We start from the raw sequence: 57,240 nt of genomic DNA on the forward strand, positions 1-57,240 counted from the left end.
CCGACGCATGGGCCGATGCCTTGGAAGCGGGTTCGCAGTTCGGCGATATCCAGCAGGCCATCCGTGACCGCGACGTACCGCGTCTAAAAGAACTGTGGAACAAGCTGGTGCCGCTGTGGGACGACCGCACCTTTTACGACTTTGTCGCCACCTCCAAGGCGTTCGCCAAGCTCTCGTTTGCGCACCGCGAAGTGTTTGGCCAGGTGGGTTTCGGCACCGGTGGCTGGGACTCGGATTTCCCCAACTCCATGCTGGAAATCTTCCGCGTGGTGATGACCAACTGCGACGACCACCAGCACCTCGTCGTCGGCGGCGTCGCGCAGGTGCCCATGGGCATCTGGCGCCATGTGCCAGAGCGCTGCGCCCACTGGCCGGCCGGCACCAGCCTGAGTTCGCTGCACCGCGGTGCGCCGCGCGCCGGGGTGAAACGCATTGCCCACGCGCCGGATGGCCGGTTTGCGGTGACCGACAACTACGGCGACACCCGCGAATACGCCGCCGTGCTGACCACCTGCCAAAGCTGGCTGCTGACCACCCAGATCGAATGCGATGAAACCCTGTTCTCGCAAAAAATGTGGATGGCCCTGGACCGTACGCGCTACATGCAATCATCGAAGACCTTCGTGATGGTCGACCGTCCGTTCTGGAAAGACAAAGACCCGGAAACCGGCCGCGACCTGATGAGCATGACCCTCACCGATCGCCTCACCCGTGGCACTTACCTGTTCGACAACGGCGACGACAAGCCGGGGGTCATCTGCCTGTCGTATTCGTGGATGAGCGACGCGCTGAAAATGCTGCCGCAACCCATCGACAAACGCGTGAAGCTGGCCCTGGATGCGTTGAAAAAGATCTACCCGAAGGTCGACATCAAGGCGCGCATCATCGGCGACCCGATCACCGTGTCCTGGGAGGCTGACCCGCACTTCCTCGGCGCCTTCAAAGGCGCCCTGCCAGGCCACTATCGCTACAACCAGCGCATGTATGCGCACTTCATGCAGAAGGACATGCCCGACGAACAGCGTGGGATCTTTATCGCCGGTGATGACGTCTCCTGGACGCCCGCGTGGGTGGAAGGCGCGGTGCAGACCTCGCTGAACGCCGTGTGGGGCATCATGAATCACTTCGGCGGCAGCACTCACCCCGAGAACCCGGGGCCAGGGGATGTGTTCGACGAAATCGGGCCAATCGCCCTGGCCGACTGAGGAACTGAACATGCGTGTTGCCTTGTACCAATGCCCGCCACTGCCGCTGGACGTCGCTGGCAACCTCACGCGCCTGCACCAACTGGCGCATGAGGCCTCTGGCGCCGATGTACTGGTGCTGCCGGAGATGTTTCTCAGCGGCTACAACATCGGCGCAGAAGCGGTGGGCGCCCTGGCCGAGGCGCAGGATGGGCCGTCGGCGCAGGCCATTGCCGAGCTGGCCAAAAGCGCCGGGCTGGCAATTCTCTACGGTTACCCGGAGCGGGCCGAAGACGGGCAGATCTACAACGCCGTGCAACTGATCGACGCCCAGGGCCAGCGCCTGTGCAACTACCGCAAGACGCACCTGTTCGGCGACCTGGACCACTCGATGTTCAGTGCAGGCGACGATGACTTCCCGCTGGTCGAACTCAACGGCTGGAAGCTCGGTTTCCTGATCTGCTACGACCTGGAGTTCCCGGAAAACACCCGGCGCCTGGCCCTGGCTGGCGCCGAGCTGATCCTGGTGCCCACCGCCAACATGGTGCCCTTCGACTTTGTCGCCGATGTCACCGTGCGGGCGCGGGCGTTTGAAAACCAATGTTATGTGGCCTACGCCAACTATTGTGGGCACGAAGGTGAGATCCAGTACTGCGGGCAAAGCAGCATCGCCGCGCCGAACGGCCAACGCATCGCCCAGGCGGGGCTGGATGAAGCCTTGATCGTCGGCACTCTAGAGCGCCAATCGATCCTCGATGCCCGCGCCGCCAACCACTACCTGCAAGACCGTCGCCCCGAACTCTACGGTGCGCTGCACAAACCCTGAACCAGCCGGTTTGTTAACATGGGCACTTCCAACGTTTCGGAAGTGCCCATGCCCGCGCCGGCCCACCCTCATTACCTTCACCTGACCCTGGCCAACGGCCTGCGGGTTTCCCTGCGTCATGCGCCACGTTTGAAGCGTTGCGCTGCTGTTCTCCAGGTAGCTGCGGGCAGCCATGACGTGCCCTTGGCGTGGCCGGGGCTGGCGCATTTTCTTGAGCATCTGTTGTTTCTGGGCACTGAGCGCTTTCCTGCGGGCGAAGGGCTGATGGCCTACGTGCAACGCCATGGAGGCCAGGTCAACGCCAGCACGCGTGAGCGCACCACGGACTTCTTCTTTGAGCTACCAGAACCAACGTTTGCCGGTGGCCTGGACCGGCTGGCGCACATGCTGGCCCACCCGCGCCTGGCAGTGGAAGACCAGCTGCGCGAACGCGAGGTGTTGCACGCAGAATTTGTCGCCTGGCGCCAGGATGCCAAGGCACAGCAGCAAGTGGATTTGCTCGAAGGCTTGGCGGCGGACCATCCGCTGCGTGGGTTTCATGCGGGTAACCGCGACAGCCTGCCGGTTGAGCGTGAGGCTTTTCAGCAGGCGTTGCGGGAATTCCATACCCGCTTCTATCAGAGCGGGCAGATGACGCTGAGCCTGGCCGGCCCGCAACCACTGGACGCACTGCAAGCCTTGGCTCAACAGTTCAGCGACCAACTGACCACGGGGTCTCTATACCCGCAGGCCCAGCCGCCCGCCCTGATGCCTGGGCCGATGCGCAGCTATCAGCACATCACCTGCCAACATCTGCATCAAGTCATTACCGGTGATGCGCCCCGAGAGGCCCTCGATTTTCTCTGCACCTGGCTCAACGCTTCGGCGCCGGGCGGGCTGCTGGCCGAACTGAAAACACGCCAGCTGGCCACGGCAGTAAAGGCCAGCGTGCTGTATCACTTCGCGGGACAAGCCGTGTTGGATATCGACATTACGCTCAGCCCCGACGGCGCATCACCGACCCAGATCGAGGCATTGCTGCACGACTGGCTGAGCTTTTTCGCACACAGCGATTGGACGGCGCTGCAGGAGGAGTTCACCCTGCTGGCCGCTCGCCAACAACAGGTCCAGGGCGCCCTGGCATTGGCGCGAAACCATCAGGAAGCCCTGTCACAACAGAGCCTCACAGGCCTCAAGGCCTTGCTGGACTCGCTGCCGCTCAAGTTCGCCGAACACGCCTGGCAATTGCCACCTCCCAACCCCTTTCTGCGAGCGCCGGCGAAAGAAGAACGTGCGGGTCTGATCCGTGGCCAAACCAGCGCCCACCGTGGCTTACGCACCTTTGCACAGGATCGCTCCCGTGGTCGGCGTGAGGTGTCGGCGCTGGCATTCAACCAGGCGTTAGCGGACGACGGTGATGAAAGCGCGCTGTACGTGCAATGGCAGGGTGCTCCCGCTGGTATGGAAGGCACATTGCAGCCTCTGCGTGAGAACGCACGCCAGGCCGGCGTGGAATTGTCCTTCGAAACGCTAGGCAATGACTGGCTGGTGAAGATGGTCGGGCTGCACGAACCCATGCCGGCCGTCCTGGAGGCATTGGCGCAAAGCCTGAACCAGGCTCACGAGGTACCTCCAGCCACCACGCCCATGATTGCCATCCGCGAATTACTCAAGGCGCTGCCGGCTTGTTGCACCGTCCGCCCCCTGGACAGCGAGGCATCGTGGACCACTGCTCGCTGGCAGGCCCTGGGGCTGGGTTTTCCCGCCTCGGTTGAGGCGGCAATCAAAACGGCGGCGGCGCGCCTGCCCGGCCAGCCGGCCAACCTCGAGCACGTGCCTGTGGCGCTGGGCGGGCTTCATCTGTGGCATGAGGTGAAGACCGGCGGCAGCGAAGCCGCACTGTTGCTCTTTTGCCCATCCCCGAGCCAAACCCTGGCCGATGAGGCCGCATGGCGACTGCTCGGCCATCTGCTCCAAGGGCCGTTCTACCAGCGCCTGCGGGTCGAACTGCAAATCGGCTACGCCGTGTTCAGCGGCATCCGACAGATCAACGGCCAAACCGGCTTGCTGTTTGGCGTGCAATCCCCTGACGTGGCGCTGGAGGGCATCATCGATCACCTGCAAACCTTCCTCCAGCAGGTGCCGGCGGTGATCGACAGCACTCCAGATCTGGGTCATCAGGCGTTGGCACAGCAATTCTCACCACAGACGCTGCCGATTGCCCAAGCTGCCGAGCTTATCTGGCAGGCACGGTTGGCCGGCCATTCGTCGGGATACCTTGAGCAACTGCTACAACAGATCCAAACCTGCACGCGCGATGACCTGCAACACGCCGCACGCCAACTGAACGAGGCCACAGGCGGCTGGCGCTGTGTCGCCAACGGCCCGCGACCTGCAGAGACTTGGCAGGTAGCAGACTGATCATTGCCGTCTCTGCAACAGGCTTTTTCCGCCGAGACAGCGCTAACTCAGCAAGAATTGGGTAACATTCCTACGCAATATCTGAACATCTCCGACTGGAGGTGGACTATATGTATTACTTAGTAGTGAACGTCCCATCCCTTGGTAGGAGTATGAATATGACCTGGTCCAAACCTGCTTACACTGATCTGCGCATCGGTTTCGAAGTCACCATGTACTTCGCCAGCCGTTAATCCGCTGGGTAATACAACGCCTCGGTTCGCCCGGGGCGTTTTTGTTTTGAGCTTTGCTTGATGGAGTTGCCATGTTTGTCCAGATTCTAGGTTCCGCCGCCGGCGGTGGTTTCCCGCAGTGGAACTGCAACTGCGCCAACTGCGCGGGTTTTCGCGACGGCAGCCTGCGGGCCCAGGCACGCACGCAGTCGTCCATCGCGATCTCCGACGACGGCGTGAACTGGGTCCTGTGCAACGCCTCACCGGATATCCGCGCGCAACTCCAGGGTTTTGCCCCGATGCAACCCGGCCGCGCCCTGCGTGACACCGGCATCAGTGCGATCATCCTGATGGACAGCCAGATCGACCACACCACCGGCCTGCTCAGCCTGCGCGAAGGCTGCCCGCACCAAGTGTGGTGTACCGACATGGTCCATGAAGACCTCAGCACCGGCTTTCCGCTGTTCACCATGCTCACCCACTGGAACGGCGGCCTGGCCTGGAACCGCATCGAGCTGGACACGAGCTTCACCGTTCCGGCCTGCCCCAACCTGCGCTTTACCCCGTTACCGCTGCGCAGCGCCGCGCCGCCCTATTCGCCGCACCGCTTCGACCCTCACCCAGGGGACAACATCGGCCTGATCGTCGAAGACCTGCGCACCGGCGGCAAACTGTTCTACGCCCCGGGCCTGGGCAAGGTCGACGCCCCGTTGCTGGAGATCATGGCCGCCAGCGATTGCCTGCTGGTGGACGGCACGATGTGGGACGACGATGAAATGCAGCGCCGTGGTGTCGGCACCCGCACCGGCCGCGAGATGGGCCACCTCGCCCAGAACGGCCCTGGCGGCATGCTGGAAGTGCTGGAGCAATTGCCCGAGCAGCGCAAAGTGCTTATCCACATCAACAACACCAACCCGATCCTCGACGAAGATTCCCCCGAGCGCGCGGAGCTGGTGCGGCGCAATGTCGAAGTGGCTTACGACGGCATGAGCATTGAATTGTAGGAGCGACCGAAATGACTGACACGCCGTTGACCACCACTGAATTCGAAGCCGCCCTGCGCGCCAAGGGCGCCTTCTACCATATCCATCACCCCTACCATGTGGCGATGTACGAAGGCCGCGCCACCCGTGAGCAGATCCAGGGCTGGGTCGCCAATCGCTTCTACTACCAGGTGAACATCCCGCTGAAAGACGCCGCGATCCTGGCCAATTGCCCGGACCGTGAGATCCGTCGCGAGTGGATCCAGCGCCTGCTCGACCACGACGGCGCGCCAGGTGAAGACGGCGGCATCGAAGCCTGGCTGCGCCTGGGCCAGGCCGTGGGTCTCGACCCGGATCAATTGCGCTCCCAGGAGCTGGTATTGCCCGGCGTGCGGTTTGCGGTGGATGCCTATGTCAACTTCGCCCGACGCGCCAGTTGGCAGGAAGCGGCCAGCAGCTCGCTGACCGAGCTGTTTGCGCCGCAGATCCACCAGTCGCGCCTCGACAGCTGGCCGCAGCATTACCCGTGGATCGACCCGGCTGGCTACGAGTACTTCCGCACTCGCCTGGGCCAGGCCCGTCGCGATGTTGAGCACGGCCTGGCAATCACGCTGCAGCACTACACCACCCGTGAAGGCCAGGAGCGCATGCTGGAAATCCTGCAGTTCAAACTGGACATTTTGTGGAGCATGCTCGATGCCATGAGCATGGCCTATGAACTCAAGCGCCCGCCGTATCACAGCGTGACCGACGCGCGGGTGTGGCATAAAGGGATCACTCTATGAGCTTTGATCGCAGCAAGACACCCGCGTGGCGCCCTGGCTATCGCTTCCAGTACGAACCGGCGCAAAAAGGCCATGTGCTGCTCTACCCCGAGGGCATGATCAAGCTCAACGACAGTGCCGCATTGATCGGTGGCTTGATCGATGGCGAGCGCGATGTGGCCGCAATTATCGCCGAGCTGGATCAGCAGTTCCCCAGCGTGCCTGAACTCGGTGAAGACATCGAGCAATTCATGGAGGTCGCCCGTGCTGAGCACTGGATCACCCTTGCCTGAAAAACCGGCCATCGGCCTACCGCTGTGGTTGCTCGCCGAGCTGACCTACCGCTGTCCGTTGCAGTGCCCGTATTGCTCCAACCCGCTGGATTTTGCCGAGCAGGGCAAGGAGCTCAGCACCGAACAGTGGATCAAGGTGTTTCGTGAGGCGCGGGAAATGGGCGCGGCGCAGCTGGGGTTCTCTGGCGGCGAACCGCTGGTGCGCCAGGACCTTGCCGAGTTGATCGGCGAGGCGCGCAAACTGGGGTTCTACACCAACCTGATCACCTCCGGCATCGGCCTGACCGAACAGAAGATCAGCGACTTCAAGAAAGCCGGCCTGGACCATATCCAGATCAGCTTCCAGGCCAGCGACGAACAGGTAAACAACCTGCTGGCCGGCTCTAAAAAAGCCTTCGCACAGAAGCTGGAAATGGCCCGCGCAGTGAAAGCCCACGGCTACCCGATGGTGCTGAACTTCGTGACCCACCGGCACAACATCGACAAGATCGACCGCATCATCGAGCTGTGCATCGCCCTGGAGGCGGACTTTGTCGAGCTCGCCACCTGCCAGTTCTATGGCTGGGCCCAGCTCAATCGAGTGGGGCTGTTGCCGACCCAGGAACAGTTGGTGCGCGCCGAACGCATCACCAACGAATACCGGGCCAAGCTGGAAGCCGAAGGCCACCCGTGCAAGCTGATTTTCGTGACGCCGGACTACTACGAAGAGCGCCCGAAAGCCTGCATGAATGGCTGGGGTAGCATCTTTCTGACAGTCACACCGGATGGCACTGCCTTGCCGTGCCATGGTGCCCGACAGATGCCGGTGCAATTTCCCAATGTGCGCGACCACAGCATGCAGCACATCTGGTACGACTCGTTCGGTTTCAACCGCTTTCGCGGCTATGACTGGATGCCCGAGCCATGCCGCTCATGCGATGAAAAGGAAAAGGACTTCGGCGGCTGCCGTTGCCAGGCGTTCATGCTCACGGGGGACGCAAGCAATGCTGACCCGGTGTGCAGCAAGTCCGATCAGCACGGCATCATCCTTCAAGCGCGAGAAGACGCCGAGCACGCCACCCAGACCATCGAGCAACTGGCCTTTCGCAATGAACGCAACTCCCGGCTCATCGCAAAAGGCTGACGGCCTCAGCGTTTGGCGATGATGTACACCGCGTGCACGATGCCCGGGATGTAGCCGCACAGGGTCAGCAGGATGTTCAGCCAGAACGCGCCGGCGAAGCCCACTTGCAGGAACACACCCAGTGGCGGCAACAGAATGGCGATGATGATTCGAATGAAATCCATCGGGTCAGCTCCAAAAAATCGGCTCGTGTGAGCCGTTAAGCTAATCGACCTTGGCGGTGTGTGAGGGTTCAGTGAAATCTGGCGTTGGGCCATCTATGTCCGCCCAGACAAAAAAACGCCCCCAGCCAAAAGAATCAGGCCGGAGGCGCCGCGTATACCGCGAGACGGTTCAGGAAATCAGGTTTAAACAGCAATACCCTTGCGGCATTGCAGTTGTGCGGTGCGCACGCGGGAGAAGGCGCGGGCAAGGCGCAGGAGCATTTCGTCGATGTTGCTTTTGCTCACCGTCAGCGCCGGGGTGAAACGCAGGCAGTTGGGTTGCGAGGCATTGAGGATCAGGCCTTCATGCAGTGCGGCTTTTACCACTGCATCCGCAGAATCATCCGATAAGGTCAGGCCCCACATCAGGCCATGACCGCGCAATTGGCCGTGGTCATAGCGATAGGCCAGGCGGGCCAGCCCTTCGCCCAAGTGAAGGCCGGACTCGCGCACGTGTTCAAGAAAGCCGTGTTCCAACACGGCATCAAGTACCGCCACACCCGCCGAGGCCATCAGTGCATTGCCATGATGGGTGCCTTCCAATTCGCCCACCTCGAAACAGCAGGCTTTGCCACGTGCCAGCAGGGCTGCCAGTGGAACGCCGCCGCCCAAGCCTTTGCCGAGCGTGACAATGTCGGCACGCACACCGTACTGCTGCTCGGCGAGCAGCGTGCCGCAGCGCCCAATGCCAGTTTGCACTTCGTCGAGGATCAGCAGGATCCCCAGTTCCCGGCACAGTCGCTCAACGCCCTTGAGGTAGTGTTCGGTCGCGGGAATCACGCCGGCTTCACCCTGGATAGGTTCAAGCAGGATGGCAACGGTATGCGCATCAACGGCTGCATGCAGGGCCGGCAAGTCATTGAAGGGCACGTGGCTGAACCCCGGCAACTGCGGCTCAAAGCGGTTGTGCGGGCCGCCCGCCGACGCTGACAGCGCCGCAAAGCTGCGCCCATGGTTGCCGGCACTGGCGCTGATGATTCGGTAGGCGCCGTTGCGATGCAACTGGCCCCACTTGCGCGCCAGTTTGATCGCGGCTTCAACGGCCTCGGAGCCACTGTTAAGCAGGCAGGCCTGGTCGCTGCCCGTGCGGTGGCAGAGGCGTTCAGTGAGGTTGAGTTGGGCGCGATTGTGCAGGCCGTTGCCCGGATTGATCAGTGACTGAGTCTGATCCGCCAGGGCCTTGATCAAGGATTGCGGGCTGTGGCCGAGGCTATTGGCGCCGTTGCCCTGGCTGAAATCCAGGTAGGCACGCTCGTCACTGTCCCACAGCCACGAGCCCTGGCCGCGTACGAAGATTTGAGGTGGGCGTGCCACGGTGGGCATCAGAGATTCACTGGATGGATTTTTGCTGGAGGCCTCCAGAACCAAATCGTCCAGGCTCGGCGTGGAACGACGGAACAGATTCATAGCTCACCTGTAATAGCAACGGGACCTTGGTCGATGCGCCCCACTACTGCGGCCTTGAGGTTTATTGCCTTGCCTATGTAAACATCATCAACATAAACGCTGTTCATTGCCCGATCCGGCCCTGTAAGCCCTGCGAATAGGCGCTAGACTAGGCGCCCAAGGGGCCGTCGGCCATTTCGATTTTCCAGCTTTTTCGATAAGTAAGTCTTATGGATTTCAAGCAACTGCGTTATTTCGTCGCGGTGTATGAAGAAGGCCACGTGGGCCGCGCTGCCGAGCGCCTTTCCATCTCGCAGCCAGCCCTGTCGCAACAGATTCGCCAGTTGGAACAGAACCTCGATGTGAGCCTGTTCGAGCGCAGCAGCAAACGGCTGTTGCCCACCCTCGCCGCACATACCTTGTATAACCATGCCCTGCCGCTGATCGACGGCATGCAACAAGCCGTCGAAGCCCTGCGCAACTTCAAGGGCCAGGCGATGCGCACATTGGCCATCGGCGTGCTGCAAACCGTGCACACCAGCCTGGTGCCGCAAATGCTGGAACGCGTGCGCAAGGCCCAGCCGCATCTGGTCGTACAGATCTATGAATTGACGGGGCTGGAGATTGAACGGCGTTTGCTCAACGGCTCGCTGGATATCGGCATCAGCTATTTGCCGCCGCGCCAGCCAGGGCTGCATGGCGTGCTGCTGTACGAGGATGAGTTGAAGGTGGTCATCCCAGAAGACCATCCCCTGCGGGAATTCAAGAAGGTCTCGTTGAAACAGGCGGCCGAATTGCCGATGTTGTTGCTGGGGGAAGAGTTTCAGGTTCGGCAGATCTGGCAAGGCCAACTGTCCAACCTCGGGCGACGCCCGCAAGTGCAGGCAGAACTCAACACCATGGTGGGGATTCTCGACAGCCTGCCCCATACCCAGCTTGCCACGGTGTTGCCGGGGCGTTCACAGGATGAGCACAACAGCCAGTTGCTGCTGTGGAAGCCGTTGAGTGAACCGAGGGTGCCACTGAAAGTGGGCTTGGTGTGCCGCGACGTGCAGCGCCAGCAAGCGACGGTGGCGTTGTTGCGCACCTTGCTGGAAGACGTGATGAATGCCCCGCAGGCGCCTGCCTGAACTTTTTCGCGGGCAAAAGAAAACCCCGCCGAAGCGGGGCTTTGCAGACTGTTTCCCTGACATCCATTTCACTCCGCCGTCCTGGCAGAATCCTACGTGTCCGTGTTGTTGCTTTGCGCTTCCTGCGCGACGTCCATGTGAAGTAGATTATCGATGGATCCAATTTGGCGATAGAGGACGAATAGCAGCACGTCATGTAAGAGAATGCTTACACGCCCTCCCAACCCTTAGAACAATGCTTCATCCAGCAAGAACAGTGATTCACTGCCAGCTTTTACCGACGCACTCAGCGAGTGAATCCGCGGCAGCAGGCGCGCAAAGTAGAACCGCGCAGTGCCCAGCTTGCTGGCGTAGAAGTCTTCCTCAGCCTGTTTGCCCCACGCGGCCTTGGCCATGCGCGCCCACATGTAGGCGTACGCCATGTAGCCAAAGGCGTGCAGGTATTCCACCGAAGCCGCCCCGATTTCATTCGGGTTGGTCTTGGCGCGATCCAGCACCCACGCGGTCAACTCATCGAGGTTATCCACCGCCGCGCTGAGCGGACGGGTGAACTCACCCAGCTCCGCCCCTGCGGTAGCGATGAACTGGCGAATCTCGTCAGCGAACAACGCATAGAACGCCCCGCCGCTGCCGACGATCTTGCGCCCCATCAAGTCCAGCGCCTGAATGCCGTTGGTGCCTTCGTAGATCTGGGTGATACGCACATCACGCACCAGCTGCTCCTGGCCCCATTCGCGAATGTAACCGTGGCCACCGAATACCTGCTGGCCCATCACGGTGGTTTCCAGGCCAAGGTCGCTGAGGAACGCCTTGGCAACCGGCGTCAGCAACGCCACCAGATTGTCAGCTCGCTCGCGGGCGGCGGCATCGTCACTGAACTTGGCGATATCCAGCTGCGTCGCCACGTAGGTCGAGAACGCACGACCGCCTTCGTTCGCCGCTTTCATGGTCAGCAGCATGCGACGCACGTCGGGGTGCACGATGATCGGGTCGGCAACCTTGTCTTTGGCCTGGGCGCCCAGCGGGGAGCGGCTCTGCAGACGGTCACGCGCGTACTCGATGGCGTTCTGGTACGAACGCTCACCGGACGCCAGGCCCTGGATACCCACGCCCAGACGCTCGTAGTTCATCATGGTGAACATCGCCGCCAAGCCACGGTTAGGCTCGCCCACCAGGTAACCCACGGCGCCGTCGAAGTTCATCACGCAAGTGGCGGACGCCTGGATACCCATCTTGTGTTCAATGGAGCCACAGCTCACCAGGTTGCGCGCGCCCAGGCTGCCGTCGGCATTGACCATGAACTTCGGCACCAGGAACAACGAAATGCCCTTGGGCCCAGCCGGTGCGTCCGGCAGCTTGGCCAGCACCAGGTGGATGATGTTTTCGGTGAGGTCGTGCTCGCCACCGGTGATAAAGATCTTGGTGCCGCTGATGGTGTAGGAGCCGTCCGCCTGAGGCTCAGCCTTGGTGCGGATAATCCCCAGGTCGGTACCGGCATGGGCTTCGGTCAAGCACATGGAACCGGCCCACTCGCCGGAGTACATCTTCGGCAGGTACGTGGCCTTAAGCTCTTCACTGGCGTGGGTGTTGATCGATACGCAGGCGCCGGACGTCAGCATCGGGTACAGCCCGAATGCCAGGCTCGACGAGTTGATCATCTCTTCAACCTGGGCCGACACCGCCTTGGGCATGCCCATGCCGCCGAACACAGGGTCACCGCCGACACCGACCCAACCGCCTTCGGCGTAGGTTTTATAGGCCTGTGGATAACCCTCCGGAGTGAAGACCGCCGTGTCTTCCCAACGGCAGCCTTGTTCATCGCCAGCGCGGCTGATGGGGGCGATGGATTTGGCCGTGACCTTGCCGGCTTCTTCGAGGATGGCTTCAACCGTTTCGGCGTCGACGGTGTCTGCCAATGCCGGCAATTGGGCCCAAGTCTTGGCGACCTCAAAGACTTCGTTGAGGACGAAGCGCATATCACGCAGCGGCGCTTTGTAATCAGCCATGGCAAACCTCGTGAGAACGTGAAAAGTAATTCGGTAAGAGTCGGTTTTACAGGGTCTGAGTGTACCCGAACAACTTTTCAGACACATAGGGTCCCTTTGTGACCATTGAGTATTTCAAAGTCACGCACCCTATAAATTTGAACATTTTCATCAACTGACACCCCGCTATCGCCGGCAAGCCGGCTCCAACGGGGCGCGTGAGGCCCACGATTCTGTAGGAGCCGGCTTGCCGGCGATAGCGTCAGTAGCTACAGCGAGAATGCCGCCGCAGGCAGACTCATCAAGCACTCACTCCCCGCCTCTACCGCAGCACGATGCGTGGCGGTGCGCGGCAGCAGCCGTTTGAAGTAGAAATCACAGGTGGCCAGCTTGGCCTTGGCAAAGTCGCCAGCATCGGCCTGCGCCTGGGCGGCAATCGCCATGCGCAACCACAGGTAGGCCAGGATGATGTAACCGCTGTACATCAAGTAATCCACCGCCGCTGCGCCCACTTCATCGGGGCTCTTCATGGCGGCCATGCCGACTTGGGTGGTCAGTTCGCCCCATTCCCCGTTCAACTGATTGAGCTGCGCCACATACCCCTTGAGCAGCGGATGCTCGGTATTCGCCAAGCAGAACTTATGCACAATCTTGGTAAACCCGCGCAGCAACTTGCCCTGGCTACCCAGCACCTTGCGCCCCAGCAGGTCGAGGGCCTGGATGCCGTTGGTGCCCTCATAGATGGGTGCGATACGCGCATCGCGTGCCAACTGCTCCATGCCCCATTCGCGGATGTAACCGTGGCCGCCGAAGATCTGCATGCCGTGGTTGGTCACTTCCAGGCCGGTATCCGTCATAAAGGCCTTGCAGATCGGCGTGAGAAACGCCAGCAAGTCCTCGGCCTCCTGACGCTGGCCGGCGTCAGGGCTCAGATGCGCGGTGTCGAGCAACTGCGCGGTGAAATAGGTCAGCGCCCGGTTGCCTTCGTTGAAGGCCTTCATGGTCAGCAACATGCGGCGCACGTCGGGGTGCACGATGATCGGGTCAGCCGCTTTATCGGGGGCCTTGGCGCCGGTCAGCGAGCGCATTTGCAGGCGGTCGTTGGCGTACTGGATGGCGCCCTGGAAACTCGCCTCACCGTTGCACAGCCCCTGCATGCCGGTACCCAGGCGGGCGTGGTTCATCATGGTGAACATGCAGTTGAGGCCCTTGTTCGGCTCGCCGATCAAAAAGCCCTTGGCCCCGTCGAAATTCAGCACACAGGTGGCCGAGCCCTTGATACCCATCTTGTGCTCGATGGAGCCGCAGTGCACCGCATTGCGCTCACCGGAATCGGCATGGAACTTGGGCACGATAAACAGCGAGATGCCCTTGGTACCCGCCGGCGCATCCGGCAGCTTGGCCAGCACCAGGTGGATGATGTTGGCACTCATGTCGTGCTCGCCGGCCGAGATGAAAATCTTGCTGCCGGTGACCGCATAACTGCCGTCCGCCTGGGGCACGGCGCGGGTCTTGATCAGGCCCAGGTCGGTGCCGCAATGGGCTTCGGTGAGGCACATGGTGCCGGTCCACTCCCCGGCAGTCAGTTTGGTCAAGAAGGTGTCTTTTTGCTCGGCCGTGCCATGGGCATGAATCGCCGACATCGCGCCGTGGGTCAGCCCCGGGTACATGCCCCAGGAGGTGTTGCTGGAGCCGATCATCTCGCTCAGTACCAAACCCAGCGATTGCGGCAAGCCTTGGCCACCATAGGCCGGGTCGGCCGCCACGCCATGCCAGCCGCCTTCCACGTAATGGGCGAAGGCTTCCTTGAACCCCTTGGGCGTGGTGACCACGCCATTGTCGAAATGGCAGCCCTCTTCATCACCGCTGCGGTTGAGCGGTGCGAGGACGTTCTCACAGAATTTCGCGCCTTCTTCGAGGATCGCGCTGACCATGTCCGGGCTGGCGTCGATGGCGCCCAGGGCCGCGTAGTGGCCGTGGAAATCAAACACGTGGTCGATCAGAAAGCGCATGTCGCGCAGGGGAGCTTTGTACTCAGGCATGGCAATGTCTCCGGCAGCAGATGGTTTCAACCTACTGCCGGCCATCGCCCCAAACAATGACTGTAGCGCTGCTGAATACAGCGCCATCACTCAACCGGCAGCACCTTCCGTGCGCACCGCGCCGCGCCGGGTTTGCCCAGAGGCGACCACGCAGTTACGCCCGGCGCCCTTGGCCGCGTACAGCGCCTGGTCGGCGGATTTGAGCACTTCTTCAGGGGTGCGCTGCTCGGCCTGGCGTTCGGCCACACCGATGCTGATGGTCACCGAGACACTCGATGCGCCGCTGCCTGCACGGCGCTGCCGGCCCTGGTGATCGTCCTGCGGGCGGTCCGAGTTGCGCAGCTTGATGTCGTAGTCGGCGATGATCTCGCGGATTTCCTCCAGATGCGGCATGCACTCATCCAGGGTCTTGCCGGCAAACACCACGGCAAACTCTTCCCCGCCATACCGGTACGCGCGCCCGCCGCCGTTGACCTTGGACAGCTTGCTGGCCACCAGGCGCAGCACCTGGTCGCCCACGTCGTGGCCATGGGTGTCGTTGAAGCGCTTGAAGTGGTCGACGTCGCTCATCGCCAGCACATAGTTGCGCCCCAGGCGTTGCATGCGCTCGTTGAGTGCACGACGCCCCGGCAGGCCGGTCAGCTCGTCGCGGAAGGCCATTTGGTAGGCCTCGTGGGCCACGCCGGCTGCAATCATCAGCATCACCTGGCTGCACATGATGTTCAGGGTGAACGGCAGGATGAAGGTTTGCGGCAACATCCAGAACATCCCCAGCAACCCGACCATTTGCGCCGCGTGCAACGGGCGTGGCTGGTACCAGTACTGCGCCGCCAGGGTCAGGAAGCCGATCAGGAACATCGGGTACGACAGCTGGATCAGGCTCATCCAACTCCCATGCAGCGCCGGCCAGCGGATCTCCGCCAACCAGGCCAGCAGCGCCTGTGGGTAACTTTGCTCCAGCGCCAACGCCACGCTGCCGACGGCAAACAGCACCGCACAGCGAGCGACAAAGTCGCGGAACAGGTGGGTCTTCTCTTGCCACAGCGCGTAGATGCTGAACAACAGCGGCAACAGCAGGCAACACAGGTGGAACACCACCGCTGCGTCTTCGCGCACGCGGCCGTTGTCGCGGTAGAAGTCGGTCTGGGTGTCGAGCAGGAAGTAGGCGATGTACACCGTGATCATCAGGAACAGTTCACGCTGGCGCCGATACACCGCGCAGTACGAACCGCCGAGCAACAGCACCAGGGTCGGCAGCACGTTGAACAGCGAGGTGAAGAAGACGTTGAGGTCCTTGACGTACGCAGCCGAGAGCCCGGCCAGCAACAGCAGTAACGAAGGTAGGAAATGACTGAAACGTACAGCGGACACGCGTGACAAGGGTAAAACTCCGACCCGCAAAAAATGATGGCACTGTGCCTTTATGCCGACAGTTAAGCACAACCTGGCACGCATGTATCACATTGCCATCACTGTAACGGCAGCCGGAGGCAATCCCTGAGCGCTGTACTGTGGTTTTTTTAATGACTCATACAAGTGCGATCTCAAGAACGGGCGCCATACACCTTGGTAACAGCCTCGATGTCTTTTTCACTGAGCAGACCTTTGTTGTTCCACTCCTTATTGCAGTAATTCATGATCGATTCAGGATCGAACTTTGTGATGCTCAGGTCTGGAAAATCGCCACTGTGCTTTGCCTTGCACCAGGCAGGAGCATCTTTGCGATTCTGCTCATGTGCAAATGCCAGCGCGTGTCCGAACTCGTGGACGGCGGTGGCACGTACACAGAATTCGTTCTGATCCTTGCAATAGGGCCACGCAGAAAAGTCCATTTGCAATCGCATACCCTTGGGCACGCCATCGAGATGCTGCCCCAACGACACGGTACTCGACTCAGAGGCATCAACTTCAATGCGGATGCCTCGGGCGTTCTTTTCGCAAGCCCCCCAACCTACAAATGAGACCATGCCATACTGCGCCCAGGTCTTGGCCACGGAATCACGAACCGCCTGACGCATCACAGGATCCGAATCGGCCAGGTTCTCCCAGCACACCTCGATCGGTTTGTCGCCACTTGGCGTCCAGCCGGGCCTGTGCCAGACGCCGGATGACAACACCGCACCAAACGGATAGACAGAAAAAGTCTGCTGGCCCGAAGTGACACTCGACAGGGGCGTCCCCACACCCTTTAGCCCATACGTTTCCCCGCCGAAAGAAAGTGGAATCCCGCCTAGAAAGACCATCAGGCACGCGGCGACCGCGCATTGCATGAACGTGCCGCACGCCCTATTCATGGCGAAACCGGCTCAGAAAGAACAGCTTGTGCATCACGCACCTTGCGTTGCGCCTCCAACAACGCAAGTTGGGCATTCAGACGCGCGGTTTCGGTTTCCATATCGGCGGTCGAAGCTGTCTGGCTGGTTTGCGCATTCAAGGCGTTAATCTTCTTGACCTTCTCCAGACGAGAGATCTCCGTATCCAGTTCATCAAGGACGGCCTTTTTTCTGGACTCATCTTCAGCTTTCGCGTCGGCGGCTTGCTTATCACGATAGGCCTGCCTTGCATCACGGTAAGAGGTCACTTCCCCGAGGCCCGAGGAAACAGTTTCACTCAACGCAAGGCCACGCGCGGCCTTCTCGTCATAATTGAGCATTGCGATGCTACCGTTCTCACGAAAGGCAACCTTGAGGACGTTGTTCTGGAAGGCCCCGTTGCGGTAGGGCAATACTCGCAAAGCGCCCAACTGCGGAACGGCCACAGGAGCACTGACAATGACACCCGATGCCCCAGTAATATTGCCAGTGGATGCTATAAGGTCACATTCCTCGTCGGCCGCCGTCTCACAGATCAGCATTCTTCCGGCAACGGGGCTGCGGTAGATCACCCCTTGCGCATCAGCGGCTTTCACCTTACGCCGAGTACATTCCTTATCCGTATCAGCATCGCAAGTGGCGGGAACCGCCTGTGCAACGACAGGAACCAGTCGGCCACGCAGGCTTAGCGTCGCCTCCCACTTGTTGTTTGTATAACCGCCCGGCAACTGCTCGAAAAGCTTCGCAAGCTTTGCCTTGTTCACTGCATTCGGTGACGCGTTCAGTACTCGTTCCACGGATGTTTGAGGCCAGACCACACGCTCACTGACTGACACCCGAGCAACCAGCGCGTCAGACTCCTTGGCGAGGTTCGCGACTGTTTGCGCCTGCGCCTCCACCGCCTTCTGGTTTTTCTCCAATGAGTTCTTCATCTTTTTGGTCAGCGCTCCCATACCTGCGGCGCGCTCCAGTCGACTGACCTCATCATTCAGGCCAACCAACTTCGATGTTTCCAAACTCAGGGCTTTGGTGGTCTTGGTAATAAGCGCCAGTAACGCGACGGTTGCGGCAGAACATGCGGTCCCGATGGGCTTACCACCTGGAGGAGCCTGGGAAAGGTTAGTACCGAGCGGAACACCGTTCACAAGGCTCAACAGGCTAATACCGCTTTTCACCACGTTGCCTGCAATGCCCTTCGTCTGATCCACGGTTTCTGCGTTGATACTCTTGATGACGCCACTGTCGTAAGTTTGGATTTCGAAAGCCGAGGTCTTGCTCCATCCAGACATGGCCTCGTAGTCCAGAGCGAACTTTTCTCCAGTCACATACGTAGGCTGCAGCTCTACCTTAGTCAGAAAGCGGATCAGCGGCTCTGCGCGATCGTCCCGACACTGCACGAGCGTACGACTGACCTGCATATCGAACTGCAACATGGGCAGGCCATAATCCGCACCGACTTCAAGTCCCGAGGCCGGAACGTAACGCCCAGTGCGCTCTTGAAGCGTCTGAAGATGAGTGGTGCAACCCACCAGTGCAAGCGCGGTTGCCAGGGCGACAATCTTCCTGAAAGGCATCGGCATGTCCTCGATTGTGCAAGCGCCGATCTACCTCAACGCACTAGGCGCAAAGATGGCCACCCGCTAAGGGTAGTGATAACTATGGATAGAGCTTTCATCACTGTAGCCAATGGATTCAATAATGCAGCCTCGCTGAATACTTTTTTCACTGTGTTTGGTAATCCAATAAAAAAGCCGCCACTCCCATATAAGGAGCGGCGGCTCTTGAAGTAAAACGGGTAAGGCTTAGTAAGCCAGGCCGAAGTCTTCTTCTTTCATGTCCATCAGGTTGTTGGCGCCCGACAGCATGGTGGCCACGTGGGTACGGGTACGTGGCAGGATGCGCTGGAAGTAGAAGCGCGCGGTCTGCAGCTTGGCGGTGTAGAACGCTTCTTCGGTGGTGCCGGCAGCCAGTTTCTCGGCCGCCAGGCGCGCCATGTCGGCCCAGAAGTACGCCAGGCACGCGTAGCCGGAGTACATCAGGTAGTCCACCGAGGCAGCACCCACTTCTTCACGGTCTTTCATCGCGGCCATGCCGACCTTCATGGTCAACTCGCCCCACTCTTTGTTCAGAGCCGCCAGCGGTGCAACGAACTCTTTGACGGCTTCGTTGCCTTCGTTGGCCTGGCAGAACTTGTGCACGATCTTGGTGAAGCCCTTGAGCGCTTCGCCTTGGGTCATCAGCACTTTACGGCCCAGCAGGTCGAGAGCCTGGATGCCGGTGGTGCCTTCGTACAGCATGGAAATGCGGCTGTCGCGAACGTTCTGCTCCATGCCCCACTCGGCGATGAAGCCGTGGCCACCGTAGATCTGCACGCCGTGGTTGGCCGACTCGAAGCCGACTTCGGTCATGAACGCCTTAGCGATCGGGGTCATGAAGGCCAGCAGGCCGTCGGCCTGTTTCTTGGCTTCGTCGTCAGTGCCGTATTTGACGATGTCCACTTGCTTGGCGGTGAAGTACACCATCGCACGGTTGCCTTCGGCGAAGGCTTTCATGGTCAGCAGCATGCGGCGCACGTCAGGGTGCACGATGATTGGGTCAGCGGCTTTATCCGGCGCTTTCGGGCCCGTCAGGGAGCGCATTTGCAGGCGATCGCGCGCATATTTCAGGCCGCCCTGGAAGCCGATTTCGGCGTGGGACAGGCCTTGCAGCGCGGTGCCCAGGCGAGCGGTGTTCATAAAGGTGAACATGCAGTTCAGGCCTTTGTTCGCCGGGCCGATCAGGAAACCGGTGGCCGCGTCGAAGTTCATCACACAGGTGGCGTTGCCGTGGATGCCCATCTTGTGTTCCAGCGAGCCACAGCTCACGGCGTTGCGCGCGCCAATCGAACCGTCGGCGTTCGGCAGGAACTTCGGCACGATGAACAGCGAGATGCCTTTGGTGCCAGCCGGTGCGTCCGGCAGGCGGGCCAGCACGATGTGGACGATGTTGTCGGCCATGTCGTGTTCACCGGCCGAGATGAAGATCTTGGTACCGGAGACTTTGTAGGAACCGTCGGCCTGAGGCTCGGCCTTGGTGCGCAGCATGCCCAGGTCGGTGCCGCAGTGTGGCTCGGTCAGGCACATGGTGCCGGTCCATTCACCCGACACCAGTTTGGTCAGGTAAGCCTCTTGCTGCTCAGGGGTACCGTGCTCGGAGATGGTGTTCATCGCACCGTGGGACAGGCCCGGGTACATGCCCCACGACCAGTTGGCGGCGCCCACCATTTCGCTCACGGCCAGGCCCAGGGATTCCGGCAGGCCTTGGCCGCCGTGCTCCACGTCGTGGGCCAGGCTTGGCCAGCCACCTTCGACGAATTGTTTGTAGGCTTCTTTGAAACCAGTAGGGGTCTTAACGCCTGACTCACTCCAGGTGCACCCTTCGATGTCACCCACGCGGTTCAACGGGGCCAGCACTTGCTCACAAAACTTGGCGCCTTCTTCAAGGATGGCGTCAACCATGTCCGGGGTAGCGTCCTGGCAAGCCGGCAGGCTCTGATAGTGCGCTTCATAGCCAAGCAGTTCGTCACGAACGAAGCGAATATCACGCAAGGGGGCCTTGTAGTCAGGCATAGCGATAAACCTCTGCTGATGAATCTGGAATGAACAACCGCGTGGATTTGTTATGGCGGTCAAACAGGTGTTTGAAACATACGTTTACGACCTGGGGATGTCAAGCGTCGTCCGGGCGCCGTTTGTCATGACATGAATCAAACGCGCACACGTCGACGTCTGCGACGAGTTGCCACAGTAAGATTAGGAGAAATAAAGAATCATGTAGGAGCCGGCTTGCCGGCGATGCAGACGCTGCGCAGTATCAGGAAAACCAAGTAGAAGCTATCGCAGGCAAGCCAGCTCCCACAGGAGAGCCGGCATGTCTGAAGAGAGGGGATTAAGCGTAGGTATCGATCAAGGTGCCGAGCATTTCATCCGAAGCTTTGGCGACTTTGGCGCCCAGCTCCACTTGAAACTTGCCCTGGGCCAGTTCGACCATGTTGCTCGCCGAGTTGGTAGGCTGGGCACGATCGTTGGCTTGCAGACGGTCACTTTGCGCATCCGAGGGCTGGGTCGTCGCGGCGCTGGCAATTTTGCCGGCGGCTTGGTCGACACGGTTCTGCCCGGTCTGAATGCTGCTCAGGCCCGAATAAAACGCGCTGCTTCCAGAGATTTCCATGGCGTAAGCCTGCCTTTAGAGAATCGTGAACCTGAATTGAAGCAGAGATCCCGGCAAAACGCCCGTCAAAAACACTAATGGCATAATGCCTTCGCGATAGCCAAAATCAGTCAAGCAGGTCCAGTTCCAGGTATTCGGCCACCGCTTCAGCCCCGGCGTGCTTGAGTTTCGGCACACGGCCCAGGCAGGGTGCCGGCAACCTTTCGGCGAGGGTGGCGAGGTTTTCTTCCAGACGAGAGGTCTTGGGGTCGATGATATTCGCCACCCATCCGGCCAGCGGCAAACCGTCCCGCGCAATGGCCTCGGCCGTGAGCAACGCATGGCTGATGCAGCCCAGGCGCACGCCCACCACCAGGATGACGGGCAGTTTGAGCGCCATGGCCAGGTCCGACAGGTTGCTCTGGTCGGCCAACGGCACGCGCCAGCCGCCCGCGCCTTCGATCAAGGTGAAGTCCGCGTGTTTGGCGAGGATGTGCTGCATGGGCTTGAGTAGCGATTGCACCGTGAGCGCCACGCCTGCTTCACGCGCCGCCAGGTGTGGCGCGATGGCCGGTTCGAACGCCACCGGGTTGACCTCGGCATAACTCAACGGCAACGAACACTCGGCCAGCAACGCCAGGGCATCGGCGTTGCGCAAACCTTTAGGCGTAACCTGGCAACCCGAGGCGACCGGCTTGCCGGCGGCAGTGCTTTTTCCCGCCAACCGCGCGGCGTGCAGCAGGCCTGCGGCGACCGTGGTCTTGCCGACATCGGTGTCGGTGCCGGTGATGAAATAAGCGGCGCTCATAGAGGTTTCTCCAGTACGGCGTACACCACCTGATAAGTGGCTGGCAGGCCCTGGGCCTGGCGGAACTGCTCGTAAGCGTTGACCAGTGCAACAATCCGAGCGCGGCCCGTCAACCCTCCCGGGCGGCCCGGGTTGAGGTTATGGGCGCCCAGCGCTTTCAATTCATGGGTCAGGCTGCGCACGTCCGGGTAATGCAGGACGTGGGGCTGGCGCTCCAGGCTGGCCACCCGCAGGCCGCTGGCCGCGCACAGCTGTTGATACGCCTCGAAGGTACGGAAACGGTTGACGTGAACCAGGCCATCCACCGCACGCCAGCTGTCACGCAGCTCGCCCAGGGTGCCCACGCACAGGCTCGCAAAAGCCAGTACGCCACCCGGCCGCAGCACGCGATAGGCCTCGCTGAGCACCGCGTCAAAGTTTGCGCACCACTGCACAGCCAGGCTGGAGAAGATCAGCCCGCAGCTTTCATCCTGCAGCGGCAAACGTTCGGCGTCACCGGCGATGAAATGTTCAGCACCGCCCAAAGGCCTGGCGTGGTTGAGCATGCCCTCGGCGATATCCAGCGCAACGCCCTGGCTGGCCGGCAGCCGTTCATTCAGCACACGGCTGAAATACCCCGTGCCACAGCCCATATCCAGCCAGCGTTGCGGCGCGATATCAGCCGGCAAACGCGCCAGCAATTCACCGCCCACCGCCCGCTGCAACTCGGCCACACTGTCGTAGCTGGCGGCCGCACGGGAGAACGACGCGGCGACCTGACGCTTGTCGGGCAAGGCGCCGGGCAATGAAGGGTGGGATAGATCAGTCATCGACGCACTCATGCAAAAAAGCCTGGATGGCCCCCGCTACACCGTGAGGGTCTTCCAGAAGAAAAGCGTGGCCGGCCTGTTCAATCAGGCCGATTTCGACATCAGGCAGCAGGGCCAGCAGGTCGCTGGCCGCTTCGGCCGGCACCAACCCGTCCAAGCCCGCAAACAGATGCATCTGCGGGCCACGGTAGGCAAGTAGCGCTTCACGGGTATCCAGTTGCGCCAGCAATTCAAGGCCCGGCATCAGCACACTGGAAGGCGAATTCGGCGCGCCGCTGACCAGCAAGCGCGACAGCCCACGCGGGTCCTCTGCGCCCTTGGCACACAACAGGCCGAAACGTTTGAGGGTGACTTGGGAATCGGCATGGCATCCGGCCAGAAACGCATCGAACGTTTCGGCGGGCATCGCGTTCGGCCAGCCTTCATGGGCGACAAAACACGGGTTGCTGGCCAGAGTCAGCAGGCCGCAGCAGCGCTCGCCGCGCCGTGCGGCCAGCTCGGAGGCGAGCATGCCACCCAGGGACCAGCCGCCCAGCCAGGCGTTGTCGGGCAGCGTGGCGTCAAGCTCGTCGAGCCATTCATCGAGGTCGCTGGTATCCAGCGCCGGCAGCGGCTCGATCTGCACCCGCAGGTGTTCGTCCAGGCCCTGCAAGGCGGCGGCCAGAGGCTCCAGCGGCGACACACCGAGGCCCCAGCCGGGCAGCAATATCAGTCGATCACGCATGGTCGGGCTCCGTGGCGCCTAACAAGCGGAAACACTCTTCCAATGCGCTTAACAATAGCTGCACCTGCGCCTCGGTGTGAGCCGCCGTCAACGTCACGCGCAAACGGGCGCTGCCAGCGGGCACGGTCGGTGGGCGGATGGCGGTCACCATCAAGCCACGCTCACGCAACATCTGCGACAGACGCACGGCCTTGGCACTGTCGCCGATCAGGATCGGCTGGATCGGCGTGAAGCTGTCCATCAAGTCCAGGCCAAGCTGTTCGCCCCCCTGGCGGAACTGGCGAATCAAACCATTGAGGTGCTCGCGCCGCCAGTGTTCGGTACGCAGCAGCTCAAGGCTTTTCAAGGTGGCGCAGGCCAGCGCCGGTGGCTGGCTGGTGGTGTAGATATACGGCCGGGCGAACTGGATGAGGCTTTCGATCAGCTCTTCACTGCCCGCCACAAACGCGCCTGCCGTACCGAATGCCTTGCCCAGGGTGCCAACCAATACCGGCACGTCTTCCTGGCTCAAGCCGAAGTGCTCGACGATCCCGCCGCCGGTGGCCCCCAGGGGGCCAAAACCGTGGGCGTCATCCACCATCAACCAGGCCCCTTTTGCGCGCGTTTCGCGGGCCAGCGCGGGCAAGTCGGCCAGGTCCCCGTCCATGCTGAACACGCCATCGGTGACCACCAGCGTATTGCCGGTGGCCTTCTCCAGGCGCTTGGCCAGGCTGCCGGCATCGTTGTGCAGGTAACGATTGAAACGCGCCCCGGAGAGCAAGCCGGCATCCAGCAAGGAGGCGTGGTTGAGGCGGTCTTCGAGCACGGTATCGCCCTGCCCTACCAACGCCGTGACTGCGCCGAGGTTGGCCATGTAGCCGGTGGTAAACAGCAAGGCGCGCGGGCGACCGGTAAGGTCAGCCAAGGCTTCTTCCAGTTCGTGGTGCGGCGTGGCGTGCCCGACCACCAGGTGCGAAGCACCACCGCCCACACCCCAGCGGGACGCACCGGCACGCCAGGCTTCGATCACGTGCGGGTGATTGGCCAGGCCTAGGTAGTCGTTGTTGCAGAACGCCAGCAGCGACTGGCCGTCCACCACCACTTCCGGGCCTTGGGGGCTGTCGAGCAGCGGGCGTTGACGATAAAGGTGTTCGGCACGGCGGGCAGCGAGGCGCGCGGCGAGATCAAAAGACATGCTGGCCTCGGATATATCTGAATGAAAACAGTCTCAATGTGGGAGCTGGCTTGCCTGCGATGACGGTGGCACATTCAGCATCAATGTGTCTGAAAGACCTCTATCGCAGGCAAGCCAGCTCCCACACTGGATTGCATTCCAATGGAGAGATAAGCGTCAAACCACCGCGTTGTAGAACTGCTCGCTGCTCTTCTGCTCCACCAGCGCCTGCTCAATCGCAGCCTGGTGCACTTCGTCAGCGTGCTCTTCACGCGCCTCCGGCAAGATCCCCAGGCGCGAGAACAGTTGCATGTCCTTGTCAGCCTGCGGGTTGGCGGTGGTCAGCAGTTTGTCGCCGTAGAAGATCGAGTTGGCGCCAGCAAAGAATGCCAGGGCCTGCATCTGCTCGTTCATCGCCTCGCGCCCCGCCGACAGGCGCACGTGGGACTGCGGCATCAGGATGCGCGCCACGGCCAGCATGCGGATGAAGTCGAACGGGTCGATGTCTTCGGCGTTTTCCAGCGGGGTACCGGCGACTTTCACCAGCATGTTGATCGGCACCGACTCCGGGTGCTCCGGCAAGTTGGCCAGCTGGATCAGCAGGTTGGCGCGGTCATCGAGGGACTCACCCATGCCGAGGATGCCGCCCGAGCAGATCTTCATCCCCGAATCACGCACGTAGGCCAGGGTTTGCAGGCGCTCGCTGTAGGTGCGAGTGGTGATGATGCTGCCGTAGAACTCCGGCGAGGTGTCCAGGTTGTGGTTGTAGTAGTCGAGGCCAGCCTGGGCCAGGGCTTCGGTCTGGTCCTGGTCGAGGCGGCCGAGGGTCATGCAGGTTTCCAGGCCCATCGCCTTCACGCCTTTGACCATCTGCAGCACGTAGGGCATGTCTTTGGCCGACGGGTGTTTCCACGCGGCGCCCATGCAGAAGCGGGTCGAACCGATGGCCTTGGCGCGGGCGGCCTCTTCGAGGACCTTCTGCACTTCCATCAGTTTTTCTTTTTCCAGGCCAGTGTTGTAGTGGCCCGACTGCGGACAATATTTGCAATCTTCCGGGCAGGCGCCCGTTTTGATCGACAACAGGGTCGACACCTGTACACGGTTGGCGTCGAAATGCGCGCGGTGCACGGTCTGCGCCTGGAACAACAGGTCGTTGAACGGCTGCACGAACAACGCTTTGACTTCGGCGAGGGACCAATCGTGACGCAGGGTGGCAGAGGTGCTGGCGCTCATGGGCGATTCCTTGATTATGCTTTGGCAAGCGCTGTGGGAAGGGCAATACCCACAGGCACGACACGGATGCTCGGCATATTTAAGGAAGATTCATGCACTGTCAACCAGACTGCAAACACCAGGTTTACATCTGGTCAATAAACAACCAAACCTGTTTAATCTGCGATGAAAGCACGGAATCCGCCGATCCTGTATGCAACGTCTGCGAAACGGAGCTGCCCTGGCTGATAGAGCAGTGCAGCGTGTGCGCCCTGCCGCTGCCAATGGATGGCCTGATCTGCGGCCAATGCCAGAAAAACCCACCGGCCTTTAAACAGGTGATCGCGCCCTGGACCTACAGTTTCCCGATCGACACCTTGATCAGCCGCTTCAAGCACCAGGCACGCTGGCCACTCGGGCACCTGTTGGGGCATTTGCTGGGGCGACATCTGCAACACCGCCTCGACAATGGCGAACTAACGCGCCCCGATTGCCTGCTGCCCGTGCCCATGGCGAACAAGCGCCTGCGTGAACGCGGCTTCAACCAGGCATTGATGCTGGCACGCTGGCTCAGCAGCGACCTGAATATCCCCCACGATGAACACCTGTTGTTACGCCCCCATGAAACCGTCGCGCAACAAGCCCTTAACGCCAGGACCCGCAAGCGCAACCTGCTCGGCGCCTTTGCCCTGGCGCCTGATGCGCAAGTACAGGGCCGTCACTTTGCACTGGTGGACGACGTGCTCACCACCGGCGCCACTGCCCACAGCCTGGCCCGGTTGCTGATGAACGCGGGAGCCCGTGCAGTCGATGTCTATTGCCTGGCCCGCACGCCAAAACCAGGCCCCTGACTTGACTCCACCGCCCGGCGCCTGCAACGTCCGCTCATCTCACCACAGCGTATCCCCATGTCTTTGCCCACTTCCCTCAGCCAACACATCATTCGTCGCCCCCAGCGTATCGCCCTGCTGGCGCACATCGCCGAACAAGGCTCGATCACCCGCGCCGCCAAAAGCGCCGGCTTGAGCTACAAGGCCGCGTGGGACGCCATCGACGAGCTGAACAATCTGGCGCAAAAGCCATTGGTCGAACGCAGCGTCGGTGGCAAAGGCGGGGGTGGCGCCAGGTTGACGGTCGAAGGTGAGCGCGTGTTGCGCCTCTACCAACGCCTGCAAGTGTTGCAGGCCGAAATACTGGGCTCAGATGAAGATGCCAGCGACTTCAACCTGCTGGGCCGCTTGATGCTGCGCACCAGTGCGCGCAACCAGTTGCATGGCCAGGTGATCGCCATCGACAGCCATGGCCGCAATGACCTGATCCGCCTGCAATTGGCGGGCGACCTGAGCCTGGATGCCCAGATCACCCATGACAGCACGCACCGGCTGGAACTGGAGCCGGGTGTGGAAGTGGTCGCGTTGATCAAGGCCGGCTGGCTGGAACTGCTCGCCCCGGGGCAGCCTGCAACACCTGGACACAATTGCATGAGCGGCATTATCGAGACGATTCTCGACGCCGATGACGGCCCCAGCGAGGTCCGCATCACCCTGCCCAACGGCCAGGTTTTATGCGCCCTGGCGCAGCCTGCCGCGCTCACGGCACTCGGTGCGGCAGAAGGCCAGCCGATTCAGGTGCAATTCGCCCCCAGTCACGTGTTGCTCGGTACGCCGGTGTAGCCGGCCGGCCGACTTCAAAACGCAACAATTTCGTCACAAGCGCTCCTTAAGGTGTCTGCAAAAACCGCAGGGAGCCTGAAATGAGCCTATTAGAAGAAAACCAAGCCACCGACCTGGAACAGATGGTCGGCCTCACCCGCCGCCGCTTTATCGGCGCCGGCGCCCTGTGCGGGGCCGCGATGTTCCTGGGGGGCAACCTGCTGACCCGCAGCGCCATGGCCGTGAACGCAGCCACCGCCAGCCCGCTGCTGGGCTTCACCAGCATCGGCGCCGCCACCAGCGACGCCATCACCTTGCCGCCCGGCTACAGCGCCTCGGTGCTGATCAGTTGGGGCCAGCCATTGAGCAAGGGCGCCCCGGCCTTCGACCCGTCCGGCAACGGCACGGCAGCGGCCCAGGAGCAGCAATTCGGCGACAACAACGACGGCATGAGCCTGTTCGCCTTCCCGGGCGACGACAACCGCGCGCTCATGGCCATCAACAATGAATACACCAACTACCGCTACCTCTATGCCCACGGCGGCGCGCCGCAGTCGGCCGAAGACGTGCGCAAGGCCCTGGCCAGCGAAGGCGTGTCGGTGATCGAAGTACGCCGCAAGGGCGACACCTGGCAGTTCGTCCAGGACTCGCGCTACAACCGCCGCATTCACGGCAACTCGCCGATCCGCCTCAGCGGCCCGGCCGCCGGCCACGACTGGCTCAAGACCGGCGCCGACAAATCCGGCAAGAAAGCCCTGGGCACTTTCCAGAACTGCGCCAACGGCAAGACCCCGTGGGGCACTTACCTGACGTGCGAAGAGAACTTCACCGACTGCTTTGGCAGCAGCAACCCACAACAGGCGTTCGATGCCGGGCAAAAACGCTACGGCGTGGTCGCCGCCAGCAAAGACATCAACTGGCACCCACACGACCCGCGTTTTGACCTGGCCAAGAACCCCAACGAACTGAACCGCCATGGCTGGGTCGTGGAAATCGACCCGTTCGACCCCAAGTCCACACCGGTCAAACGCACCGCCCTGGGCCGCTTCAAACATGAAAACGCCGCGCTGGCCGAAACCCGCGACGGTCGCGCTGTGGTGTACATGGGCGACGATGAACGCGGCGAGTTCATCTACAAGTTCATCAGCCGCGACAAGATCAACCACAAGAACCCCAAGGCCAACAAAGACCTGCTCGACCACGGCACCTTGTACGTGGCGATCTTCGATGCCGGCGACGGCAACGCCGACCACCCCAAGGGCAAGGGCCAATGGGTGGAGCTGACCCACGGCAAAAATGGCATTGATGCCAGCAGCGGTTTTGCCAGCCAGGCCGAGGTGTTGATCCACGCACGCCTGGCCGCCAGCGTGGTGAAAGCCACACGCATGGACCGCCCGGAATGGATCGTGGTGAGCCCCAAGGACGGCCAGGTTTATTGCACCCTGACCAACAACGCCAAGCGCGGCGAAGAAGGCCAGCCGGTAGGCGGCCCCAACCCACGGGAGAAAAACGTTTACGGCCAGATCCTGCGCTGGAAGGCTGATGCCGATAACCACGGCGCCACAGCATTCACCTGGGATCTGTTTGTGGTGGCCGGCAACCCGGGCGTGCATGCCGGCACGCCGAAGGGCGGCTCGTCCAACATCAACCCGCAGAACATGTTCAACAGCCCCGATGGCCTGGGTTTCGACAAAGCCGGCCGCCTGTGGATCCTAACGGATGGCGACTACAGCAACGCCGGCGACTTCGCCGGCATGGGCAACAACCAGATGCTGTGTGCCGACCCGAGCACTGGGGAAATCCGCCGCTTCATGGTAGGGCCGGTGGCCTGTGAGGTGACGGGCATCAGCTTCTCGCCGGATCAGAAGACGTTGTTTGTGGGGATCCAGCACCCGGGCGAAACCGGTGGCTCAACCTGGCCGGAGCATTTGCCGAATGGCAAGCCGCGCTCGTCGGTGATAGCGATTCGACGGGATGACGGCGGGATCGTCGGCGCCTGATAGGGCCTCATCGCAGGCAAGCCAGCTCCCACAGTGGACCGCGCTCTCATGTTGGAACTCGGTCGAATGTAGGAGCTGGCTTGCCTGCGAAGGCGTCCGCACAACCACCACCTATCGATGCTGTTACCATACCCGGCCGGACGCGGCGCCCTGCTGCGCGCAGGAGTTCGCATGGCCCACCCGTTTGAAACACTCACCCCCGACCTGGTGCTCGATGCTGTCGAAAGCATCGGCTTTCTCAGCGACGCCCGCGTTCTGGCGCTCAACAGCTACGAAAACCGCGTCTACCAGGTGGGCATCGAAGATTCCGAACCGCTGATCGCCAAGTTCTACCGGCCCCAGCGCTGGACCAACGAGGCGATCCTGGAAGAACACCGTTTCACCTTCGAACTGGCCGAATGCGAAGTGCCAGTGGTCGCGCCGCTGATCCACAACGGTGAAAGCCTGTTCGAACACGCGGGTTTCCGCTTCACCCTGTTCCCCCGCCGTGGCGGCCGTGCGCCGGAGCCGGGCAATCTCGACCAGCTGTATCGTCTTGGGCAATTGCTCGGGCGCCTGCATGCGGTGGGCTCCACCCGTCCGTTTGAACACCGCGAAGCCCTGGGTGTGAAGAACTTCGGCCAGGACTCCCTGACCACCCTGCTGGAAGGCAACTTCATTCCCAAGAGCCTGCTGCCGGCCTACGAGTCCGTGGCCCGCGACCTGCTCAAGCGTGTGGAAGAGATGTACAAGGCCACGCCGCACAAGAACATCCGCATGCACGGCGATTGCCACCCCGGCAACATGATGTGCCGTGACGAGATGTTCCACATCGTCGACCTCGACGACTGCCGCATGGGCCCGGCGGTGCAGGACCTGTGGATGATGCTCGCCGGCGACCGTCAGGAATGCCTGGGGCAGTTGTCGGAATTGATGGACGGTTACCAGGAATTTCACGATTTCGACCCGCGTGAGCTGGCCCTGATCGAGCCCCTGCGCGCCCTGCGTCTGATGCACTACAGCGCGTGGCTGGCGCGGCGCTGGGACGACCCGGCGTTCCCCCACAGCTTCCCGTGGTTTGGCAGCGAACGCTATTGGGGCGACCAAGTGCTGGCCCTGCGCGAACAACTGTCGGCCCTCAACGAAGAGCCCCTGAAACTCTTCTGATCGCACATTCCCCTGTAGGAGCCGGCTTGCCGGCGATAGCATCACCACGGTCCGGCAGACAAACCGAGGCGCCTGCATCTCAGGCGAGCCAGCTCCCACAGAAAAGCGGGTCCCACTGGCAGACAAATATCCTTACAATCGCGCTTTGTTAGCTGCCTAAGCAAGGATTCTGCAATGCAACCCGCCAACCCCCGCAAGGGGTACATCCTGGGCCTGAGCGCCTATGTCATCTGGGGTCTGTTCCCGATCTACTTCAAAGCCATCGCCAGCGTGCCCGCCGCCGAAATCATCGTGCACCGGGTGCTGTGGTCGGCGTTGTTCGGTGGTTTGTTGCTGCTGGTGTGGAAACACCCGGGTTGGTTGCGCGAACTGCTCGACAACCCCAAGCGCTTAGCCATCCTGGCACTCAGTGGGTCATTGATTGCGGGCAACTGGCTGACGTATGTGTGGTCGGTGAACAGCGGGCGCATGCTGGAAGCAAGCTTGGGTTACTACATCAACCCATTGGTGAATGTACTGCTCGGTATGCTGCTGCTCGGTGAACGCCTGCGCCGCCTGCAATGGGTTGCTGTCGGCCTGGCGGCGGTGGGCGTGGCGCAACAGGTGTGGCAGGTGGGCAGCCTGCCCTGGGTGTCGCTGGTGCTGGCGCTGACGTTCGGGTTCTACGGGCTGATCCGCAAACAGGCACCGGTCAAGGCGCTGCCGGGGCTGGTGGTGGAAACCTGGATGCTGGTGCCGATCGCCGTGGCCTGGCTGCTGTTCAACCCGACCGCTCACAGCGCACAACTGGCGTTCTGGAGCACCTCCGAAGCCTGGTGGCTGGTGGCCGCAGGCCCGGTGACGCTGATCCCGCTGGTGTGTTTCAACGCCGCCGCACGGCATTTGCCCTACACCGCCCTGGGCTTTTTGCAGTACGTCGCACCGACGTTGGTGCTGCTGGAAGCCGTGCTGCTGTTTGGCGAACACCTGGCGTCGAGCACGTTGATTGCCTTCGCCTTTATCTGGGCCGGCCTGGTGGTGTACAGCCTGGACGCCTGGCTGACCGTGCGCAAACGCTGATCAAATAACGTACAAAACTCTGCAAGCCACAGCGGGCGTGGCTTGCAGGCATCCACCCCAAGGTTATCCACAACCTGATCCCCGCCATTTGTGCACAAGCCTTTGAAACTGCTCGTTTTTTGCTCAACGGGCAAAGAAGCCCGGCCGGCGTGGCCTGGCGTCGGGTCTCTACAGGTTATCCACAGGCCCATGCAAGATTTCCATGCATAACCTTGTGGATGGATTATTCCTCGTGGTGCAGTTCAACCATCAAATCATCGGCCAGGGTTTCAAGGGACAACTGCAAGGTGTCCAGGGATAACGCGGCCGGTACCTGCAAGACGGCCTCGGCGGTAAACAATGGATCGCCGCTCATGGGCGCCGGGCGCACATCGGTGCTCAGGCTTTCCAGGTTTACGCCCTGCTTGCTCAGCAGCGCGGTGATCTCACGCACGATGCCCGAACGGTCATTGCCCACCAGCGTCATCATGATCGACTTGGACGCCGACGCCTGGCCGCTGCTGCCCTCGCCCACCAGCACACGAATGCCGTGGGTGGATAAGTCTTCCAGCGCGCCCACCAAGGCTTGACGGTTTTCTGCGGGAACGCTAACCCGCAGGATCCCGGCAAACTGCCCCGCCATATGCGCCATGCGGCTTTCCAGCCAGTTGCCACCGTGGGCGGCGATGTTCTGCGCGACGCGCTCGACCAGGCCGGGTTTGTCGGCGGCAATAATTGTGAGTACAAGATGGTCCATGGCGAAAATCCTCAGAGGCTTTGTTGTTCTGCAGGAGCCGGCTTGCCGGCGATAGCGGCCTGATCATCGCCGCAAGGCCCGAGGGCCTCATCCCTACAAAGTGGACGCACAGGTCCATGAAAACAAATCGTGTACCATTTTTATATTTATCTGGAACAATCCAGTAGTTTTTTGAGAACATCCCGTTCCCCACTGTGACCGAATGTCACAGGTGGGTCGCTAAACGACGTATTTGGTCTGATTTTCACAACCGCAAGTCATCATGTAGTATGCCCAATCGCGCACTACATAACGTTAGGTCGATGTCTGCCAAGGCACCAACGCACCGCGATAACCCGCCAGCCCAGCCGCCTGAACGGCATGTACTGGGGGATCGGGTTCGTGGTTTAAATGGCCAGAGGCTTCATTGGTAAATTGAAAAGCTGAAAAGCGCATAAGCTCCGAAGAGTGAGGCAAGAGATGACTGAACACGTTCAAGTCGGTGGCCTGCAGGTCGCCAAAGTCCTGTTCGACTTCGTGAACAACGAAGCCATTCCCGGTACCGGCATCACTGCCGAGCAGTTCTGGGCCGGCGCCGACAAGGTCATCCACGACCTGGCACCGAAGAACAAAGCCCTACTCGCCAAACGCGACGATTTCCAGGCGCGGATCGATACCTGGCACCAGACCCACGCCGGCCAGGCCCACGATCCGGTGGCCTACAAAGCCTTCCTGCAAGACATCGGATACCTGCTGCCAGAAGCCGCAGACTTCCAGGCCACGACCCAAAACGTCGATGACGAAATCGCCCGTATGGCCGGCCCACAGCTGGTCGTACCGGTGATGAATGCACGTTTCGCCCTCAACGCCTCCAATGCGCGCTGGGGCTCGCTGTATGACGCGCTGTATGGCACCGACGCCATCAGCGAAGCCAATGGTGCCGAAAAGGGCCAGGGCTACAACAAAGTGCGTGGGGACAAGGTCATCGCCTTCGCCCGCGCCTTCCTCGACGAAGCCGCACCGCTCACTGCCGGCAGCCACGTCGACTCCACTGGCTACAAGATCGTTGATGGCAAGCTGGTTGTCAGCCTCAAGGGCGGCAGCAACAGCGGCCTGCGTGACGACGCGCAACTGATTGGCTACCACGGCGACACCGCCCAGCCGACCGCCATCCTGCTCAAGCACAACGGCCTGCACTTCGAAATCCAGATCGACGCCAGCACCCCGGTCGGCCAGACCGACGCCGCCGGCGTCAAAGACGTGCTGATGGAAGCCGCGCTGACCACCATCATGGACTGCGAAGACTCCGTGGCCGCCGTCGATGCCGACGACAAAGTGGTGATCTACCGCAACTGGCTCGGCCTGATGAAAGGCGACCTGGCCGAAGAAGTGGCCAAGGGCGGCAAGACCTTCACCCGCACCATGAACCCTGACCGCGTCTACAACGGCGTGAACGGCCAGGACGTGACCTTGCACGGCCGTTCGCTGTTGTTCGTGCGCAACGTTGGCCACTTGATGACCATCGACGCGATCCTCGACAAAGACGGCAACGAAGTGCCAGAAGGCATTCTTGACGGCCTGGTCACCAGCCTGGCGGCGATTCACAGCCTCAATGGCACCAGCAGCCGCAAGAACAGCCGCACCGGTTCGGTGTACATCGTGAAGCCGAAGATGCATGGCCCGGAAGAAGCTGCGTTCACCAACGAGCTGTTCGGCCGCATCGAAGACGTGCTGAACCTGCCGCGCAATACGCTGAAAGTCGGGATCATGGACGAGGAACGCCGCACCACGGTCAACCTCAAGGCCTGCATCAAGGCGGCCAGCGAGCGCGTGGTGTTCATCAACACCGGCTTCCTCGACCGCACCGGCGACGAAATCCACACCTCCATGGAAGCCGGCGCGATGGTGCGCAAGGCAGCGATGAAGGCCGAGAAATGGATCGGTGCCTACGAAAACTGGAACGTCGATATCGGCCTGAGCACCGGCCTGCAAGGTCGCGCCCAGATCGGTAAAGGCATGTGGGCCATGCCCGACCTGATGGCATCGATGCTCGAACAGAAAATCGCCCACCCATTGGCCGGCGCCAACACCGCTTGGGTACCGTCGCCTACCGCGGCTGCACTGCACGCGTTGCACTACCACAAGGTCGATGTGTTCGCCCGCCAGGCCGAACTGGCCAAACGCGAGCGTGCGTCGGTGGACGATATCCTGACCATTCCTCTGGCCAGCAACACCGATTGGTCCGACGAAGAAATCCGCAACGAGCTGGACAACAACGCCCAGGGCATCCTGGGTTATGTGGTCCGTTGGATCGACCAGGGTGTCGGTTGCTCGAAAGTGCCGGACATCAACGATGTGGGCCTGATGGAAGACCGCGCCACCCTGCGCATCTCCAGCCAGCACATCGCCAACTGGCTGCGCCACGGCATCGTCAACGAAGCCCAAGTCATGGAAAGCCTCAAGCGCATGGCGCCGGTGGTGGACCGTCAGAATGCCGGGGACGCGTTGTATCGCCCGCTGGCGCCGGACTTCGACAGCAACATCGCGTTCCAGGCAGCGGTGGAGCTAGTGATTGAAGGCACCAAGCAGCCAAACGGGTATACCGAGCCGGTGTTGCACCGTCGGCGCCGGGAGTTCAAGGCTAAAAACGGCCTGTAAATGAAAAAGCCCCGATCGAAAGATCGGGGCTTTTTTTGAGTGTTGTGGTGACTGTGGCGGCCTCATCGCAGGCAAGCCAGCTCCCACAGGTGATCGCGTATGTCTGTAGGTACTCGGTCAAATGTGGGAGCTGGCTTGCCTGCGATAGGACCCGCCCAGTCACCACAAATTCAGGAAGCCATCCCCAGTTCCCGCTTCACCATCTTCGCCAACTTCACGCTATCGATCGGCTTGAGCAAAAAGTCCACCACGCTCAAATGCATCGCATCGATCACATCCGGCGCTTCGGCGTCCCCCGACATGATGATGATCGGCAACGCCGCCCGCGTGGATTCACGTACCTGCCGAATCAATTCCAGGCCATTGCTGGGTGCCATGCGCAGGTCGGTGATGAGCAAACCGATGGAGCTGCTCGACTTCAGCAAGTCCCACGCCGCCTCGCCGCTGTCGGCGGTCATGCAGCGAATGCCGTCCAGCCCAAGGATTTCCGCCAGCAGTTCACGTGCGTCCTTGTCGTCGTCGACAATCAACACCCGTTGCGGCGGTAAATCAGGCTCCAGCATCACGGCGCTCAGCGCCTCGCGCTCGGCATCACTCAAAATATCGTGGTCGGACATACGGTTCTCAGCAGTTCTCATCAATCTCCCAGCACACTCGTCAGACATCTGCGGAAGGGCGATCAATGTGCACTTCGTCGGAAAGTTTGCCTAGTGGGCGTTCTACGGGTTTTGGACGATAGTCATGTAAGGTTTTTCCCTAGTCGTGAGTGGTTTTACCAGTACCTAGACTTACGTCCAATGGGCACCCGCTGCGCAGGAGTCGACCATGCCTGACGATAACGACAAAAAAACTGCGGTCACTGTTATGAGTAAAGCTGATGCTTTCACGCAGGCGGGGAAAACCGCCGTGTTGCAGAACATCCACGGCACCCTGCAATTCCTGCAACGTTTCCCACCGTTCAACCAGATGGAACACGCGCACCTGGCGTTCCTGGTGGAACAGTGCCAATTACGCTTCTACGGCCCCGGCGATAGCATCCTCAAGCCCTCGGGTGGCCCTGTGGAACACTTCTATATCGTCAAGCAGGGCCGAGTCGTCGGCGAGCGGCCGGACTCCACCGAAACCACCTTTGAAATCACCACCGGCGAGTGCTTCCCGCTGGCCGCCTTGCTGGGTGAGCGGGCGACCCGCACCGAGCACAAGGCCGCCGAAGACACCTTCTGCCTGCAACTGAACAAGCCCGCGTTCATCAAGCTGTTCGCGCTTTCCAGCCCGTTTCGTGACTTTGCCCTGCGCGGCGTCAGCAGCCTGCTCGACCAGGTCAACCAGCAGGTCCAGCAAAAAGCCGTGGAAACCCTCGGCACCCAATACTCGCTGAACACGCGCCTGGGCGAATTGGCCATGCGTCATCCGGTCACCTGCAGCCCGAATACACCGCTGCGCGAGGCGGTGACGCTGATGCATGAGCAGCAAGTGGGCAGCATCGTGATCGTCGATGAGCACAAGGCCCCCCTCGGCATCTTTACCCTGCGCGACCTACGCCAGGTGGTGGCCGATGGCACCAGTGATTTCAATCAGGTCATTGAAGGTCATATGACCCAGGCGCCGTTCTTCTTGACGCCGGACCACAGCGCGTTCGACGCGGCGATCGCCATGACCGAGCGGCATATCGCCCACGTGTGCCTGGTCAAGGACCAGCGCTTGTGCGGCGTGGTGTCCGAGCGCGACCTGTTTTCCCTGCAACGCGTCGACCTGGTGCACCTGGCCCGCACCATCCGCAATGCGCCCCGGGTGGAGCACCTGGTGGCGATTCGCGGTGAAATCGGCCAATTGGTCGAACGCATGCTGGCCCACGGCGCGTCGTCCACCCAGATCACCCACATCATTACGCTGCTCAACGATCACACGGTGTGCCGGGTGATCGAGCTGACCCTCGCCGAAAAAGGCGACCCCGGCGTGCCGTTCAGTTGGTTGTGTTTCGGCAGCGAAGGCCGTCGCGAACAGACGCTGTTCACCGACCAGGACAACGGCATTCTGTTCGACGCCAAGGACGCGGCCGAAGCGGCGGCGATCCGTGGGCGACTGTTGCCGCTGGCCCAGCAGATCAACCAGAGCCTGGCGCTGTGCGGGTTCAGTCTGTGCAAGGGCAATATCATGGCCGGCAACCCCGAGCTTTGCCTGTCGCGGGCAGAATGGGCGCGGCGTTTTGCGGCTTTTATACGTGAGGCGACACCGGAGAACCTGTTGGGCTCGAGTATCTATTTCGACCTGCGAGTGGTGTGGGGCGATGAGCGCGGCTGCGAGCAACTGCGCAAAGGCATTCTTGATCAGGTGGCGGATAACCGCTTGTTCCAGCGCATGCTGGCCGAAAACGCCCTGCGCCATCGCCCGCCCGTGGGGCGTTTCCGTGAGTTTGTGCTGACGCGCAAAGGCGGTGAGAAAGCCACCCTGGACCTCAAGGTCCAAGGCCTCACGCCCTTTGTCGACGGTGCACGCCTGCTGGCCCTGGCCAATGGCATCCACGCCAATAACACGCTGGAACGCCTGCGCCAACTGGTAGCCAGGGAAGTGATCGAGCCCCTGGATGGCGCCGCCTATGAAGAGGCGTATCACTTCATCCAGCAGACCCGCATGCAACAGCATCAGTTGCAGACCCGCGAGAACCAGCCGTACTCCAACCGCGTCGACCCCGACAGCCTCAACCACCTGGACCGGCGCATCCTGCGTGAATCCCTGCGCCAGGCCCAACGCCTGCAAACCAGCCTGACCTTGCGGTATCAGCTGTGAGGCTGTTCGACTGGTTGCGCCCGAAAAAGCCAGGGCTTGATGCAACGCAACAACTGCGTGTGGCCCAACTGCCTCCGGCTGGCGCATTAGGTGACGGCGCACTACACAGCCAGCGCTGGGTCGTGGTGGACCTGGAAACCAGCGGGCTGAACCTCAACCGAGACCAGGTGCTGTCCATCGGCGCGGTGGTGATCGAGGACGGCGCCGTGGACTTCTCGCAGATGTTCGAACGCACCCTGCAACGGGCCGAGACCAAACTCAGCCCCAGCGTGCTGATCCATGGCCTGGGCCCCAGCGCCATCGCCGCCGGCAGCGACCCGGTGGAGGCGCTGCTGGATTTCATGGAGTTTGTGGGTGACAGCCCGTTGCTGGCGTTTCATGCGCCATTCGATCAACACATGCTCTGCCGGGCACTCAAGGACAGCCTGGGTTACCGCCTGACGCACCCGTTTCTCGACGTGGCCGACCTCGCCCCGCTGCTGTGCCCTGACGCGAATATCCGTGAAGCCGGGCTCGATGATTGGACCCGGCACTTCAAGCTGCACGTGGGCGAACGCCATCACGCCAGTGCCGATGCCTTGGCCACGGCCGAGCTGATGCTCATCCTGTTTAGCCGCGCGCGCCAACAACACATCGACACACCGCAGGCCTTGCAAGAGCGTTTGAGTCAATGGAAACGGCGCAAGCAAGCGCCATCGTTTTAATAGCATTGCCCGACAGACGCCAATTGCGCACGTCCGACGCCTCTGACACAATCGCGAATAATTCTCGTTAGTTTAAACCTCTTGTTTATTCGGTGATGCCTTGTCGTCGGTCCAGAACCCACACAGTGAGCTTGTTGGCGCGTTGTATCGCGACCATCGTGGCTGGCTGTTGGCCTGGCTGCGACGCAACGTGGCTTGCCCGAGCCGCGCCGAAGACCTGAGCCAGGACACCTTCATGCGCCTGCTGGGCCGTGACGAATTGCGCGAACCCCGCGAGCCACGCGCCTTTTTGGTAGCCATCGCCAAAGGGCTGCTGTTCGACTACTTCCGTCGCGCGGCCCTGGAACAGGCCTACCTCACCGAATTGATGCTGATCCCTGAAAGCGAACACCCTTCGCCCGAAGAGCAGCAACTGATCCTCGAAGACCTCAAGGCCATCGACCGCCTGCTCGGCAAGCTGTCGAGCAAGGCTCGCGCCGCGTTCCTCTATAACCGCCTCGACGGCCTGGGCCATGCAGAAATCGCCCAGCGCCTCGGCGTGTCCGTCCCTCGCGTGCGCCAGTACCTGGCCCAGGGCATTCGCCAGTGCTACATCGCGCTGTATGGCGAGCCGCTGTGACAAGCTCCCGGCCGGTCTCGGCCCGTGTGCTGGACGCCGCGATTGCCTGGCAACTGTCCCTCGACTCGGGGGACGGCAGTGCGGTGGAGCGTGAAGAATTCGCCAAATGGCTGGCCAGCGATGAAGAACACGCCCGTGCCTGGCGCCAACTGGGCATGCTCGACCAACGTTTCAGCATAGCTTCGGGCCCGGCACGGGCGGCGTTGCTGCAATCGCGTGAAGGCATTCGCCAGCGGGTGCGCAAGCTGGGCAGCGGCCTGGCGAGCATTGCACTGGTGATAGGCCTGGCGTTGTTTGCCGGTGAGCGCTACGTGCCAATCCACTATTGGATGGCTGATCAACGCACTGCGACAGGCGAGCAACGCACGCTGAAACTGGCGGACGGTACGCTGATCAACCTCAACACCCACAGCGCCATCGACGTGCGTTTTGATGAAAAGCGCCGTCTGATCGTGCTGCAAGAAGGCGAGATTCTGGTTGAGACCGGCCACAACGACGCCCGCCCTTTCTATGTGCAAACCCGCGACGGCAACCTGCGCGCCCTGGGCACGCGGTTTATCGTCAAGCGCGAAGACGACGCCACGCGCCTGAGCGTGCTGCAATCGGCCGTGGCCGCACAGCCCGAGGCGTTGCACCAGGAACAGATCTTCAAGGAAGGCCAGCAAGTGTTGATGCGCAGCGATGGCCTGGGCCCTGCGCTGGCCGTCACCCCCGCCACCGACGCCTGGACCCGCGGCATGCTGGTGGTGGACAACGCGCGCCTGGGCGATGTGGTTGGCGAGCTGAGCCGCTACCGCACCGGTTACCTGGGTGTGGATAAGAGCGTGGCAGATCTGCGGATTACCGGCAGCTTCCCGCTGCATGACACCACCCTGGCGTTGAATGCGCTGCTGCCCACCCTGCCGGTGCAGATCGAGCAGCACACACCGTGGTGGGTGACGGTCAGAGCCAAGCCTTAGGTTCTGCGGTGCCTGGGCTATTGCTATCGCAGGCAAGCCAGCTCCCACATTTTGACCGTGTGAACCCAATCAAATGTGGGAGCTGGCTTGCCTGCGAAGAGGCCCTCAAGGCCAACCGAAAAAAATATTTTCACCCTGCCCTATCACTTTTCAATTCTCGTTCGGCACCTAGGCAATTGAGAAATATTTCCATTCAGGAGCCGCCCTATGTCCCGCACGCTAGACACCTTGTTGCGCCCCAGCCTGTTAGCCGTGGCCATTGCCTTAAGCACCCCGCTGGCCAGCACTGCGCTGATGGCAGCCGAACAAGCCTCGAGCGTGCGCGCCTACAACCTGCCAGCGGCGCCGCTGGCCACCACGTTGAACCAGATCGCCAGCCAGGCCGGCCTGGCGTTGACCCTCAACCCGGCGCTGGCGTCGGGCAAGACCTCGGCACCGGTCAAAGGCCAGTTCGACCCACAGGGCGCGCTGCGTGAAGCTTTGCGTGGTACCGGTTTGCAATTGGAGCAAAGCAGTGCCGGCACCTTCACCCTGGTCGCGATCCCCGACGGTGTGGTGGCCCTGCCGGAAACCAACATCACCGGGCAAGACGCCAACTACGAAAGCGCCTGGGGCCCGGCGCAAGGCTACCTGGCGACACGTACCGCCGCTGGCACCAAGACCGACACCGCGCTGGTCGAAGCACCACGTTCGATCTCCGTCGCCACTCGCCAGCAAATGCAGGACCGCAACGTCCAGAACCTGGATGACGCAGTCAAATACATGCCCGGCATCGTGTCCGCCAGCTACGGCAGCGACACCCGTTACGACTGGATGCGCGTGCGTGGCTTCGAACCCACCCAATTCCTCGACGGCCTGCCGCTGCCACGCGGTGTGTACGCCAACCCGAAAGCCGAGACCTGGAACCTCGACCGCCTCGCCCTGCTGCGTGGCCCGGCTTCATCGATCTACGGCCAGACCCCACCCGGTGGCCTGCTGGACATGGTCAGCCGCCGTCCCAGCGCCGAATCGAGCAATGCCATCCAGGTGCAGTACGGCAGCGACAACTACCGCCAGATCAACTTCGCCAGCACCGGCAAGATCGACGATGAAGGCCAGTTCCTTTATGGCCTCAGCGGCGTGGTACGGGATGCCGGTACTCAGGTCGATCACATCGACAACAAGCGCTACAACATCGCGCCGAGCCTGACCTGGAACATCGACCCGGATACCAAGCTGACCTTCTTGTCGCAGTTCACTCGTGACGATACCGGCACCACCAGCCAGTTCATGCCGATCCAGGGCACCAAGATCCACTCGCCCTTGGGCGAAGTCTCGCACCACAAGAACCTGGGCGACCCGGACTACGAGTTCTACGACCGTACCTACTACGCACTGGGTTATGCGTTCGAACATCGTTTCAACGACACCTGGCAGTTCAAGCAGAACCTGCGCTACACCAAGTCGGAGCTGTCGTTCCAGCAACTGACCGTGGGCTCTTATGCCTTCTCGCCGGCCGATGCCGCAGGCAATATCAGCCGTTCAACCACCAACGTTGACGAGAACATCGGCCAGTTGGCGCTGGACAACAACTTCCAGGCCGACTTCGCGACCGGCGATATCAACCACACCCTGTTGCTCGGCCTGGATCACCAGCGCACCGATACGTCCTATCGGGCGATTTACGGCACTGCGTCGGGTATCAACATTTTCAACCCGATCAACACCCAGCCAACGCTGCGTCCAACCGGCGTGCGGCCGTTTTACGATTACAACCAGAAAACCGTACAAACCGGTCTCTACGTCCAGGACCAGATGGCCCTCGACAAATGGCGCCTGACCTTGGGCGGGCGTGAAGACTGGGTGCATCAGGGCACCACCTACTTCAACGACAACAACTCGACCAACACCGATCGCATCAAGCATTTCAGTGGCAACGCCGCGCTGAGTTATGTGTTCGACTCGGGCTTCGTACCGTACTTGTCCTACGCCGAATCCTTCCAACCGGCGAGCAACGCCGACACCAATGCCCTCACGACGTTTAAGCCGACCGAAGGCAAGCAATGGGAAATGGGCGTGAAGTACCAGCCGCCCGGCTCTAATACGTTGCTGAGCGCGGCGGTCTACGACCTGACCCAGAAGAACGTGCAGGTGACCACCCTCGGCGCGGGCGGCGAGCAGATCAACAGCCAGACCGGCGAAGTGAAGGTCAAGGGCCTGGAGCTGGAAGCCGTGTCTGACGTGACCGAGAACCTCAAGGTGATTGCGGCCTACACCCTGGCCAAATCCGAAGTGCAAAAAGGCATCTACAAGGGCAACCGCCTGACCTTGATGCCGAACCAGCAGGCTTCGCTGTGGACTGACTACACTTGGCACACAGGCCTTCTCGACGGCTTCGGTATCGGCTTCGGCGCCCGTTACACCGGCAACACCTATGGCGACCAGGCCAACACCTGGCTGGGCAAGGCAGATGCCTACACCGTGTTCGACGGCGCGGTGCATTACGACCTGGGCCGCCTGGACAACAGCCTCAAGGGCGCCTCGGTGAAGCTCAACGCCACCAACCTGTTCAACAAGGACTATCTGTCCACCTGTGATGGCAACTACTGCTACTTCGGCGACCAACGCAGCGTCGTCGCCAGCGCCACCTACCAGTGGTAATCGGCTGAGTTCATCACCAGGCCGCCCCCATGGGCGGCTTTGGTGTGTCTGAAGGTTGAAAAAATGAAAAGCAAAACCATCCGCCGCTGGTCCTTCATCCACACCTGGACCAGCCTGATCTGCACGGTGTTCCTGTTGCTGCTCGCCCTTACCGGCTTGCCGCTGGTGTTTCACCACGAGATCGACCACCTGCTGGGCAACGAGCCGGAACTGGCGCAGATGCCTGCCGATACGCCGCAGCTCAACCTGGAACAACTGGTGGCCAAGGCCCAGGCCCATCGCCCCGGCGAAGCCATGCAGTACCTGGCCTGGGACGAAGACGACAAGAACGGCGTGATCGCGATCATGGCCGCCACAGCCGGCACCGAACCCAATTCGTCGCACACCTTCATGCTCGATGCGCGCACCGGCGAAGCCGTGGAAACGCCGGCGGCCAACGGCGGGCTGACGCTGTTCCTGCTGCGCTTGCATGTGGACATGTTCGCCGGCCTGCCAGGCAAGTTGCTGCTGGCATTCATGGGCATCCTGTTTGTGGTGGCGATTGTCTCGGGCACGGTGTTGTACCTGCCGTTCATGCGCCGCTTGAAGTTCGCCACCGTGCGCCAGGACAAGTCCACCCGCCTGCGCTGGCTCGACCTGCATAACCTGATCGGCGTGGTCACCCTGACCTGGGCGCTGGTGGTGGGCGTGACCGGCGTGATCAGCGCCTGTGCCGACCTGATCATCGCTGCCTGGCGCCAGGACAGCCTCAGCGCGATGATCGAGCCGTACAAGAACGCCCCGCCGCTGACCCAGCGTGCACCGGCCACCGAGCTGCTGGCCATCGCCGCCAAGGCTGCGCCCGGCATGGAGCCGGACTTCATCGCCTTCCCCGGCACGCGCTTTTCCAGCGAGCACCATTACGCGGTGTTCATGAAAGGCAGCACCCACCTCACCTCGCACTTGCTCACGCCGGTGCTGATCGACGCCAGCACCCTGGCCGTCACCGCCATCGCCGAACGGCCGTGGTACATGGACGCCATGGGCATGTCCCAGCCGCTGCACTTTGGCGACTATGGCGGTATGCCGATGAAGATTCTGTGGGCGGTGCTGGATGTGCTGACCATCATCGTGCTGGGCAGCGGGGTCTACCTGTGGATTGTGCGGCGCAAGGCGGCCAAGCCATGAAGCCGCGGCAGTCGAGTTTCTGGAAGGTGTTTGGCATTCCCCTGGGGATTGGCGTGCTCAGTGCGGCGGGGCTGTTTGCGGCGTTGCTGGGGGATGGGCTGTGGGATTCGCTCAGTTGGGTGGGGTTGGGGATTCCTGCCGGCATTGGTGTATGGGGTTTGTTTAAGCGGCGCGGTTGAGGCCGTCATCGCAGGCAAGCCAGCTCCCACCTTGGAATGCATTACCCTGTGGGAGCTGGCTTGCCTGCGATGAGGCCTTCAAAAACACCCTCAATGCCTCTAGGCTAGCCGCAGCCCATTCTTGAGGTGTACCCATGTCCGCTCCCAGCATGACCTTGTTCCACAACCCCGCTTCACCCTTTGTCCGCAAAGTGCGCGTGCTGTTGATCGAAACCGGCCAGCAGGACCGCGTGGCCCTGCATGCGTGCATGCCAACACCGGTCGCCCCGGACGCCCAGGTGGTGCAAGGCAACCCCGTGGGCAAGATCCCGGCCCTGCGTCTGGCCGACGGGTCGGCACTGCACGACAGCCGGGTGATCCTCGACTACCTGGACCACCAGCACGTCGGCAACCCGCTGATCCCCCGCGACGGCTCCGCGCGCTGGCGCCGCCTGACCCTGGCGTCGATGGCCGACGGCATCATGGATGCGGCCGTGCTGGTGCGTTACGAGACCGCCATGCGCCCTGCAGAAAAACACTGGGACCAGTGGCTCGACGAGCAGCGCAACAAGATCCGCCGCACCCTCGCCGAGCTGGAACAGGACGCGATTGCCGAGCTGAGCAGCCATTTCGACATCGCGGCGATCAGCGTGGCATGCGCCTTGGGTTATCTCGATTTTCGTCATCCTGACCTGCAATGGCGTGATGCTAATCCCGAGCTTGCAGCCTGGTACGCCGAGGTCAGCCAGCGCCCTTCGATGCTTGAGACTCAGCCCCCGGTTTGAAAACCACCGCAGTCCCCTGTAGGAGCTGCGGTGCGACGATTCGACTTGCCAGCGATAGCGGAGTGTCAGCTTGCGACTCGTTGACTGGACCACCGCGATCGCTGGCAAGCCAGCTCCTACAGGGGGCAGTGGCGTGGTTGAGAAATGCGATAATCCGCGCCTTCATCTGCTGATCTTCACGCAACCCGATCATTGCACCGCCTCCAGGTCAAACTGCAGCGGCTCGACCGCCTTGCGCTTGCCCACGCCATACCAATCGAGCTTGCGCGTCAGCACCATCACCGTGCCCAGCAGGCCGAACAGCAACAGCGAACCCATCAGCAGCGCGTAATCCTCAGCACTCAGCAACCCGTACAACAAGCCATACAACGCCGCCAACCCCGCCGAAAAGCCCAGCCCGTGGCTGACGCTGCGCAGCACGTGGCACACGTAGAAACCGATCAACAACACACAGGCGCTGGCCGAGATGAGGTAAGCCATGGCGAACCCGATGTGCTCGGACAACGACAACAACAGCAAGTAGAAAAACGCCAGCGCAAACCCCACCAACGCGTACTGCACCGGGTGCACGGCCAGGTTCTTGAGCACTTCGAACAGGAAGAAGCCAGCGAAGGTCAGGGCGATGAACAGCAGCGCATATTTGATCGCACGGTCGCTCTTGAGGTACTGGTCCACCGGGTCAATGAAGTTGACGCCAAAGCCACGGTTGCTGAAGTCCTTGCAGCCCTGCCCGTCGAGACAGCTTTGCAGCGCTTGTTCAAGGTTGGTGGAGAAGAATGAGGTTTGCCAGGTCGCGGTAAAGCCTGTGTCGCTGACCTCACGCTGGGCGGGCAGGAAGTTGCCGATAAAGCTGGGGTGCGGCCAGTTGGACGCCAGGGTCACCTGGCTGGTCTTGCCTACCGGCACCACTTGCAGTTGTTCGGTGCCTTGCAGGCGCAGGTCGAAGGCGAACTCCACGACATAGGGCTTCTTGCTGTCTTGCTGCGGCAGCGCCACGTGCACGCCTTCACCCAACCAATCGACTTGGGAACCCGGTTCAAATTCCAGGCGCTGGTTGCCCAGTTCCAGCTTCAGCGCGTTTTCGATGCCGCGAATATCGCTGATGCCCACCGCCAGAAACGCCGGCTCAAAGCGGTAATCGGCAAAGTCTTCCGTGATGCCCATTTGCGCAGGCACTTCAAACCGCCCGCCGATGCGGGTGTCGGCATGGAACAGCCGCGCCTGGTAGATGCCCCGTGCGCGCAGTTCGGTCTGCACTTTGCCGTCGAGTTCAAATCGATCCGGCAGGAAATACAGACGACCGCGCTCTTCACGCGTGACTTCGTAGCGTTTGTTGAGCTTTTCATTGAGTTTCCACTCGCGCACGGTCTTGCGATAAGGCACCACCATCACCGGGCCGGTGAGGCGCTGGCTGTAGCTGGAGCTGCGGGCGATGTCCATCAATACACCGTCACGCAGCTGCTGGCGGTCGCTGATGATGCCGTTGATCATCAGCAACGGAATCAGCAACAGCAGGATCAGCAGCGCAATGGCGCCAAGTTTGAAAAGCAGACTGCGGTTCATGGGTCTCTCCCTGTTTTGATGGGGGGAGAGTGTGTGAGGGCTGCGTAGCGGTTTTATGGAGGCTGTGTGGAGAGTCTGTGGAGACTCTCCAGCGTGGGTCAATTGACCACGTTACGGTGGCTGCCCTGTTCAAGAATGCTCAACAGTACCTGTGCTGCCTTGGCCCGCAACTCCGGCAACGCCGCGTCGGAATAGAACGCGACATGCGGTGACAGCAACACATCATCACGGCCCAGGAATTGTTCGGGGATCGCTTGACGCTCGTCTTCGTAGACATCGAGCCCAAGCCCGGCCAACAGGCCGTCGGCCACGGCATCACGCAACGCCTGTGAGTCGATAATCGGACCACGTGCGGTGTTGATCAGGTACTTGCCATTGAGCATCGCCAGTTCCCGTGCGCCGATCAGGTGATGGGTCTGTTCATTCAGCGGCGTGTGAATGCTCACCAAGTCGGCCTTGTGCAGTAACTGCTCCAGCGTTTCGCAACGCTGCAGCCCCAAGGATTTTTCCACCCCGCTGCAGACAAGGGGGTCGTAAAAGCTGACCTGACAACCAAACGCCTTGAAGCGCAGCGCCGCCGCCATGCCGATCCGCCCACACCCAATAATGCCCACGTGCAGTTGGCTCATGCGCGGCAACGCGCCGACTTCACGCCAATCCCAACTGCCTCGCGACACCACCTCATGGCCGCGGGGCAAGCGGCGTAGCAACGACAGGGCCATGGACAATGCGTGATCAGCCACCTCTTCAGTCCCGTAGTCGGGCACGTTGGCCACTTCGATATGGCGCTGACGGGCTGCCACCAAGTCGATATTGTCAAACCCCACGGCCGCACGAACGATGCCCCGGCACCGTTCAAGGCGGTTGATGAACGCGGCTTGGAGCGGTACCAGGTGCCAACTGATCAGCCCGTCGCATTGCATCGCAGCCTGCGGCAGTTGGTCCGCATTGGAGACCTGGAACAGCGAGACGCTGGCCCGCCCACCGAATACATCCTGCTCAATGTCAGCCTTGCTCACGTAGCTGTTGTGAAGCGAGTCTATGATTCCGATTTTCATGGTTTTTCCTTAAATGAGCCAACGGATCGCCGCGCAGCTAAAGGTGCCTGCGGCGACGCCGAGCAAGGTGTTCTTGAACTTCCAGACCACCGCCACGGTGATCAGCGCCGCCAGCCAGATCGACACATCGCCGGTGGCGAGTTTCGGACTGATCAGCGCGGCCAGCAGCGCCGCCGGCAGGTTTTTCAGAAAGCGTTCTGTGAAGCCGTTAAGGCTGGTGCGCTCGGCCGTCACCAGCAACCCGCCGATGCGGGTGAGGTAGGTGACCAAAGCCATGCCGATGATTGCCGCCAGTTCCAACTCACTCATGGTCGATTCCCAGTTGTCCGGCCTGGGGCAACGCGGCCACCAACGCACTGGCGATAATCGCCGCAATCACCACCGACGCCTGGCCAATACCCGGCAACTGCGCCGCGTAGAAGGCGATGACCCCGGACAGCAGCCACGTGAAGAAATCCAGCGAGCGCTGCCACAGCAACACCATCAACGACAGGAACATCGCCACAAAGGTGAAATCCAGGCCGAAGTCCGCTGGCCGTGGAATATGGCTGCCCAATTGGGTCCCCAGCAGCGTGCCGCCAACCCAGCCGAAATAGATCAGCAGGCCGGCCTGCACGAAATAACGCAGGGACGGCGCCGACTTCTTGAAGCGGTGCTCGGCCAGTGCCCAGGTTTCATCGATCAGCAACAAGGAAAACGCGGGAATCAGCTTGCGCTTGGGTTCCTTGCGAAACGCTGGGCGCAGCGACAGACTCATCAACAAGTGCCGTAGATTGACCAACAGCGTCGTCAGCACGATGGCCACCAACGACAACTGCCCAGAGTGCCATTGCTCCACCGCCACAAATTGCGAAGCTCCCGCGAAGACCATCAGGCTCATGAGTGTGGCGGCGAGGGGCGACAGCCCGGCCTTGCTGGCCAATACGCCAAACACCAGGCCGAAGACAAAGCCGCTGATGACAATGGGCAAGGCGTCTTGAAAGGCGTCACGAAACTGCAGTTGAGGTTTCATTCAATGGCCCTCTCGAACAGTTCCAGCACGCGCTCCTCCAGGGCGGCTTCACAGACGGTGACCCGGATCAGGTTGGCAAACGCTGGATGCAGTGGCCGGTGCACGGCAATCCGGTGATCCAGCAGATGCTCCTGCAAGTGGTGAGCCGCCGCCGCAGTCGGCAACAACAGGCTGATGAAGTTGGTACCAGACGGCAGCACCCGGTAGCCCATCCCCCGCAACCGCTGGCTGAAGGCATCGCGCAGCAGGGCGTTGTTTTCCTGGATGGCTTCGGCGTGGTGCCGATCGTCCAGCGCCACGCGCGCGGCGTGCTGCACCAGGCCACCGACGGCGTAGTGAATGCGCACCTTGTCGAGCATGGCGATGGTCGCAGGATCGGCCAGCGCATACCCCAGGCGCAAACCGGCAAGGGCGTAGGCCTTGGACAGAGAACGCACCCGGATGCAGCCCTCAAGCACCCGCTCACTGTTCATCTGCAAGTCAGGGCAAAAGTCCAGGTAGGCTTCGTCCAGCAGTAAGGTGCAATCATCGGGCAAGGAAGACGCCAACTCCTGAACCGCTTCAAACGACCACCAACTGCCCGTCGGATTATCCGGGTTAGCCAGGTAGACCACCTTGGCGCCGCAACGCACGGCTTCAAGCAACAACCCAGGAATGTTCACTGCCAGGCTGGTGTCCGTGCGGTGATACGGGGTTTCGACCACCTCACACCCCGCCGCTTTGGCGAAATACGCAAAGGTTGGATAGGTGCCAGCACTGCATATCACCCGGTCCCCCGGCGCGCACAAGGCTCGAATGCACAACGCCAGGACCGCATCGGCGCCGCTGTCCAGGCACAGATGCGCCGGGTTGAAACCGTGAGCCGCCGCCAGTGCCTGGCGTAGGGCAAAGGCTTGCGGATCGCCATACAGCCGTGCGTGTTCGCAAAAGTCATTGCCGTAGCGCTCGCGCAACGCGGTGAGTGGCGCGTCGAGGCATTCATTGCCGCCCAGGCGCAAGTCGACCTGCCTGCCCGTGCGCTGTTCAAAGGCGACCATGCCAGGAAACGGGTTGGGGTTGTCCAGGCCCGTCAGATGGCTGGCAAAACGATTGACCATAAGGTTCATTCCGGAAAAGTGCAGGGCTGGCCTTGCCAGTTGGTGTACTGCAGGTATTCACCGTCGCTGCGTCGCTGCAGGGTCGGCAGACCGTTCAGCAGATCCAGGGGCACGGTGTATTTGCCGGTTTTGTGAGGCAGTACGTATTCAGGCACGGCGATATTCGACAGCCTGCGCTTCATGCGGCTGACCAAGGCCACGGCGTCGCTGATGTCGGTACGGAAGGCCTGGGAACCGGGTGAGAACGGCATGAAGTGATACAAGTAGTGCGGCTGGATGCCGTGCCGGTAGAGGGTCAGGCACAACTCGGCCATCGTGTCGTAGTCGTCGTTGATGCCACTGAGCAATGGGATGTTGGCGAACAGGATCGGGCACACGCTGCGCAGGCGCTTGGCTGCTTGCAGGAAGTCTTCCGTGACTTCCCGGGGGTGGACGATATGCAAGCCTATGGCAGTGACGTCGTGCCGCCCGAGGACCTCCACGAGTTGATCAGTAATACGGTAGGGGTTGAAGGTCAGCGCACGGGTGTGCAGGCGGATGATCAGGTTGGGGCGAATCGCTCGCAGGTCGCCAAGGTAGCCATCCAGGTGTTTGTCGGAATGCATCAACGGCTCGCCGCCACTGAGGATCACTTCATCGAGCTGCGGGTTCTGACGGATGTAGTCGAGCGTATCGAGCCAGTCCTGCTTGCGCATTGAGCTTTTAACGGTCTGTTTTTCCAGGGTGCGCAAGGCTTCGTAACAGAACTGGCAATACGCGTGGCAGACGTTGGCCAGGCGCAGGATGACCCGATTGTCGTATTTGTGCTGACAGATCGGCGTCACCATTTCGTCGGGCAATTCCCAGTTTTCCGACTCGCCGTCGTAGCCCAGGGCCTCGGCGGCAGGGGTGCTGTTCCAATCGGGAATCAATTGACGCCAAAAGGGGTCATCTGTCAGGGGGCGCCGATGCTGATCAACCTTGATCAGGCCCAGGGTGTAAGGAGTTACCGTAAGTTTGCGGTCTTCCAGGTGCTGGCCAATGCGCTGCAGCCAACCATCCTGTGCCAACCCCGGAAAGTAGCCCAGCAGCTCATCAAGCTTGGTCACTGCATTGCGCTGTTGCCATTTCCAGTCGCTCCAGTTGTCGAGGTCGGTCACGGCCAAGGGCTGACTGTTGCGGGGTGCCAATACCGACGGTGACAAAACGTGCGTCATCACTATTCCTCCTGAATTAAGCTGACAGTCCGTCAGGCTTACTCCAGAAATCCCGGCAACCCAAAAACAGTGCTGGTCCTGCTGTGATAACTGTTAGAAGATTTGCCCTAACACTTCATGGTCAGGGTCACAGGGATGGAACTCATACTAGACCGCTCACCAAAGACTGCCGTCATCGAACAGCTGGTGAGTGCCATCAAGGAGGCTATCGGGCGTGGCGAGATCAAGCCCGGGCAGCGTTTGCCGTCCATTCGCGAGCTCAGCGCCAGGCACGACCTGAGCTTCCATACCGTCGTCAGCGCTTACGAGCGCCTGGAAATCAATGGGTGGATCAGCGCCAGCCAAGGCCGTGGTTTTTTCGTCGAGGCCCAGGCGAGCAAACCACCGGCGCCTGCCCAGATGGCGCCCCTGGAAGCCATTGACCGAGGAAACTTGAACGCCTTCTGGCGGATCTTCCATGGCGATGCCTACAGCATGAAACTGGGCTGCGGCTGGCTGCCGCCGGCTTGGCGCGACACCCAGGCCCTGGCGAGGATCATCCGCCGTACGGCCAACTTCGCCCACAGCTCGCTGATCGAATACGGCGATCCACTCGGTCATTTGCCGCTGCGCCAGAACCTTGCCCAACACCTGCACAACAGGCTGGCCTTAACGGTCAACCCCGATCAGGTGCTGACCACCCTCGGCGCCACCCAGGCGCTGGACCTGGTGATTCGCAAACTTATCGAGCCCGGCGATTGCGTACTGGTGGACGACCCCTGCAACAGTAACCTGGTGCAACTGCTGGCCCTGCGCGGTGCCACGGTGGTCGGCGTCGCGCGGCTGCCTGACGGCCCGGATATCGAAGCACTGGAAAAAACCCTGGCCAGCCGAACCGTAAAAGCCTTCTTCATCAACTCGCAATTTCACAACCCCACCGGCTCATCGTTGAGCCCGCACAGGGCTTTCCAGATTTTACAGCTGGCTTATCAGTACGATCTGCTGCTGGTGGAAGATGACGTTTACGGCGACCTGACCGGCGAACACGGCACGCGGCTGGCGACCCTCGACGGCTTGCGCAAAGTGATCTACATCAGCAGCTTTTCCAAGACACTCTCGGCCAGCCTAAGGGTGGGCTATTTGGTGGCACCGCCCCACCTGATTGCAGCGTTGGCCGACTTGAAACTGCTGACCAGCGTCGCCGTGCCGAGCTTCTGCGAGCGTTTTCTCAGCACGATCCTGTCGGACGGTATTTACGAACGGCACTTGAACCTGGTTCAACGCAAATTGCAGACCCACCAGGCGATCGCTCAAGCGAGTTTCCAACGCTGGGGCTGGGAGATCTTCCACCTGCCCGATGGCGGGTTGTTTCTCTGGATACGCCACCCCGAACTGACTCAAACCGATGACTTCCTTGAACGCGCCTACAAGCAGGGCATCCTGCTGGCGCCCGGCCAGTTGTTCGACGCCAATGGTCTCAAGAGCCCCTGGTTGCGCATCAACGTCGCACACCTGGACCCGGCCAAAGCCCAGCGGCTGTTCCAGAAGCCTTTCGGTTGAGTCATGCAGGCCTCTGCTCAGTCGACGTCGGGCAGCCACAGCACCACAAGCACGCCGCCGGCAACGTTGCCGATCTGTAGCCCGCCGTTATGCAACTGCATCACTTCTTGCACGAAGTTCAATCCCAGCCCGGTGCTCTTGCGCCCGCTCACAGGCCGTGGCAACGAGTAAAAACGCTCGCTCAAGCGCGGTAGGGCATAGTCGGGAATCGGCTCAGCCTGGTTGAACAGGCTCACCTCAATCTTGTTATCCCGGCGCTGCGCCGAGAAGCGCAGCGTGCCGCCAGGGGGCGTGAAATCCAGCGCATTTTCCAGCAGGTTGCCGAGGGCCTGTTGCAGCAGAAAGGGCTCGCCAAACAGCTGCACATCCGCGGCGATCCCTTGCTCCACGTGCAAGTCGAAGCGCTGGATACGCGCACATTGAGCGTTGAGTACGTTGTCCACCATGGTTGCCAGCGGCACCGCCACTTGCTCTTCCAGGCCTTGGCGCTGCTCGACCTGCGCCAGGTTCAGCAGGCGCTCGATCAACTGCTGCAGGCGCGCACTTTCGCTGTCGATATTGCCGACAAAACGCTGCTGCTGCTCGCGGCTCATATCGCCCTGCAACAGCTCCGCCGCGCCACGAATCGCCGCCAGCGGGCTTTTCAGTTCGTGGGTCAGGGTGTGCACGTAATGTTCGACGTAGGCCTTGCCCTCCAGCTGCGTGCGCATGTGCTCCACGGCCGTGGACAGCTGCTTCAACTCGCCGCCCCGGTAGTGAGGCAACTCAGCGCGCCGGCCTTCGCTGACAGCCTCTGCGTACGCCGTGAGCCGGCGCAGGGCCACGCTCAGCCACCATGACAGCAACGCACCGAGCAACAGACCGAGAATCACCAACCCGGCGCCGTACCACAGCAGGCGGCGTTCGGTACGGTCCACATAAGGCTGCAATGAACTGTTGGGCTTGGCCACGGTGACCACGCCGATGATCTGGCCGTTGTCACGGATCGGCGCGCCCACGTGCATCACCGACGACGCCGGGTCGTCCAGTTCGCTGCGGGTGGAACGGGCGCCGTACTCGCCGCGCAGAGTCAGGTACACGTCGTTCCACTTGGAGTAGTCCTGGCCCACCGCCTCGCCCGTGGAATCGAGCAACACCGTGCCTTTTGCGTCGGTGACGTAGATACGGTGATTAACCTGGTTTTTCGGCAGGCCCCAGATTGTCGCGCCCGGCTGGCGGTTGCCGTAGGCCTTGAGCAGTTCGGGCCAGTGGCTTTGGCCGAGGGTGCCGTTTTTTACGTCATCGCGCAGGATCTCGGCCAGCAGGTTGGCGGTGTCCACCAGGGTTTCTTCGGTGGACTGGCGCACGCCCGGGCGGATTTCCTTCATCACCGTGCTGAGCACAAAGTAGCCGGTGAGACCGATAAACAGCGCGTACACCAGGAAGATCCGCAGCCCCAGGCGCATCAGCTATTGCTCGGGCTGTAGCTGTAACCGAGGCCGCGGTGGGTCTGGATCGGCTCGGCATCGGCGGCCACGATCCGCAGTTTGCTGCGCAGGCTTTTGATATGGCTGTCGATATTGCGCTCATAGCCGGCATCCGCCGCCACGCCCACCGCATCCAGCAACTGCTCGCGGCTGAACACCCGCTCGGGTTGCTCCAGCAGGCTTTGCAGCAGGCGGAACTCATGGCGTGTGAGGCCCAGCGGCTGGCCGCGATAAGCGATCTGCATGCGATCCAGATCAACCTGGAACACCGTGGGCGCAGTGCCCGGGCCGATGCGCTTGAGGATCGCCCTGACCCGCGCCGTCACCTCCCGAGGGCTGAACGGCTTGACCACATAATCGTCGGCGCCGATCTCCAGCCCCACCACGCGGTCGATCTCGCCATCCCGCGCACTGAGGAACATCACCGGCACTTCACTGAAACGGCGCAGTTGCTTGCAGGTTTCAAACCCCGTGATGTCGGGCAGGCCGATGTCGAGGATGACCAAATCGGCCGGTGTCTGACGCTGATGGGCCAGCGCTTCCTGGCCGAGGCTCAGCCAGGTGGTGGTGAAGCCCTCGCCTTGCAGGGCAAAAATCAGCGTGTCGGCGATGGCCGCTTCGTCTTCGACAATCAGGATATGCGGCATGGTGGTCCGTCAGCAGTCCGGTTTGTCAGCAGTGTAACGACGGGCCGGGTTTACCGCTGCACCGAATTCACGCAGGGCCTTGGCGCCGATCAGCAGCGGGTAGTTGAAACTGCTGCGGTCGGTGAGGTTGACCTCGACAGTGCGCTTGACGTTGCCCAGGCACATTTCCAGGTCGATCACCGGGCGCTTGGCCACGGTGGCTTCGTCCTTGTCGTCGTCTTCATCGGCGCGGCTCTTGATCTTGCTGATGCGCGACACCTTGTGTTCGTAGACTTTGTCACTCGCGTCCTTGCCGCCGAGGCGGAAACGCACCCAGTCGTCACCGTCACGCTGGAAGGTTTCGATGTTGCGGGCCGACAGCGAGGCGGTCAGCGCGCCGGTGTCCATCTTGGCCTTGAAGGTTTGGCCGATCTCCGGCAGTTGGATGTATTCATAGCGACCGTAGAGGGTCGGTTCGGCGGCCATGACGGGCAAGGCAACCAGGGCAAAGGCGGCAAGGAGCAGTTTCACGAAGTGATTTCCTCGGAAAGAAGTAGGCGGATTCTAGACCGCAAAAGCGCCGGTTAGTTAGCTCGCTTGCAGCATACCCGGTACATTGTGAAACATTCGCCGGGCGATTTGCGATTTGGCCTCTAGACTCACCTCTCTTATGATGGCCCGCCCACCGGACACCAAGAGTTGCTTATGCGCCGCCTGCTCACCGGCTGTTTCGTCACACTGCTGCTATTGCTCAACACCCTGGTCCTCTTCGGCCCGTTGATGGTGTTTGCCCTGCTCAAGCTGATCGCCCCCGGCCGCTTGCGCGACTACATGTCCTGGGCGGTGATGTGGATCGCCGAGACCTGGGCCGAGATCGACAAGCTGATCTTCTCGCTGTGCATCCCGACCCAATGGGACATTCGCGGCGGCGATGACCTGCGCGGTGACACCTCCTACCTGGTGATCAGCAACCACCAATCCTGGGTGGACATCCCGGCACTGATCCAGACCCTCAACCGCCGCACGCCTTTCTTCAAATTCTTCCTGAAAAAAGAGCTGATCTGGGTGCCTTTCCTGGGCCTGGCGTGGTGGGCGCTGGACTACCCCTTCATGAAGCGCTACACCAAGGCCTTCCTGGCCAAGCACCCGGAACTGGCCGGGCAGGATCTGAAAATCACTAAAGAAGCCTGCGAGCTGTTCAAGCGCCAGCCGGTGACAGTGGTCAATTACCTGGAAGGCACGCGGTTCAGCGAAGCCAAGCGCAAACAGCAGGAGTCACCCTTTGCCCGGTTGCTCAAGCCCAAGGCGGGCGGCGTGGCGTTTGTACTGGCGGCGATGGGCGAACAGCTGGACGCGATCCTCGACGTCACCGTGGTGTATCCACAGGAGAAGATCCCGGGTTTCTGGGACTTGATCAGCGGCGCCGTGCCGAAGGTGATCATCGATATCCGCACCCGTGAGCTGGACCCGGCGTTGTGGCAGGGGGATTACGAGAATGATCCGGCATTTCGCCAGACTGTCCAGAACTGGGTGAACCAGCTCTGGATGGAGAAGGACGCGCGCATCGAACAGCTGCGCGCGACAGGACGTTAACCGCCAGTACCCCACGCCTGGGCCAGTTTGCCCAAGACCGAACTGCTGGCACCCTGGCCGCCCAGGTATTGCAGGATCACCGGCGCAAACTGGCCGATCATCCCACTGTCCATGCCCAGCGCGCTGAACGCGGTGTTCAGGTCGCTGGTGTTCTTCACGTTACCCAGCAGGCCATCGAGGCCGCTGGTCTTGCTGCCGCCACTCTGGCCGAGCATCCCGCTCAAGGCGCCGAGGCTGCCCAGGGAGTTGCTCCCCGAGAGTTGATCCAGGCCCGGTACGCTTTTGCCCAGTTGCGAGTAGTCGGTGCTGCTCAGCTGGTTCTTGGCCAGGCCCAGCATGGCGCCGGTGCCGCCCACGGCTTGTTCCGGGGTGACGTTCAATTGCGAGGTCAGGGCGCTCAGCAGGCCGGCGGTCTGGGAGCTGGGCGCTGCTGCCGCCGCCTTGTTGTTGCCCTGGGCGCCGGAGACGGCATTGGCCACGTCACCGAGGCTGAAACCTGCGGCAAACACCGGGCCAGCGGCCACACTCAGCAGGCAGGACAGGGCAAAACCGCGTGAAATCTTCATCAAGACAACCTCTGAAAGTAGGAGCTAAAAAGCAGGCGTTTGACTGACAGTCCCAAAGGAATGTTCCCACCTCAAGATTAGTTCAGAAAAAGCTGCATCCGGATTACGTGCTCGCGCGTATAACAGGCATGCACCGCCCGGAGTCGGATGGAATGAATGCAAGAGCTGAACTACCCTCTGCCTACCGTGCGCAGTCCCGTCGCTCTCGTTCGAGTGCTTGGAGAAGCCCTATTTCCATCAACGATGCTGATCCGCTGCGGCCCTTGCTGGCCCAATGCGCCCTGGGCAACCGCCAGGCGTTCGAAACCCTTTACCGCAGTGTCTCACCGCGCCTGCACGGTGTGGCCTTCCGTTTCATGGGCCGCTCGGACCTGGCCGACGAAGTGCTGCAAGAGGCCTTCGTGCGCATCTGGTACAACGCCTCGCGCTACGAGGCGCACCTGGCGGCACCGATGACCTGGATGGTCAACATCACCCGCAACCTGGCCATCGACCAACTGCGCAAACGCCGCGAGCAACCGCTGGCAGACGGCCAACAAGACGCGATGCTCGACGACAGCCCCAGCGCCCACGAACAGCTCGACAGCGAGCGTGACGCCCGCGCCCTCAACCGCTGCCTCGACACCCTGGACGGCATGCAACGCCAGTCCATCACCGTGGCTTATTTCCAGGGCCTGTCGTGCTCGGAACTGGCCGAACACCTGGCCGCGCCCCTGGGCTCGGTCAAATCCTGGATTC

52 protein-coding genes (2 of these 52 running past the window's edge) are annotated in these 57,240 nt (G+C 61.4%); 26 read left to right on the forward strand and 26 right to left on the reverse strand.

Translation table 11 applies throughout. The annotated features are described in order from the left end of the window. The 8 genes from HX792_RS13795 to pqqE form a co-directional block, all read left to right on the forward strand. Positions 1–1,205: the 3' portion of an NAD(P)/FAD-dependent oxidoreductase gene (locus tag HX792_RS13795; RefSeq protein WP_176996623.1), read on the forward strand. The gene continues 487 nt to the left of window position 1, outside the view; 1,205 of the gene's 1,692 nt are visible here — the last part of the coding sequence; the start codon falls outside the window, past its left edge; the stop codon is at positions 1,203–1,205. Between the two features lie 10 nt (positions 1,206–1,215). Continuing rightward, entirely contained in the window at positions 1,216–2,010 is a 795-nt protein-coding gene (locus tag HX792_RS13800; RefSeq protein WP_176996624.1) for a carbon-nitrogen hydrolase family protein, read from the forward strand. Positions 2,011–2,058: 48 nt separating this feature from the next. Next, positions 2,059–4,410, forward strand: coding sequence for a pyrroloquinoline quinone biosynthesis protein PqqF (gene pqqF, locus HX792_RS13805; protein WP_176996897.1), 2,352 nt, complete (start codon positions 2,059–2,061; stop codon positions 4,408–4,410). Positions 4,411–4,568: 158 nt separating this feature from the next. Next, positions 4,569–4,643 carry a pyrroloquinoline quinone precursor peptide PqqA gene (pqqA, locus tag HX792_RS13810; RefSeq protein ID WP_003194766.1) on the forward strand — a complete coding sequence of 25 codons (75 nt, stop codon included), beginning with the start codon at positions 4,569–4,571 and terminating at the stop codon, positions 4,641–4,643. Between the two features lie 71 nt (positions 4,644–4,714). Continuing rightward, positions 4,715–5,626: a pyrroloquinoline quinone biosynthesis protein PqqB gene (pqqB, locus tag HX792_RS13815; RefSeq protein WP_176996625.1), complete on the forward strand. Its 912-nt coding sequence runs from the start codon at positions 4,715–4,717 to the stop codon at positions 5,624–5,626. An 11-nt stretch (positions 5,627–5,637) separates the two neighbouring features. Further along, positions 5,638–6,390 carry a pyrroloquinoline-quinone synthase PqqC gene (gene pqqC / locus HX792_RS13820; RefSeq protein ID WP_176996626.1) on the forward strand — a complete coding sequence of 251 codons (753 nt, stop codon included), beginning with the start codon at positions 5,638–5,640 and terminating at the stop codon, positions 6,388–6,390. Then, positions 6,387–6,662, forward strand: coding sequence for a pyrroloquinoline quinone biosynthesis peptide chaperone PqqD (gene pqqD / locus HX792_RS13825; protein WP_176996627.1), 276 nt, complete (start codon positions 6,387–6,389; stop codon positions 6,660–6,662). The genes pqqC and pqqD overlap by 4 nt, the downstream gene beginning before the upstream one ends. After that, entirely contained in the window at positions 6,655–7,785 is a 1,131-nt protein-coding gene (pqqE, locus tag HX792_RS13830; RefSeq protein ID WP_218172673.1) for a pyrroloquinoline quinone biosynthesis protein PqqE, read from the forward strand. The genes pqqD and pqqE overlap by 8 nt, the downstream gene beginning before the upstream one ends. A 5-nt stretch (positions 7,786–7,790) precedes the next feature. Here pqqE and HX792_RS13835 read toward each other — a convergent pair whose 3' ends face one another. Both HX792_RS13835 and HX792_RS13840 read right to left on the reverse strand, forming a co-directional pair. Further along, positions 7,791–7,949: a YqaE/Pmp3 family membrane protein gene (locus HX792_RS13835; RefSeq protein ID WP_007904205.1), complete on the reverse strand. Its 159-nt coding sequence runs from the start codon at positions 7,947–7,949 to the stop codon at positions 7,791–7,793. A gap of 183 nt (positions 7,950–8,132) precedes the next feature. Beyond that, positions 8,133–9,395: an aspartate aminotransferase family protein gene (locus tag HX792_RS13840; protein WP_176996629.1), complete on the reverse strand. Its 1,263-nt coding sequence runs from the start codon at positions 9,393–9,395 to the stop codon at positions 8,133–8,135. Positions 9,396–9,604: 209 nt separating this feature from the next. Between HX792_RS13840 and HX792_RS13845 the strand changes: the two genes are divergently transcribed. Next, the gene (locus tag HX792_RS13845) at positions 9,605–10,504 is read left to right on the forward strand and encodes a LysR family transcriptional regulator (protein ID WP_176996630.1); all 900 of its coding nucleotides are present in this window, start codon (positions 9,605–9,607) and stop codon (positions 10,502–10,504) included. A 227-nt stretch (positions 10,505–10,731) separates the two neighbouring features. Here the strand turns inward: HX792_RS13845 and HX792_RS13850 are convergent, their stop codons facing one another. The 12 genes from HX792_RS13850 to bioB all read right to left on the reverse strand — a co-directional run bounded on the left by HX792_RS13850 (position 10,732) and on the right by bioB (position 25,758). Next, a complete protein-coding gene (locus HX792_RS13850; RefSeq protein WP_176996631.1) occupies positions 10,732–12,510 on the reverse strand; it encodes an acyl-CoA dehydrogenase C-terminal domain-containing protein in 1,779 nt (592 codons plus the stop codon). Positions 12,511–12,758: 248 nt separating this feature from the next. Next, complete coding sequence (locus HX792_RS13855; protein WP_176996632.1) at positions 12,759–14,531, reverse strand: acyl-CoA dehydrogenase C-terminal domain-containing protein; 1,773 nt, start codon at positions 14,529–14,531, stop codon at positions 12,759–12,761. 90 nt (positions 14,532–14,621) lie between these two features. Next, a complete protein-coding gene (locus HX792_RS13860; RefSeq protein ID WP_176996633.1) occupies positions 14,622–15,911 on the reverse strand; it encodes a diguanylate cyclase in 1,290 nt (429 codons plus the stop codon). Between the two features lie 164 nt (positions 15,912–16,075). After that, positions 16,076–16,801: an ATPase gene (locus HX792_RS13865; RefSeq protein WP_176996634.1), complete on the reverse strand. Its 726-nt coding sequence runs from the start codon at positions 16,799–16,801 to the stop codon at positions 16,076–16,078. Positions 16,802–16,821: 20 nt separating this feature from the next. After that, positions 16,822–18,417 carry a hypothetical protein gene (locus tag HX792_RS13870; protein ID WP_176996635.1) on the reverse strand — a complete coding sequence of 532 codons (1,596 nt, stop codon included), beginning with the start codon at positions 18,415–18,417 and terminating at the stop codon, positions 16,822–16,824. Positions 18,418–18,645: 228 nt separating this feature from the next. Next, the gene (locus tag HX792_RS13875) at positions 18,646–20,451 is read right to left on the reverse strand and encodes a phenylacyl-CoA dehydrogenase (RefSeq protein WP_176996636.1); all 1,806 of its coding nucleotides are present in this window, start codon (positions 20,449–20,451) and stop codon (positions 18,646–18,648) included. Positions 20,452–20,770: 319 nt separating this feature from the next. Next, positions 20,771–21,052 (reverse strand): pyrroloquinoline quinone biosynthesis protein PqqE, encoded by a 282-nt coding sequence (locus HX792_RS13880; protein ID WP_176996637.1) that lies wholly within the window; start codon positions 21,050–21,052, stop codon positions 20,771–20,773. 106 nt (positions 21,053–21,158) lie between these two features. Further along, positions 21,159–21,839 (reverse strand): dethiobiotin synthase, encoded by a 681-nt coding sequence (gene bioD / locus HX792_RS13885; protein WP_176996638.1) that lies wholly within the window; start codon positions 21,837–21,839, stop codon positions 21,159–21,161. Continuing rightward, positions 21,836–22,648: a malonyl-ACP O-methyltransferase BioC gene (gene bioC, locus HX792_RS13890; protein WP_176996639.1), complete on the reverse strand. Its 813-nt coding sequence runs from the start codon at positions 22,646–22,648 to the stop codon at positions 21,836–21,838. The genes bioD and bioC overlap by 4 nt, the downstream gene beginning before the upstream one ends. Continuing rightward, positions 22,641–23,372, reverse strand: a complete 732-nt coding sequence (locus HX792_RS13895; RefSeq protein ID WP_176996640.1) for an alpha/beta fold hydrolase — start codon at positions 23,370–23,372, stop codon at positions 22,641–22,643. Before HX792_RS13895 ends, bioC begins: the two co-directional genes overlap by 8 nt. Beyond that, positions 23,365–24,546: an 8-amino-7-oxononanoate synthase gene (gene bioF, locus HX792_RS13900; RefSeq protein ID WP_176996641.1), complete on the reverse strand. Its 1,182-nt coding sequence runs from the start codon at positions 24,544–24,546 to the stop codon at positions 23,365–23,367. Before bioF ends, HX792_RS13895 begins: the two co-directional genes overlap by 8 nt. Before the next feature lie 156 nt (positions 24,547–24,702). After that, a complete protein-coding gene (gene bioB, locus HX792_RS13905; RefSeq protein WP_016974158.1) occupies positions 24,703–25,758 on the reverse strand; it encodes a biotin synthase BioB in 1,056 nt (351 codons plus the stop codon). A gap of 92 nt (positions 25,759–25,850) precedes the next feature. Here bioB and HX792_RS13910 point away from each other — a divergent pair, with 92 nt between their 5' ends. From HX792_RS13910 to rarD, 5 genes are all read left to right on the forward strand, one after another. After that, positions 25,851–26,588, forward strand: coding sequence for a ComF family protein (locus tag HX792_RS13910; RefSeq protein WP_176996642.1), 738 nt, complete (start codon positions 25,851–25,853; stop codon positions 26,586–26,588). Positions 26,589–26,645: 57 nt separating this feature from the next. Next, entirely contained in the window at positions 26,646–27,410 is a 765-nt protein-coding gene (locus HX792_RS13915) for a TOBE domain-containing protein (RefSeq protein ID WP_176996643.1), read from the forward strand. 80 nt (positions 27,411–27,490) lie between these two features. Beyond that, positions 27,491–29,389 (forward strand): PhoX family phosphatase, encoded by a 1,899-nt coding sequence (locus HX792_RS13920; RefSeq protein ID WP_176996644.1) that lies wholly within the window; start codon positions 27,491–27,493, stop codon positions 29,387–29,389. A gap of 171 nt (positions 29,390–29,560) precedes the next feature. Beyond that, positions 29,561–30,535 carry a serine/threonine protein kinase gene (locus HX792_RS13925; RefSeq protein WP_176996645.1) on the forward strand — a complete coding sequence of 325 codons (975 nt, stop codon included), beginning with the start codon at positions 29,561–29,563 and terminating at the stop codon, positions 30,533–30,535. A gap of 174 nt (positions 30,536–30,709) precedes the next feature. Continuing rightward, complete coding sequence (gene rarD, locus HX792_RS13930; RefSeq protein ID WP_176996646.1) at positions 30,710–31,594, forward strand: EamA family transporter RarD; 885 nt, start codon at positions 30,710–30,712, stop codon at positions 31,592–31,594. Positions 31,595–31,817: 223 nt separating this feature from the next. On the opposite strand, the gene HX792_RS13935 is transcribed toward rarD, so the two are convergent. Next, the gene (locus HX792_RS13935; RefSeq protein ID WP_176996647.1) at positions 31,818–32,330 is read right to left on the reverse strand and encodes a glycine cleavage system protein R; all 513 of its coding nucleotides are present in this window, start codon (positions 32,328–32,330) and stop codon (positions 31,818–31,820) included. Positions 32,331–32,789: 459 nt separating this feature from the next. On the opposite strand from HX792_RS13935, the gene HX792_RS13940 reads away from it, so the two are divergent. Continuing rightward, positions 32,790–34,967 carry a malate synthase G gene (locus tag HX792_RS13940; protein WP_176996648.1) on the forward strand — a complete coding sequence of 726 codons (2,178 nt, stop codon included), beginning with the start codon at positions 32,790–32,792 and terminating at the stop codon, positions 34,965–34,967. Between the two features lie 170 nt (positions 34,968–35,137). On the opposite strand, the gene HX792_RS13945 is transcribed toward HX792_RS13940, so the two are convergent. Continuing rightward, positions 35,138–35,584 (reverse strand): response regulator, encoded by a 447-nt coding sequence (locus tag HX792_RS13945; protein ID WP_058426679.1) that lies wholly within the window; start codon positions 35,582–35,584, stop codon positions 35,138–35,140. A 247-nt stretch (positions 35,585–35,831) separates the two neighbouring features. Here HX792_RS13945 and HX792_RS13950 point away from each other — a divergent pair, with 247 nt between their 5' ends. From HX792_RS13950 to HX792_RS13985, 8 genes are all read left to right on the forward strand, one after another. After that, the gene (locus HX792_RS13950) at positions 35,832–37,754 is read left to right on the forward strand and encodes a putative nucleotidyltransferase substrate binding domain-containing protein (RefSeq protein WP_176996898.1); all 1,923 of its coding nucleotides are present in this window, start codon (positions 35,832–35,834) and stop codon (positions 37,752–37,754) included. After that, positions 37,751–38,458 (forward strand): 3'-5' exonuclease, encoded by a 708-nt coding sequence (locus tag HX792_RS13955; RefSeq protein ID WP_176996649.1) that lies wholly within the window; start codon positions 37,751–37,753, stop codon positions 38,456–38,458. Before HX792_RS13950 ends, HX792_RS13955 begins: the two co-directional genes overlap by 4 nt. Before the next feature lie 100 nt (positions 38,459–38,558). Beyond that, complete coding sequence (locus HX792_RS13960; RefSeq protein ID WP_053131018.1) at positions 38,559–39,077, forward strand: RNA polymerase sigma factor; 519 nt, start codon at positions 38,559–38,561, stop codon at positions 39,075–39,077. Continuing rightward, complete coding sequence (locus tag HX792_RS13965) at positions 39,074–40,036, forward strand: FecR family protein (RefSeq protein WP_176996650.1); 963 nt, start codon at positions 39,074–39,076, stop codon at positions 40,034–40,036. Before HX792_RS13960 ends, HX792_RS13965 begins: the two co-directional genes overlap by 4 nt. Before the next feature lie 207 nt (positions 40,037–40,243). After that, a complete protein-coding gene (locus HX792_RS13970) occupies positions 40,244–42,676 on the forward strand; it encodes a TonB-dependent siderophore receptor (RefSeq protein WP_176996651.1) in 2,433 nt (810 codons plus the stop codon). Positions 42,677–42,739: 63 nt separating this feature from the next. Next, positions 42,740–43,843: a PepSY domain-containing protein gene (locus HX792_RS13975; protein ID WP_176996652.1), complete on the forward strand. Its 1,104-nt coding sequence runs from the start codon at positions 42,740–42,742 to the stop codon at positions 43,841–43,843. Beyond that, entirely contained in the window at positions 43,840–44,022 is a 183-nt protein-coding gene (locus tag HX792_RS13980) for a hypothetical protein (protein WP_176996653.1), read from the forward strand. The genes HX792_RS13975 and HX792_RS13980 overlap by 4 nt, the downstream gene beginning before the upstream one ends. A 134-nt stretch (positions 44,023–44,156) precedes the next feature. After that, positions 44,157–44,786, forward strand: coding sequence for a glutathione S-transferase (locus tag HX792_RS13985; protein ID WP_176996654.1), 630 nt, complete (start codon positions 44,157–44,159; stop codon positions 44,784–44,786). A 189-nt stretch (positions 44,787–44,975) separates the two neighbouring features. On the opposite strand, the gene creD is transcribed toward HX792_RS13985, so the two are convergent. From creD to HX792_RS14015, 6 genes are all read right to left on the reverse strand, one after another. Continuing rightward, positions 44,976–46,349, reverse strand: a complete 1,374-nt coding sequence (creD, locus tag HX792_RS13990) for a cell envelope integrity protein CreD (RefSeq protein ID WP_176996655.1) — start codon at positions 46,347–46,349, stop codon at positions 44,976–44,978. Between the two features lie 98 nt (positions 46,350–46,447). Beyond that, complete coding sequence (locus HX792_RS13995) at positions 46,448–47,407, reverse strand: C-terminal binding protein (RefSeq protein ID WP_176996656.1); 960 nt, start codon at positions 47,405–47,407, stop codon at positions 46,448–46,450. Positions 47,408–47,416: 9 nt separating this feature from the next. Continuing rightward, complete coding sequence (locus HX792_RS14000; RefSeq protein ID WP_176996657.1) at positions 47,417–47,716, reverse strand: AzlD family protein; 300 nt, start codon at positions 47,714–47,716, stop codon at positions 47,417–47,419. Beyond that, entirely contained in the window at positions 47,709–48,419 is a 711-nt protein-coding gene (locus tag HX792_RS14005) for an AzlC family ABC transporter permease (RefSeq protein WP_176996658.1), read from the reverse strand. Before HX792_RS14005 ends, HX792_RS14000 begins: the two co-directional genes overlap by 8 nt. Next, positions 48,416–49,516: a histidinol-phosphate transaminase gene (locus HX792_RS14010; protein ID WP_176996659.1), complete on the reverse strand. Its 1,101-nt coding sequence runs from the start codon at positions 49,514–49,516 to the stop codon at positions 48,416–48,418. The genes HX792_RS14005 and HX792_RS14010 overlap by 4 nt, the downstream gene beginning before the upstream one ends. Positions 49,517–49,521: 5 nt before the next feature. Further along, a complete protein-coding gene (locus HX792_RS14015; RefSeq protein WP_176996660.1) occupies positions 49,522–50,712 on the reverse strand; it encodes a KamA family radical SAM protein in 1,191 nt (396 codons plus the stop codon). 135 nt (positions 50,713–50,847) lie between these two features. On the opposite strand from HX792_RS14015, the gene HX792_RS14020 reads away from it, so the two are divergent. Then, positions 50,848–52,251 carry a PLP-dependent aminotransferase family protein gene (locus HX792_RS14020; protein ID WP_176996661.1) on the forward strand — a complete coding sequence of 468 codons (1,404 nt, stop codon included), beginning with the start codon at positions 50,848–50,850 and terminating at the stop codon, positions 52,249–52,251. Positions 52,252–52,268: 17 nt separating this feature from the next. Here HX792_RS14020 and creC read toward each other — a convergent pair whose 3' ends face one another. The 3 genes from creC to HX792_RS14035 are packed head-to-tail and all read right to left on the reverse strand — an operon-like array spanning position 52,269 to position 54,874. Then, positions 52,269–53,696 (reverse strand): two-component system sensor histidine kinase CreC, encoded by a 1,428-nt coding sequence (gene creC / locus HX792_RS14025; RefSeq protein WP_176996662.1) that lies wholly within the window; start codon positions 53,694–53,696, stop codon positions 52,269–52,271. Next, positions 53,696–54,364 carry a two-component system response regulator CreB gene (creB, locus tag HX792_RS14030; RefSeq protein ID WP_176996663.1) on the reverse strand — a complete coding sequence of 223 codons (669 nt, stop codon included), beginning with the start codon at positions 54,362–54,364 and terminating at the stop codon, positions 53,696–53,698. The genes creC and creB overlap by 1 nt, the downstream gene beginning before the upstream one ends. Before the next feature lie 9 nt (positions 54,365–54,373). Beyond that, on the reverse strand, positions 54,374–54,874 hold the full coding sequence (locus HX792_RS14035) for an ATP-dependent zinc protease (RefSeq protein WP_176996664.1): 501 nt from the start codon (positions 54,872–54,874) through the stop codon (positions 54,374–54,376). A 174-nt stretch (positions 54,875–55,048) separates the two neighbouring features. On the opposite strand from HX792_RS14035, the gene HX792_RS14040 reads away from it, so the two are divergent. Next, on the forward strand, positions 55,049–55,936 hold the full coding sequence (locus tag HX792_RS14040) for an acyltransferase (protein ID WP_176996665.1): 888 nt from the start codon (positions 55,049–55,051) through the stop codon (positions 55,934–55,936). Here HX792_RS14040 and HX792_RS14045 read toward each other — a convergent pair. Next, entirely contained in the window at positions 55,933–56,502 is a 570-nt protein-coding gene (locus HX792_RS14045) for a DUF2780 domain-containing protein (RefSeq protein WP_176996666.1), read from the reverse strand. The genes HX792_RS14040 and HX792_RS14045 overlap by 4 nt on opposite strands. A 152-nt stretch (positions 56,503–56,654) precedes the next feature. On the opposite strand from HX792_RS14045, the gene HX792_RS14050 reads away from it, so the two are divergent. Beyond that, positions 56,655–57,240, forward strand: the 5' portion of a protein-coding gene (locus HX792_RS14050) for an RNA polymerase sigma factor (protein ID WP_176996667.1). Its footprint extends 41 nt past the window's final position; only the first 586 of its 627 coding nucleotides appear in the window; the start codon lies at positions 56,655–56,657; its stop codon lies off the right edge, out of view.

It is taken from the genome of Pseudomonas sp. B6002, from assembly GCF_013385985.1.
GTDB lineage: Bacteria > Pseudomonadota > Gammaproteobacteria > Pseudomonadales > Pseudomonadaceae > Aquipseudomonas.

What these genes read in the sequence shown, in the direction of transcription:
- rarD (WP_176996646.1), top strand. Translation starts at nt 30,710, where the DNA reads ATGCAACCCGCCAACCCCCGCAAGGGGTACATCCTGGGCCTGAGCGCC.
- HX792_RS13935 (WP_176996647.1), bottom strand. Translation starts at nt 32,330, where the DNA reads ATGGACCATCTTGTACTCACAATTATTGCCGCCGACAAACCCGGCCTG.
- HX792_RS13880 (WP_176996637.1), bottom strand. Translation starts at nt 21,052, where the DNA reads ATGGAAATCTCTGGAAGCAGCGCGTTTTATTCGGGCCTGAGCAGCATT.
- HX792_RS14005 (WP_176996658.1), bottom strand. Translation starts at nt 48,419, where the DNA reads ATGAAACCTCAACTGCAGTTTCGTGACGCCTTTCAAGACGCCTTGCCC.
- HX792_RS13940 (WP_176996648.1), top strand. Translation starts at nt 32,790, where the DNA reads ATGACTGAACACGTTCAAGTCGGTGGCCTGCAGGTCGCCAAAGTCCTG.
- HX792_RS14020 (WP_176996661.1), top strand. Translation starts at nt 50,848, where the DNA reads ATGGAACTCATACTAGACCGCTCACCAAAGACTGCCGTCATCGAACAG.
- HX792_RS14000 (WP_176996657.1), bottom strand. Translation starts at nt 47,716, where the DNA reads ATGAGTGAGTTGGAACTGGCGGCAATCATCGGCATGGCTTTGGTCACC.
- bioD (WP_176996638.1), bottom strand. Translation starts at nt 21,839, where the DNA reads ATGAGCGCCGCTTATTTCATCACCGGCACCGACACCGATGTCGGCAAG.
- HX792_RS13915 (WP_176996643.1), top strand. Translation starts at nt 26,646, where the DNA reads ATGTCTTTGCCCACTTCCCTCAGCCAACACATCATTCGTCGCCCCCAG.
- creD (WP_176996655.1), bottom strand. Translation starts at nt 46,349, where the DNA reads ATGAACCGCAGTCTGCTTTTCAAACTTGGCGCCATTGCGCTGCTGATC.
- bioB (WP_016974158.1), bottom strand. Translation starts at nt 25,758, where the DNA reads ATGAGCGCCAGCACCTCTGCCACCCTGCGTCACGATTGGTCCCTCGCC.
- HX792_RS13835 (WP_007904205.1), bottom strand. Translation starts at nt 7,949, where the DNA reads ATGGATTTCATTCGAATCATCATCGCCATTCTGTTGCCGCCACTGGGT.
- HX792_RS13975 (WP_176996652.1), top strand. Translation starts at nt 42,740, where the DNA reads ATGAAAAGCAAAACCATCCGCCGCTGGTCCTTCATCCACACCTGGACC.
- HX792_RS13970 (WP_176996651.1), top strand. Translation starts at nt 40,244, where the DNA reads ATGTCCCGCACGCTAGACACCTTGTTGCGCCCCAGCCTGTTAGCCGTG.
- HX792_RS13945 (WP_058426679.1), bottom strand. Translation starts at nt 35,584, where the DNA reads ATGTCCGACCACGATATTTTGAGTGATGCCGAGCGCGAGGCGCTGAGC.
- HX792_RS14010 (WP_176996659.1), bottom strand. Translation starts at nt 49,516, where the DNA reads ATGGTCAATCGTTTTGCCAGCCATCTGACGGGCCTGGACAACCCCAAC.
- HX792_RS13855 (WP_176996632.1), bottom strand. Translation starts at nt 14,531, where the DNA reads ATGCCTGAGTACAAAGCTCCCCTGCGCGACATGCGCTTTCTGATCGAC.
- HX792_RS13840 (WP_176996629.1), bottom strand. Translation starts at nt 9,395, where the DNA reads ATGAATCTGTTCCGTCGTTCCACGCCGAGCCTGGACGATTTGGTTCTG.
- HX792_RS13980 (WP_176996653.1), top strand. Translation starts at nt 43,840, where the DNA reads ATGAAGCCGCGGCAGTCGAGTTTCTGGAAGGTGTTTGGCATTCCCCTG.
- creB (WP_176996663.1), bottom strand. Translation starts at nt 54,364, where the DNA reads ATGCCGCATATCCTGATTGTCGAAGACGAAGCGGCCATCGCCGACACG.
- HX792_RS13845 (WP_176996630.1), top strand. Translation starts at nt 9,605, where the DNA reads ATGGATTTCAAGCAACTGCGTTATTTCGTCGCGGTGTATGAAGAAGGC.
- HX792_RS13985 (WP_176996654.1), top strand. Translation starts at nt 44,157, where the DNA reads ATGTCCGCTCCCAGCATGACCTTGTTCCACAACCCCGCTTCACCCTTT.
- HX792_RS13800 (WP_176996624.1), top strand. Translation starts at nt 1,216, where the DNA reads ATGCGTGTTGCCTTGTACCAATGCCCGCCACTGCCGCTGGACGTCGCT.
- pqqF (WP_176996897.1), top strand. Translation starts at nt 2,059, where the DNA reads ATGCCCGCGCCGGCCCACCCTCATTACCTTCACCTGACCCTGGCCAAC.
- pqqB (WP_176996625.1), top strand. Translation starts at nt 4,715, where the DNA reads ATGTTTGTCCAGATTCTAGGTTCCGCCGCCGGCGGTGGTTTCCCGCAG.
- creC (WP_176996662.1), bottom strand. Translation starts at nt 53,696, where the DNA reads ATGCGCCTGGGGCTGCGGATCTTCCTGGTGTACGCGCTGTTTATCGGT.
- HX792_RS13865 (WP_176996634.1), bottom strand. Translation starts at nt 16,801, where the DNA reads ATGCAATGCGCGGTCGCCGCGTGCCTGATGGTCTTTCTAGGCGGGATT.
- HX792_RS13875 (WP_176996636.1), bottom strand. Translation starts at nt 20,451, where the DNA reads ATGCCTGACTACAAGGCCCCCTTGCGTGATATTCGCTTCGTTCGTGAC.
- HX792_RS14040 (WP_176996665.1), top strand. Translation starts at nt 55,049, where the DNA reads ATGCGCCGCCTGCTCACCGGCTGTTTCGTCACACTGCTGCTATTGCTC.
- HX792_RS13995 (WP_176996656.1), bottom strand. Translation starts at nt 47,407, where the DNA reads ATGAAAATCGGAATCATAGACTCGCTTCACAACAGCTACGTGAGCAAG.
- HX792_RS13925 (WP_176996645.1), top strand. Translation starts at nt 29,561, where the DNA reads ATGGCCCACCCGTTTGAAACACTCACCCCCGACCTGGTGCTCGATGCT.
- HX792_RS13870 (WP_176996635.1), bottom strand. Translation starts at nt 18,417, where the DNA reads ATGCCTTTCAGGAAGATTGTCGCCCTGGCAACCGCGCTTGCACTGGTG.
- HX792_RS14045 (WP_176996666.1), bottom strand. Translation starts at nt 56,502, where the DNA reads ATGAAGATTTCACGCGGTTTTGCCCTGTCCTGCCTGCTGAGTGTGGCC.
- HX792_RS13950 (WP_176996898.1), top strand. Translation starts at nt 35,832, where the DNA reads ATGAGTAAAGCTGATGCTTTCACGCAGGCGGGGAAAACCGCCGTGTTG.
- HX792_RS13895 (WP_176996640.1), bottom strand. Translation starts at nt 23,372, where the DNA reads ATGCGTGATCGACTGATATTGCTGCCCGGCTGGGGCCTCGGTGTGTCG.
- HX792_RS14015 (WP_176996660.1), bottom strand. Translation starts at nt 50,712, where the DNA reads ATGACGCACGTTTTGTCACCGTCGGTATTGGCACCCCGCAACAGTCAG.
- HX792_RS13850 (WP_176996631.1), bottom strand. Translation starts at nt 12,510, where the DNA reads ATGGCTGATTACAAAGCGCCGCTGCGTGATATGCGCTTCGTCCTCAAC.
- pqqD (WP_176996627.1), top strand. Translation starts at nt 6,387, where the DNA reads ATGAGCTTTGATCGCAGCAAGACACCCGCGTGGCGCCCTGGCTATCGC.
- bioC (WP_176996639.1), bottom strand. Translation starts at nt 22,648, where the DNA reads ATGACTGATCTATCCCACCCTTCATTGCCCGGCGCCTTGCCCGACAAG.
- bioF (WP_176996641.1), bottom strand. Translation starts at nt 24,546, where the DNA reads ATGTCTTTTGATCTCGCCGCGCGCCTCGCTGCCCGCCGTGCCGAACAC.
- HX792_RS13910 (WP_176996642.1), top strand. Translation starts at nt 25,851, where the DNA reads ATGCACTGTCAACCAGACTGCAAACACCAGGTTTACATCTGGTCAATA.
- pqqC (WP_176996626.1), top strand. Translation starts at nt 5,638, where the DNA reads ATGACTGACACGCCGTTGACCACCACTGAATTCGAAGCCGCCCTGCGC.
- HX792_RS13920 (WP_176996644.1), top strand. Translation starts at nt 27,491, where the DNA reads ATGAGCCTATTAGAAGAAAACCAAGCCACCGACCTGGAACAGATGGTC.